Origin of the sequence: Pseudodesulfovibrio sp. lm2024 (genome assembly GCF_051175575.1) — a bacterium.
Classification (GTDB): domain Bacteria; phylum Desulfobacterota; class Desulfovibrionia; order Desulfovibrionales; family Desulfovibrionaceae; genus Pseudodesulfovibrio; species Pseudodesulfovibrio caledoniensis.
The window spans coordinates 781,260-838,077 of sequence record NZ_CP195092.1; the positions used below are offsets into that span (position 1 = coordinate 781,260).

At 65.1% G+C, this 56,818-nt stretch carries 52 protein-coding genes (2 of these 52 only partly in view); 34 read left to right on the forward strand and 18 right to left on the reverse strand.

The genetic code is table 11. From position 1 onward, the window contains the following. The 8 genes from ACR42D_RS03525 to ACR42D_RS03560 all read left to right on the forward strand — a co-directional run. Positions 1 to 849: the 3' portion of a UDP-glucose--hexose-1-phosphate uridylyltransferase gene (locus tag ACR42D_RS03525; RefSeq protein WP_484565485.1), read on the forward strand. It extends 216 nt beyond the left edge of the window; 849 of the gene's 1,065 nt are visible here — the last part of the coding sequence; the start codon falls outside the window, past its left edge; the stop codon is at positions 847 to 849. Continuing rightward, positions 849 to 2,150, forward strand: a complete 1,302-nt coding sequence (locus ACR42D_RS03530; protein ID WP_484565486.1) for a galactokinase — start codon at positions 849 to 851, stop codon at positions 2,148 to 2,150. Before ACR42D_RS03525 ends, ACR42D_RS03530 begins: the two co-directional genes overlap by 1 nt. After that, positions 2,147 to 3,175: a LacI family DNA-binding transcriptional regulator gene (locus ACR42D_RS03535; RefSeq protein WP_484565487.1), complete on the forward strand. Its 1,029-nt coding sequence runs from the start codon at positions 2,147 to 2,149 to the stop codon at positions 3,173 to 3,175. The genes ACR42D_RS03530 and ACR42D_RS03535 overlap by 4 nt, the downstream gene beginning before the upstream one ends. Beyond that, on the forward strand, positions 3,166 to 4,218 hold the full coding sequence (locus ACR42D_RS03540) for an aldose epimerase family protein (protein ID WP_484565488.1): 1,053 nt from the start codon (positions 3,166 to 3,168) through the stop codon (positions 4,216 to 4,218). Before ACR42D_RS03535 ends, ACR42D_RS03540 begins: the two co-directional genes overlap by 10 nt. A gap of 36 nt (positions 4,219 to 4,254) precedes the next feature. Further along, positions 4,255 to 5,352: an ABC transporter ATP-binding protein gene (locus ACR42D_RS03545; protein WP_484565489.1), complete on the forward strand. Its 1,098-nt coding sequence runs from the start codon at positions 4,255 to 4,257 to the stop codon at positions 5,350 to 5,352. Positions 5,353 to 5,431: 79 nt separating this feature from the next. Then, positions 5,432 to 6,688, forward strand: coding sequence for an ABC transporter substrate-binding protein (locus ACR42D_RS03550; RefSeq protein ID WP_484565490.1), 1,257 nt, complete (start codon positions 5,432 to 5,434; stop codon positions 6,686 to 6,688). Between the two features lie 75 nt (positions 6,689 to 6,763). Next, positions 6,764 to 7,882, forward strand: coding sequence for a carbohydrate ABC transporter permease (locus ACR42D_RS03555; protein WP_484565491.1), 1,119 nt, complete (start codon positions 6,764 to 6,766; stop codon positions 7,880 to 7,882). Further along, on the forward strand, positions 7,883 to 8,710 hold the full coding sequence (locus ACR42D_RS03560; protein WP_484565492.1) for a carbohydrate ABC transporter permease: 828 nt from the start codon (positions 7,883 to 7,885) through the stop codon (positions 8,708 to 8,710). Between the two features lie 433 nt (positions 8,711 to 9,143). On the opposite strand, the gene ACR42D_RS03565 is transcribed toward ACR42D_RS03560, so the two are convergent. The 5 genes from ACR42D_RS03565 to ACR42D_RS03585 form a co-directional block, all read right to left on the reverse strand. Further along, the gene (locus ACR42D_RS03565; RefSeq protein ID WP_484565493.1) at positions 9,144 to 9,272 is read right to left on the reverse strand and encodes a hypothetical protein; all 129 of its coding nucleotides are present in this window, start codon (positions 9,270 to 9,272) and stop codon (positions 9,144 to 9,146) included. Positions 9,273 to 9,416: 144 nt separating this feature from the next. After that, positions 9,417 to 10,109 (reverse strand): tetratricopeptide repeat protein, encoded by a 693-nt coding sequence (locus ACR42D_RS03570; RefSeq protein WP_484565494.1) that lies wholly within the window; start codon positions 10,107 to 10,109, stop codon positions 9,417 to 9,419. A gap of 193 nt (positions 10,110 to 10,302) precedes the next feature. Then, positions 10,303 to 10,770 carry a TadE/TadG family type IV pilus assembly protein gene (locus ACR42D_RS03575; protein ID WP_484565495.1) on the reverse strand — a complete coding sequence of 156 codons (468 nt, stop codon included), beginning with the start codon at positions 10,768 to 10,770 and terminating at the stop codon, positions 10,303 to 10,305. 14 nt (positions 10,771 to 10,784) lie between these two features. Then, entirely contained in the window at positions 10,785 to 12,092 is a 1,308-nt protein-coding gene (locus tag ACR42D_RS03580; RefSeq protein ID WP_484568434.1) for a vWA domain-containing protein, read from the reverse strand. Further along, positions 12,019 to 12,420 (reverse strand): TadE/TadG family type IV pilus assembly protein, encoded by a 402-nt coding sequence (locus ACR42D_RS03585; protein ID WP_484565496.1) that lies wholly within the window; start codon positions 12,418 to 12,420, stop codon positions 12,019 to 12,021. The genes ACR42D_RS03580 and ACR42D_RS03585 overlap by 74 nt, the downstream gene beginning before the upstream one ends. Before the next feature lie 265 nt (positions 12,421 to 12,685). On the opposite strand from ACR42D_RS03585, the gene ACR42D_RS03590 reads away from it, so the two are divergent. From ACR42D_RS03590 to ACR42D_RS03675, 18 genes are all read left to right on the forward strand, one after another. Then, positions 12,686 to 14,071 (forward strand): sigma-54-dependent transcriptional regulator, encoded by a 1,386-nt coding sequence (locus ACR42D_RS03590; RefSeq protein ID WP_484565497.1) that lies wholly within the window; start codon positions 12,686 to 12,688, stop codon positions 14,069 to 14,071. Positions 14,072 to 14,534: 463 nt separating this feature from the next. Continuing rightward, positions 14,535 to 14,717, forward strand: coding sequence for a Flp family type IVb pilin (locus ACR42D_RS03595; protein ID WP_014323577.1), 183 nt, complete (start codon positions 14,535 to 14,537; stop codon positions 14,715 to 14,717). Between the two features lie 140 nt (positions 14,718 to 14,857). Then, on the forward strand, positions 14,858 to 15,406 hold the full coding sequence (locus ACR42D_RS03600; RefSeq protein ID WP_484565498.1) for an A24 family peptidase: 549 nt from the start codon (positions 14,858 to 14,860) through the stop codon (positions 15,404 to 15,406). Between the two features lie 12 nt (positions 15,407 to 15,418). Then, complete coding sequence (cpaB, locus tag ACR42D_RS03605) at positions 15,419 to 16,240, forward strand: Flp pilus assembly protein CpaB (RefSeq protein ID WP_484565499.1); 822 nt, start codon at positions 15,419 to 15,421, stop codon at positions 16,238 to 16,240. 11 nt (positions 16,241 to 16,251) lie between these two features. Then, the gene (locus ACR42D_RS03610; RefSeq protein WP_484565500.1) at positions 16,252 to 17,682 is read left to right on the forward strand and encodes a type II and III secretion system protein family protein; all 1,431 of its coding nucleotides are present in this window, start codon (positions 16,252 to 16,254) and stop codon (positions 17,680 to 17,682) included. Between the two features lie 22 nt (positions 17,683 to 17,704). After that, positions 17,705 to 17,983 carry a hypothetical protein gene (locus tag ACR42D_RS03615; protein ID WP_484565501.1) on the forward strand — a complete coding sequence of 93 codons (279 nt, stop codon included), beginning with the start codon at positions 17,705 to 17,707 and terminating at the stop codon, positions 17,981 to 17,983. Beyond that, on the forward strand, positions 17,983 to 18,135 hold the full coding sequence (locus tag ACR42D_RS03620) for a hypothetical protein (RefSeq protein ID WP_484565502.1): 153 nt from the start codon (positions 17,983 to 17,985) through the stop codon (positions 18,133 to 18,135). The genes ACR42D_RS03615 and ACR42D_RS03620 overlap by 1 nt, the downstream gene beginning before the upstream one ends. Positions 18,136 to 18,161: 26 nt before the next feature. Then, positions 18,162 to 19,352, forward strand: coding sequence for a CpaE/TadZ family protein (locus tag ACR42D_RS03625; RefSeq protein ID WP_484565503.1), 1,191 nt, complete (start codon positions 18,162 to 18,164; stop codon positions 19,350 to 19,352). Then, a complete protein-coding gene (locus ACR42D_RS03630; protein WP_484565504.1) occupies positions 19,349 to 20,770 on the forward strand; it encodes a TadA family conjugal transfer-associated ATPase in 1,422 nt (473 codons plus the stop codon). The genes ACR42D_RS03625 and ACR42D_RS03630 overlap by 4 nt, the downstream gene beginning before the upstream one ends. A gap of 3 nt (positions 20,771 to 20,773) precedes the next feature. Next, positions 20,774 to 21,748, forward strand: coding sequence for a type II secretion system F family protein (locus ACR42D_RS03635; protein WP_484565505.1), 975 nt, complete (start codon positions 20,774 to 20,776; stop codon positions 21,746 to 21,748). Positions 21,749 to 21,758: 10 nt separating this feature from the next. Then, complete coding sequence (locus ACR42D_RS03640) at positions 21,759 to 22,715, forward strand: type II secretion system F family protein (RefSeq protein ID WP_484565506.1); 957 nt, start codon at positions 21,759 to 21,761, stop codon at positions 22,713 to 22,715. A 22-nt stretch (positions 22,716 to 22,737) separates the two neighbouring features. After that, the gene (locus tag ACR42D_RS03645; protein ID WP_484565507.1) at positions 22,738 to 24,099 is read left to right on the forward strand and encodes an SPOR domain-containing protein; all 1,362 of its coding nucleotides are present in this window, start codon (positions 22,738 to 22,740) and stop codon (positions 24,097 to 24,099) included. Between the two features lie 181 nt (positions 24,100 to 24,280). Then, the gene (locus tag ACR42D_RS03650) at positions 24,281 to 26,428 is read left to right on the forward strand and encodes a response regulator (RefSeq protein ID WP_484565508.1); all 2,148 of its coding nucleotides are present in this window, start codon (positions 24,281 to 24,283) and stop codon (positions 26,426 to 26,428) included. A gap of 122 nt (positions 26,429 to 26,550) precedes the next feature. Beyond that, positions 26,551 to 27,789, forward strand: coding sequence for a glycerophosphodiester phosphodiesterase family protein (locus ACR42D_RS03655; protein ID WP_484565509.1), 1,239 nt, complete (start codon positions 26,551 to 26,553; stop codon positions 27,787 to 27,789). Between the two features lie 195 nt (positions 27,790 to 27,984). Beyond that, on the forward strand, positions 27,985 to 28,791 hold the full coding sequence (locus ACR42D_RS03660) for a protein phosphatase 2C domain-containing protein (protein WP_484565510.1): 807 nt from the start codon (positions 27,985 to 27,987) through the stop codon (positions 28,789 to 28,791). 48 nt (positions 28,792 to 28,839) lie between these two features. Next, positions 28,840 to 29,868 (forward strand): extracellular solute-binding protein, encoded by a 1,029-nt coding sequence (locus tag ACR42D_RS03665; RefSeq protein ID WP_484565511.1) that lies wholly within the window; start codon positions 28,840 to 28,842, stop codon positions 29,866 to 29,868. Between the two features lie 13 nt (positions 29,869 to 29,881). After that, on the forward strand, positions 29,882 to 30,937 hold the full coding sequence (locus ACR42D_RS03670; protein ID WP_484565512.1) for an ABC transporter ATP-binding protein: 1,056 nt from the start codon (positions 29,882 to 29,884) through the stop codon (positions 30,935 to 30,937). Positions 30,938 to 30,944: 7 nt separating this feature from the next. Continuing rightward, positions 30,945 to 32,639, forward strand: coding sequence for an ABC transporter permease (locus tag ACR42D_RS03675; protein ID WP_484565513.1), 1,695 nt, complete (start codon positions 30,945 to 30,947; stop codon positions 32,637 to 32,639). Here the strand turns inward: ACR42D_RS03675 and ACR42D_RS03680 are convergent, their stop codons facing one another. Further along, positions 32,640 to 33,902: a cyclic di-GMP phosphodiesterase gene (locus ACR42D_RS03680; RefSeq protein ID WP_484565514.1), complete on the reverse strand. Its 1,263-nt coding sequence runs from the start codon at positions 33,900 to 33,902 to the stop codon at positions 32,640 to 32,642. It abuts the gene before it with no gap. Between the two features lie 286 nt (positions 33,903 to 34,188). Here ACR42D_RS03680 and ACR42D_RS03685 point away from each other — a divergent pair, with 286 nt between their 5' ends. Beyond that, positions 34,189 to 34,677, forward strand: coding sequence for a hypothetical protein (locus ACR42D_RS03685; protein ID WP_484565515.1), 489 nt, complete (start codon positions 34,189 to 34,191; stop codon positions 34,675 to 34,677). A gap of 274 nt (positions 34,678 to 34,951) precedes the next feature. Here ACR42D_RS03685 and ACR42D_RS03690 read toward each other — a convergent pair whose 3' ends face one another. Both ACR42D_RS03690 and ACR42D_RS03695 read right to left on the reverse strand, forming a co-directional pair. Next, entirely contained in the window at positions 34,952 to 35,344 is a 393-nt protein-coding gene (locus ACR42D_RS03690) for a DUF2721 domain-containing protein (RefSeq protein ID WP_484565516.1), read from the reverse strand. Positions 35,345 to 35,495: 151 nt separating this feature from the next. After that, positions 35,496 to 36,653 carry a PQQ-dependent sugar dehydrogenase gene (locus ACR42D_RS03695; protein WP_484565517.1) on the reverse strand — a complete coding sequence of 386 codons (1,158 nt, stop codon included), beginning with the start codon at positions 36,651 to 36,653 and terminating at the stop codon, positions 35,496 to 35,498. A 298-nt stretch (positions 36,654 to 36,951) separates the two neighbouring features. Between ACR42D_RS03695 and ACR42D_RS03700 the strand changes: the two genes are divergently transcribed. Beyond that, complete coding sequence (locus ACR42D_RS03700) at positions 36,952 to 37,878, forward strand: transporter substrate-binding domain-containing protein (protein WP_484565518.1); 927 nt, start codon at positions 36,952 to 36,954, stop codon at positions 37,876 to 37,878. A 55-nt stretch (positions 37,879 to 37,933) separates the two neighbouring features. Here ACR42D_RS03700 and ACR42D_RS03705 read toward each other — a convergent pair whose 3' ends face one another. The 3 genes from ACR42D_RS03705 to ACR42D_RS03715 form a co-directional block, all read right to left on the reverse strand. Then, on the reverse strand, positions 37,934 to 38,221 hold the full coding sequence (locus ACR42D_RS03705) for an SHOCT domain-containing protein (RefSeq protein WP_484565519.1): 288 nt from the start codon (positions 38,219 to 38,221) through the stop codon (positions 37,934 to 37,936). Between the two features lie 18 nt (positions 38,222 to 38,239). Then, positions 38,240 to 38,767: a periplasmic heavy metal sensor gene (locus tag ACR42D_RS03710; RefSeq protein ID WP_484565520.1), complete on the reverse strand. Its 528-nt coding sequence runs from the start codon at positions 38,765 to 38,767 to the stop codon at positions 38,240 to 38,242. Between the two features lie 191 nt (positions 38,768 to 38,958). Further along, positions 38,959 to 41,793 (reverse strand): SIS domain-containing protein, encoded by a 2,835-nt coding sequence (locus ACR42D_RS03715; protein ID WP_484565521.1) that lies wholly within the window; start codon positions 41,791 to 41,793, stop codon positions 38,959 to 38,961. A 584-nt stretch (positions 41,794 to 42,377) separates the two neighbouring features. Between ACR42D_RS03715 and ACR42D_RS03720 the strand changes: the two genes are divergently transcribed. Both ACR42D_RS03720 and ACR42D_RS03725 read left to right on the forward strand, forming a co-directional pair. After that, on the forward strand, positions 42,378 to 42,758 hold the full coding sequence (locus ACR42D_RS03720) for a response regulator transcription factor (protein ID WP_071546118.1): 381 nt from the start codon (positions 42,378 to 42,380) through the stop codon (positions 42,756 to 42,758). A 31-nt stretch (positions 42,759 to 42,789) separates the two neighbouring features. Next, complete coding sequence (locus ACR42D_RS03725) at positions 42,790 to 44,529, forward strand: HD-GYP domain-containing protein (protein WP_484565522.1); 1,740 nt, start codon at positions 42,790 to 42,792, stop codon at positions 44,527 to 44,529. 21 nt (positions 44,530 to 44,550) lie between these two features. Here the strand turns inward: ACR42D_RS03725 and ACR42D_RS03730 are convergent, their stop codons facing one another. From ACR42D_RS03730 to ACR42D_RS03755, 6 genes are all read right to left on the reverse strand, one after another. Next, positions 44,551 to 46,140, reverse strand: coding sequence for a DUF885 family protein (locus tag ACR42D_RS03730; RefSeq protein WP_484565523.1), 1,590 nt, complete (start codon positions 46,138 to 46,140; stop codon positions 44,551 to 44,553). 27 nt (positions 46,141 to 46,167) lie between these two features. Further along, on the reverse strand, positions 46,168 to 47,121 hold the full coding sequence (locus ACR42D_RS03735) for a chemotaxis protein (RefSeq protein WP_484565524.1): 954 nt from the start codon (positions 47,119 to 47,121) through the stop codon (positions 46,168 to 46,170). Between the two features lie 314 nt (positions 47,122 to 47,435). Further along, positions 47,436 to 49,832: an autotransporter family protein gene (locus ACR42D_RS03740; protein WP_484565525.1), complete on the reverse strand. Its 2,397-nt coding sequence runs from the start codon at positions 49,830 to 49,832 to the stop codon at positions 47,436 to 47,438. Positions 49,833 to 50,135: 303 nt separating this feature from the next. Next, entirely contained in the window at positions 50,136 to 51,524 is a 1,389-nt protein-coding gene (locus ACR42D_RS03745; protein WP_484565526.1) for a sigma-54-dependent transcriptional regulator, read from the reverse strand. A gap of 11 nt (positions 51,525 to 51,535) precedes the next feature. After that, a complete protein-coding gene (locus tag ACR42D_RS03750; RefSeq protein WP_484565527.1) occupies positions 51,536 to 52,951 on the reverse strand; it encodes a HAMP domain-containing sensor histidine kinase in 1,416 nt (471 codons plus the stop codon). A 114-nt stretch (positions 52,952 to 53,065) separates the two neighbouring features. Further along, entirely contained in the window at positions 53,066 to 53,338 is a 273-nt protein-coding gene (locus ACR42D_RS03755; protein WP_484565528.1) for an acylphosphatase, read from the reverse strand. A 173-nt stretch (positions 53,339 to 53,511) separates the two neighbouring features. Here ACR42D_RS03755 and ACR42D_RS03760 point away from each other — a divergent pair, with 173 nt between their 5' ends. Both ACR42D_RS03760 and ACR42D_RS03765 read left to right on the forward strand, forming a co-directional pair. Beyond that, complete coding sequence (locus ACR42D_RS03760) at positions 53,512 to 54,120, forward strand: hypothetical protein (protein WP_484565529.1); 609 nt, start codon at positions 53,512 to 53,514, stop codon at positions 54,118 to 54,120. A gap of 161 nt (positions 54,121 to 54,281) precedes the next feature. After that, the gene (locus ACR42D_RS03765; protein WP_484565530.1) at positions 54,282 to 54,524 is read left to right on the forward strand and encodes a hypothetical protein; all 243 of its coding nucleotides are present in this window, start codon (positions 54,282 to 54,284) and stop codon (positions 54,522 to 54,524) included. A 71-nt stretch (positions 54,525 to 54,595) separates the two neighbouring features. Here ACR42D_RS03765 and ACR42D_RS03770 read toward each other — a convergent pair whose 3' ends face one another. Next, entirely contained in the window at positions 54,596 to 55,099 is a 504-nt protein-coding gene (locus ACR42D_RS03770) for a hypothetical protein (RefSeq protein ID WP_484565531.1), read from the reverse strand. Positions 55,100 to 55,525: 426 nt separating this feature from the next. On the opposite strand from ACR42D_RS03770, the gene ACR42D_RS03775 reads away from it, so the two are divergent. Then, positions 55,526 to 55,843 (forward strand): FmdB family zinc ribbon protein, encoded by a 318-nt coding sequence (locus ACR42D_RS03775; RefSeq protein ID WP_484565532.1) that lies wholly within the window; start codon positions 55,526 to 55,528, stop codon positions 55,841 to 55,843. A 125-nt stretch (positions 55,844 to 55,968) separates the two neighbouring features. Continuing rightward, positions 55,969 to 56,818 carry the 5' portion of an adenylosuccinate lyase gene (gene purB, locus ACR42D_RS03780; protein WP_484565533.1) on the forward strand. 449 nt of this gene lie beyond the right edge of the window, so 850 of the gene's 1,299 nt are visible here — the first part of the coding sequence; the start codon lies at positions 55,969 to 55,971; the stop codon falls past the right edge of the window.

Sequence of the window (56,818 nt, forward strand, 5' to 3'; positions counted from 1 at the left end):
ACCAACGATTTCGCGGCACTGCTGCCCGAGCCGCCCGACGGCGGGCTCGCTCCCCGGAGCGACGGGTTGCTGGTGGCCGAGGCCGAGACCGGCACCTGCCGGGTCCTCTGCTATTCCCCGCGCCACGATCTGACCCTGGCCCGCCTGGGCACGGACCAGGCCGCGCGCGTGGTCGACGTGTGGTGCGACGAGTTCGCCCACCTGGGCTGGCGCGAGGATATCGGCTACGTCCAGATATTTGAGAACCGGGGCGCGGCCATGGGCTGTTCCAACCCGCACCCGCACGGTCAGATATGGGCCACCCGAAACGTGCCCATGTACCCGGCCACCGAGGACCGCCGCCAGGCCGGGCACCTGCGCGACCAGGGCAAATGCCTGCTCTGCGCCTACCTGGAGACCGAGCTGGCGCGGGGCGAGCGGATCGTCTTCGAGAACGACTCGTTCGCGGCCCTGGTGCCGTTCTGGGCCCTGTGGCCCTTCGAGGCCATGATCCTGCCCAAGGCGCACATGGCGAACATCCTGGAGATGACCCCGGCCCAGCGTCGGGACTTGGCCGACGCCATGGTCCGGCTGAACGTGCGCTACGACAATCTTTTCCAGACCTCGTTCCCCTATTCCATGGGCATCCACCAGGCCCCGACCGACGGGGGCGAGTACCCGCACTGGCATTTCCATCTGCACTACTATCCGCCACTGCTGCGCTCCCGGTCGGTCAAGAAGTTCATGGTCGGCTACGAGATGATGGCCATGCCCCAGCGCGACCTGACCGCCGAGTCGGCCGCCGCCCGGCTGCGCGAACAGTCCGAGGTCCACTACATGGACGGTCCGGGCTCCGGAGAGGGCGCGTAATGGCCACTGCGGCCGCATACGCGGAGGCCCTGCGCCGGGGAGCATTGGACCCGGTGCTGGCCGAGCTGTACCGGCCCGGGGACGTTGCGGCCCAACGCGCCCGCTATCTCGATCTCCTGGACTGCTTCGAGTCCCGCCTCGGGCCCGGCCCGGCGGCCCTTGTCCTGGCTCCCGGACGGACCGAACTGGGCGGCAACCACACCGACCACAACCTGGGCGTGGTCCTGGCCGCCGCCGTGCATTTCGACTGTCTGGCCGTTGCCCGGCCCAACGCCGACGGCGTGGTCCGCATCAAATCCAAGGGGTTCGACGGCGAGATCGTGGTGGACCTGGGCGACCTGGGCCCGAGGGCCGGGGAGGCGGACACCTCCATGGCCCTGGTGCGCGGGGTGGCCGCCGGGCTGGCAGGAAACGGCCGCAAGGTGGCCGGGTTCGACGCCTGCGTGGACGGCGAGGTGCCCATGGGCGCGGGCTTGAGTTCGTCGGCGGCCTTCGAGATTTTGGTCGGGCGGATATTCAGCGAACTTTTCAACGGCGGGGAGTGCCCCCCTCTGGAGCTGGCCGTGGCGGGCCGCGCGGCCGAGAACAACTATTTCGGCAAGCCGTGCGGGCTCATGGACCAACTCTCCTGCGCGGCCCAGGGCATCCTGTCCATCGACTTCGCGGACCCGGCCGAGCCCGTGATGCGTGAGGTGGACTTCGATTTCGAGCGCACCGGCTACCGGCTGGCCGTGGTCGACACCGGCGGCAGCCACGCGGACCTGACCCCGGATTACGCGGCCATCCCGGACGAGATGGGACGGGCCGCCCGCGCCCTGGGCCAGTCCCACGCGCGCGGGCTGACCGTGGACGCGGTCCTGGCCCACGCCGCGCGCATCCGCGAGGCGGCCGGGGACCGTGGGGTGCTCCGGCTCATCCATTTCATCGAGGAGACGGACCGCGCCGCCGAACAGGCCGGGGTCCTGGCCGCGGGGCGCATGGACGATTTCCTCCGTCTGGTCCGCCAATCCGGCGACTCCTCCTGGCGGCTGCTGCAGAACTGCATCTCGGCCACCGATCCCCTGGACCAGCCCATCCCCCTGGCCCTGATCCTGACCGAACGGTTCCTGCGCGGGCAGGGCGCGTGCCGCATCCAGGGCGGCGGGTTCGCCGGGACCATCCAGGCCTACGTGCCCGAAGCGCGCTTTACTGCCTACGCGGAGTACATGGAGGAGGTCTTCGGCCCGGGCGCGGTCATGCCGCTCAAGGTGCGCAGGCCCGGTTTCGAGCGTATCTTCCTGGACGGGGAGGAACGCGCATGAGCCAGTTCACCCTCAAGGACCTGGCCCGGACGCTCGGCGTGTCGCCGTCCACGGTGTCCCGCGCCCTGCGCGGCCACCCGGACATCAGCCCGGTCACCAAGCAGCGCGTGGCCGAGGCGGCCGAGAAGTACCACTACCACCCCAACCAGCTCGCCCAATCCCTGCAGAAGAAGCGCAGCAACGTCATCGGGGTCATCGTGCCCGCCATCCGGCACCATTTTTTCTCCAACGTCATCAGCGGAATAGAAGAACTCGCCTACGACAACGGCTACACCATCATGGTCTGCCAGTCCAACGAGACCCTGGCCCGCGAGATCCTCAACGTCCAAGCGTTGGTGGCCAACCGCGTGGCCGGGCTGCTCATCGCCATCTCGTCGGAGACCACCAGTTACGAGCACCTGGCGCGGGCCATGCGCCAGCACGTGCCCCTGGTCCAGTTCGACCGGGTGGTGGAGGAGCTGGATACCGGCAAGGTGGTGGTGGACGACTACGCGGCCTCCTTCGGCGCGGTGGAGCACCTCATCAAATGCGGCTACCGGCGCATCGGCCACATGGCCGGGCAGGACGGCATCGCCCTGAACCGCAAGCGGTTCGAGGGGTACCGCGACGCCCTTGCGGCCCACGGCCTGCCCCTGGAGGAGAAGTTCCACCTGCACGGCGGGTACCGCGAGGAGGACGGCCGGGCCGGGGCCGAGCGCTATCTGGCCATGGACGAGCTGCCCGAGGCCATCCTGGCCATCAACGACCCGGTGGCCGTGGGGCTGTACACCCGGTTCAAGGAAGCCGGGGTGCGCATCCCGGACGACGTGGCTCTGGTGGGCTTTTCCGACACCCCGGTGGCGGCGCTCATCGACCCGGCCCTGACCACGGTGTTCCAGCCCGCCTTCGACATGGGCCGGACCGCCGTGTCCCTGCTGTTGCGCCAGTTCGACGAGGGCGCGGACTTCGTGCCCGAGACCGTGGTGCTCCGGACGGAACTGCGCGTGCGGGGCAGCTCCGCCCCGAGGGGAGGACTATGCAACTGAGTTCGCGATCCTTCGGCACGACCCGGGACGACATTCCGGTGGAACTGTACACCCTGTGCAACACGGCGGGCATGGAGGCGGACATCGCCACCTACGGCGGCGCGCTGGTGCGGCTGACCGCGCCCGACCGGGACGGGAACCTGGCGGACGTGGTCCTTGGGTACGACACCCTGGACGGCTACCTGGACGATCAATGCTATTTCGGCAGGCTGGTGGGCCGGGTGGCCAACCGCATCGGCGGGGCGCGCCTGGTCCTGGACGGCCGGGAGTACCAGCTGGACCGCAACAACGGCCGCCACCACCTGCACGGCGGGGCGGGCGGGTTCCACAGCCGGGTCTGGAAGGCCGAGCCCATCGAGACCGGGGCGGGTCCCGCGCTGGTGTTGCGCTACGAGAGCCCGGACGGCGAGCAGGGCTACCCCGGCGATCTGGCGGTCTCGGCCATCTACACCCTGACCGACGACGGGCTGCGCCTGGACTTTTCGGCGGCCACGGACCGGCCCACGGCGGTCAATCTGACCGCCCACCCCTATTTCAACCTGAGCGGGCGGCCGGGAACCGACTGTCTGGGGCATGTCCTGACCATTCCGTCGCGGCGCTGCCTCGAGACCGACGCGGAGCTGATCCCCACCGGGTGCCTGAGCGAGGTGGCCGGAACGCCGCTCGACTTCATGGCCGGGGTTGCCATTGGCGCGCGCATTGGGCAGGATTTCCCGCCCCTCGTGAACGGCCACGGCTACGATCACTGCTACGTGCTCGACAGCCGGGCCGGGCTGCGGACTGCTGCTTCGGTGGTCGAGCCGGTCTCGGGCCGGGGCCTGGAGGTTCTGACCACGCAGCCGTGCGTGCAGTTCTATTCCGGCAATCACATCCCGGAAGGGTTGCCCGGCAAGGACGGCGCGGTATATGGTGAGAGGTCGGGACTGTGCCTCGAGCCCCAGGGGTTCGTGGACGCGCCCGGGCACGCTCCCTTCCCGGCGGTCACGCTGCGCCCCGGCGAGGCGTACAGGCAAACGATTTTGTACAGGTTTTTCGTGAAGTAGCGCAGCGATGCGCGCAGGCAAAAAGAGACGGTCAACATGGCTAACGTGCAATTGAAGAAAGTGGTCAAGCGGTACGGCGACGTGGAAGTGGTCCACGGTATCGATCTCGACATCCATGACAACGAATTCATCGTCCTGGTCGGGCCCTCGGGGTGCGGCAAGTCCACGGTGCTGCGCATGATCGCGGGGCTGGAAAAGATATCCGGCGGCGAGGTGTTCATCGGCGGCAGACTGGTCAACCAGGCCTCGCCCAAGGACCGCAACGTGGCCATGGTCTTCCAGAACTACGCCCTGTATCCGCACATGTCCGTGCGCGACAACATGGGCTTTTCCCTGAAGATGCGCAAAAAGCCGCGCGAGGAGATAGACGCCAAGGTGGACGAGGCGGCCCGGGTCCTGGAGCTGACCCCGTACCTCGACCGCAAGCCGTCCGAACTGTCCGGCGGCCAGCGCCAGCGCGTGGCCATGGGCCGGGCCATCGTCCGCCAGCCGGACGTGTTCCTGTTCGACGAGCCGCTGTCCAACCTGGACGCCCAGCTGCGCACCCAGATGCGCATGGAACTGCGCAAGATGCACATGAAGCTGGCGACCACGACCATCTACGTGACCCACGACCAGATCGAGGCCATGACCCTGGCCGACCGCATCGTCATCCTCAAGGACGGCTACATCCAGCAGGTGGGCACGCCCATCGACGTATTCGAGCGGCCCGCCAACGCGTTCGTGGCCCGGTTCATCGGCAACCCGCCCATGAACATCCTGGAAGGGACGTTCCGCGTGGAGGACGGCCGCCGCTATGTCCAGGCCGGACCGTCCAAGTTCCCGGTGGCCGAAGCCCAGGGCGGCCCCCTTCAGGACGGCTCGCCGGTGCTCGCGGGCATCCGGCCCGACTCCATCAAGATGGGCGACCGCATCGAGAAGCTGCCCAAGGAGTGGATGTGCCAGGGCGAGGTGGTGGTTTCCGAGATCCTCGGCGGGCACTCCCACCTGGAGATCGTGGTGGACGGCGAAAACGAGCTCCTCGCCGAGGTCGAGGGCAGGGTGGTGGCCCACCCCGGTGAGATCGTGCCCATAGGCTTCGAGTTCAACCGGATGGTCCTGTTCGACCCCGAGACACAAGAGGCTGTTTATTAAATTTGCGGTTTTATAACCGATTGATTTGATTGATACTTGATTGTCAGAAGTGGAGTTTGCAAACCTTTAGGAGGTACGTATGAAAAAGGCTTTTGCGAAGATGTTGATCGTGTTCGCGGCCGCGCTGCTCATCGGCGCTCCGCAGGCCGCCCAGGCCAGCGATCTGAAGGGTGAACTGGAGATTTTCTCCTGGTGGGCAGGCGACGAAGGTCCGGCCCTGGACGCCTTGATCGAGATTTACAAGAAACAGAATCCCGGCGTGAAGGTCATCAACGCCACCGTGACCGGCGGCTCCGGCGTCAACGCCCAGGCCGTGCTCAAGACCCGCATGCTCGGCGGCGAGCCGCCGGATTCCTTCCAGGTCCACGCGGGCCAGGAGCTCATCGGCACCTGGGTCAAGGCCGACCGCATGGAAGACCTGACCCCGCTGTTCAAGGAGCAGGGCTGGATGGACGTCTTCCCCGAAGGGCTGATCAAGCTGATCGGCACCGACAACGGCATCTGGTCCGTGCCGGTCAACATCCACCGCTCCAACGTCATGTGGTACATCCCGGCCAACCTGAAGAAATGGGGCGTACAGGCTCCCAAGACCTGGGACGACTTCCTGGCCATCGCGCCCAAGCTGAAGGGTGAGGGCGTGGTGCCCCTGGCCCTGGCCCAGAACTGGACCGCCAACCACCTGTGGGAATCCGTGGCCCTGGCCTCCATGGGCGCGGACAACTGGGATGCCCTGTGGTCCGGCAAGCTGCCCTTCGACTCCCCCGAAGTGGTCAAGGCGTGGGAACTGTTCGGCAAGGTCCTGCAGTACACCAACGCGGACGCCTCCTCCCTGTCCTGGCAGCAGGCCACCGACATGGTCGTGGACGGCCGCGCCGCCTTCAACGTCATGGGCGACTGGGCCGCGGGCTACATGTCCACCACCAAGAAGCTCGCCCCGGGCGAGGGGTATGGCTGGATCGCCTCCCCCGGCACCGACGGCACCTTCATGTTCCTGGCCGACTCCTTCGGCCTGCCCAAGGGCTCCCCGCACCGCGACAACGCCGTTGCCTGGCTGCAGGTTCTGGGCTCCAAGGAAGGTTCCGACGCCTTCAACCCGCTCAAGGGCTCCATCTCGGCGCGCAAGGACTCGGACCTGTCCAAGTACAACGCGTACTCGCAGTCTGCGGCCAAGGATTGGAACAGCAACCGCGTGGTCGGTTCCCTGGCCCACGGCGTGGCCGCCAACGACACCTTCAAGAACGGTTTCGCCTCCATCATGGAGATGTTCCTGAAGACCAAGAACCCCCAGGCCGCGTCCATGGCGTGCGCGCAGCTCGCCAAGAAGGCCGGCATCTAGCCTGAGAATATGAACCAGCCGTGCCGCGCCGGGAACCGTCCCGGCGCGGCACGGCCCGACCAACCGGATTTGCTTATGCGGGAAGCCTCGCTCGATAAATTGAAAGCGTTCCTGACGCTCCTGCCGTCCATGATCCTCATCGGCGTCTTCGTCTACGGGTTCATCGGCAACACCATCTGGACCTCCATGACCGACTGGGGCGGGACGGGCTCAATGGCCCTCGAACCGCAAAAGAATTTTGTCGGCCTGGAGAACTATATCGACTTATTCACCGGGTTCCTGGGCGGCGGTTTCCGCCAGGACCTGGTCAACGCAGTCTACTACTCGGTCATGCTCCTGGCCGGGGCCGTGGGACTGGGCATGTTCATCGCCATTCTGCTCGACCAGAAGCCCAAGGGCGAGGATCTGTTGCGAACCATCTTCCTTTACCCCATGTCCCTGTCCTTCATCGTCTCCGGGACCATCTGGCGCTGGCTGCTCGCCCCTCAGGGCGGGGTCAACGTCCTGCCCAAGTATTTCGGTTTCGAGCCGCTGACCTTCAGATGGCTGTCCAGCCAGGCGGCCATCCTGGTCTTCAACTGGCAGGACATCCTGCGCATCCTGGTCTACATAGCGGCCTTCATCCTGATCATGGTCGGCGTGTTCAAGCTGAAGAAGGACGCGGGCCGGGCCATGAAGCGCTGGCTCATCCCCGGCATCGTGCTCGGGGCCCTGGTCTGGGTCTTCGGCTCCATCCTTCCGGACGCCCTGTTCATGGAGGAGGAGCACGGCTTCAACCTGGCCACGCTGGGCATCATCATCGCCACCATCTGGCAGTACTCGGGCTACACCATGGCCCTGTACCTGGCCGGGTTCAACGGCATCTCCCAGGACCTGCGCGACGCGGCCATGCTCGACGGCGCGTCCCAGCTCGGCTACTACCGCCACGTGGCCATCCCCATGCTCAAGCCCATCACCATCTCGGCGGTGATCATCCTGTCCCACATCTCGCTGAAGATGTTCGATCTGATCTTCGCCATGACCGGCCCGGACAACGCGGCCACCGGCCACCCGGCCCTGAACATGTACCTGACCACCTTCCGGGGCAACGAGTTCGCCAAGGGCGCGGCCATCGCCATCGTCCTGTTCCTCATCGCGGCCATGTTCATCGTGCCCTATCTGGTCGGCCAATACCGTCAGCAGGGGAGGCACTAGATGAGCGTCCGGAAAATCACCCTTGGCAGCGTGTTCCTTTACGGAACCCTGGCCCTGCTGTCCCTGTTCTTCCTCATGCCCGCCTACATGGCGGCCGTGACCGCCCTGAAGCTGCCCGCGGACATCAGTCTGCCCACGGCATGGGAATGGCCGTCCGTGGTCAACTGGTCAAGCTTCTCCGACGCCCTGGCCAAGCTCAAGCCGGACTTCATCAACTCGCTCATCCTGACCCTCTGCGGCACGGCGGGGTCCACGGTGCTCGGCTCGCTCAACGGGTACGTCTTCTCCAAGTGGAAGTTCAAGGGTTCGGACGTGATCTTCACCCTGTTCCTGTTCGGCATGTTCATCCCGTACCAGGTCATCCTGATCCCCCTGTTCCAGACCCTGCGGGCCATGAACCTGTACGGCGGCCTGCCCGGTCTGATCCTGGCCCACATCGTCTACGGGCTGCCGATCACCTCGCTCATCTTCCGCAACTTCTACGCCCAGATCCCCACGGCCCTGATCGAATCGGCCAGGCTGGACGGCGCGGGTTTCTTCTCCATCTACCTGCGCATCGTCTTCCCCCTGTCCATCCCCGGGTTCGTGGTCACCTCCCTGTGGCAGTTCACCCAGATCTGGAACGAGTTTTTGTGGGGCATCTGCCTGACCCGCCACACGTCCAACCCCATCACCGTGGGCTTGGCCAACCTGGCTGGCGGCCAGGCCGTCACCTGGAACCTCCCCATGGCCGGCTCCATCTTGGCTGCTTTGCCGGTGCTGGCCATATATATCTTCCTGGGACGGTACTTCATCCGGGGCTTGTTGGCTGGTTCTGTGAAGGAGTAAGGTGGAGAGCGGCTTCCGATAGCGGGCCACCTGCACATTTTTTCCGGTGGGCTTTCACCGCAGTGTAGCCGTCTACATGAGGATGAAAGCCCACCGGAATAAAATGCACAGCCGACCCACTCTCGAAAGCCTTGTGCCAGCGCGGTAAAGAGAGCCGCTGTCGGGTGCTGCGCACCCGAGTCGCTCCATTAAGAGAAAGGCGGGGCCTTCGACTCATTAATGAGTCGGAGGCCCTTTTATGTGCGGACCGCCCCGCGTAGCGGCTATAAAAAGTTTCGGAAAGGATGGGGATGGGGGTCTGGGGGAAGGGGAAGGAAAAGCCCTTTTCAAAGGGTTTTCCTTCCCCTTCCCCCAGCCGCCGGAGGCGCAAAGGAAAAGGCCCGGACGGGTGTCCGGGCCTTTTTTTGGTGTATCTGTTTGTCGTCAGGGGGGCTTAATTGCTGTCGCGGTCTTCCTCTTCGGAAGAACGTTCGTCCTTGCTCTCCGAGATGTTTTCATCCCACAGCCCGCAGCTGGTGTCGATGCAGGAGAGGCACGGTCCGGGATAATCCATGTTGGGCATAGTCGCCTCCTGGGTAAGGGTATGACGAGGCCCGGCAGCAAAGGCCGGGCTATTTATACATGAACATACGTGATAAATAAGCACGAAGCCGGACTTGGCAAGGCCAGGGGCGAACAAAAAACGCAGGTGGTGAAAACGCGGCTGTTATGCGTGTTTCTGACAGTATCTGAGGAACTTCTGCGCCTCGACAAAGGCGGGGTTGATCTTCAGGGCCTGTTCGAGGTTGTTCACGCAGTGGTCGTTGTGTCCTTTTTCGAAGTAGACACGGGCCAGGTTGAAGTAGACGTTCTCGTCGGTGTCCACGATCTCGAGCGACTTCTCGTAGTAGCGGATGGACTCGTCGTAGTGGCCGTTCTTGCGCAGGGAGATGCCGAAGGAATTGAACTTCTGGCGGAACTCGAAGGTGAAGGCCTCCTCCAGGCCGAGCAGGGTGTCCAGGACCTTCTTGAGCTTGTCGAAGTCCTTTTTCTCGGAATAGACCTCGCCCAGCCCGTAGTTGGCCTCGATGTTCTTGTCGTCGATCATCAGGGCCTTGAGGAACTGGCGTTCGGCCTCGTCCAGGTCGCCTTTGACAAAGGCGTCCTGGCCCATCTCGATCTTTCGCCGCAGGGTCTCCAGGGCCGGGACAGTGTGCACCCGGTAGTATGTCGGTTCCGGGGTGTACTGCCGCAGGAAGTCCAGTTCGCCGAGCACGCTGCGCACGCCCGAAGGAACGTGGTGCGCGTTGAGGGGCTGGATCTCAAACTGGTCGGGAGAGAGCTGGCGGGCATACCAGTAGGTGACGTTGTCATGCCTGACAGAGGTGCCGCCCGTGCCCACTTCGGCATCGATTGACAATGAATATACACCGAGTATAGCCGGATAATCATCCACGGCTGAAGACTCCCTTGTTGTTCATTCTATACATGCGAGACGGATGAAAAGTAATGCAGGTCAAGGCATATATCAATACTTATTCTTAATCGTGTGTACGGTGAGGAACGCAAAAAGGCCCTGGGGAGGGCCTTTTTGCGGGTATGGCGGGGCGGAATCAGTTGCACGGCTTCCAGGGTTCGTTGACCTTGCGGTCGAACCCCTTGAGCGGAATGGTCTCCGGCAGCAGCTGCGCGACCAGGGGAGTGAACGGCTCGTAGTTGTAGAGCACGGCCACCTCGGCCAGCTGGCAGGGCGCGCCGGGGTCGTTGTCGATGCCGTCGCCCGAGGCCTGCACGTCGGGCCAGGAGCGGACGGATATCTCGATGTTGGACTGTTTCAGGGTGGTCAGCCCGGCCTGGGTGGCCTGGATGATGTCGTCCAGCCGGGTGCCTTCGTCCGCGCCTCGGCCGGTGGCGGCGTAGCGCGCGCCGAGCTGGGCGGCCTTCTGCACGGTCACGTAGGCGTACACGGCGTTGCCGCCTTCGATCACGGCCATGACGAGCATGAACATGATGGGCAGGATCAGGGCCGTTTCCACGGCGGCCAGCCCTGCGCGGCGGTTCTTGTTGCGGTTTCTGTGCATGGCTCAAACCTCCCTTAGAGCAGGCGCCAGCCGAGCTGCTTGCCGATCTGCTTGAAGATGTCGGGAATGTCGTACACGGACGGGGCGTCGAAGTAGTGGTCGTCGGTCCCCTGCTTGCTCGAGGCGATCTGCTTCATCAGGTTTATGTCGGTGTTGTCCGAGGTGCCGAAGCGGATGGCGAAGATCTCGATGCCCGCGTCCTTGGCCGCCTGGGCCTCGTCGAGCATATCCTGGTTGAGCACGCCGCCGTCCTCGCAGTGGGCGGTGTCCACGCCCATGCCGAAGTACGCGTTGGTCCAGTAGTTGTTGGGTCGGTAGGAGGCGCGGTAGGGCCCGCCGCACTCGCCGTCCTCGGTGTCGCCGTCGGTCAGCACGATCATGATCTTGCGGAAGTCTTCCTTGTCGCCGGCCTGGGTGAATGGCGGGGTCGGGGTGAGGATGTTGCGGCCCCACTTGATGCCCTCGGGGATGACCGTGCCCGAGGCCGCGCCCGTGGCGGTCTGGGAGTTGATGGCCGAGACGATGGCGCTCTTGTCCGTGCTCAGGGGCAGCACGGGCGGGATGCTGGAGCAGGTGTCCAGGGTGATGTAGGAACGGTAGTAGTAGGGCAGGGCGTAGTATTCGTCCATGAAGTCCTCGTGGATGCCCTGGTTCAGGGAACCGTCAGCGTTGACGCAACCTGTGGAGTAGCCGTCCACGTCCTCGCCCAGGCGGATCTTGCCGCGGAAGGGCACCAGGCCCACCTTGGTGTCCGGGGTGGTGCCGTCCGGGATGAGCAGGTCGGCCAGTTCGTTGGAGGCCTGCTTGACCAGGTCGATGGGCGTGCCTCGCATGGAGCCGGAGTTGTCGATGACGAAGACCACCTCAAGCTTGTTGAAGCCCGCCATGGCGTTGGCCTCCACATACTTGTCGGCCATGCCCAGGACCTCCATGAGGAGCATCTTGACCTCGGCCCGGGCCGTGACCTTGACGCTGCGGATTTCGGTGCCCGCCGAGATGTCCGTGACCTCGGCCGACTCCATGTTCTCCGCGACCATGTCGGTGACGGCCTTGCTGACCACGCCCTTGGACAGGTCCGGGTCGTAGGGCAGCTCCAGGCTTCCGGCCAGGGCGCCCGCGTCCACTGCGGCCTGCAGCCGGGTGTGGGTCAGGTACATGTTGCCCATGTCCACGGCGATGCCCGCCACACCCAGCAGGATGGGCAGCATCAGGGCCATGATGGCGCTGGTGGATCCCCTGCGGCGTTCCCTAGGGGAGCGGCATGGTGGTCTGCGCGACGAAGGTGAGCGGTCCGTCGTTGCCGAACAGGCCTTCGCTGTTATCCTGGCCGCTCTTTGATCCGAAAAGTTCGTAAACATAGGAAACCTCTACTGTGACGGTGTTGGCGTCGGGGTCGGTGGTCACGTTGGTGGACAGTTTGTCTTGGTCGAGATCGGCGACCACGGCGGCCACCAGGGCCTCCACGTCGGCGCTCTCGCCTTCCATGAGCACGTGGCGGGCTCCTTCGCGGCTGGCTTCCACCAGGGAGGAGTAGGTGTGCATGGCGTTGCCGCCCTCCACCATTAGCAGGATCAGAAGCGCCATGACGGGGAGCAGCAGGGCGAACTCCACTGCGGCCATCCCCCGGCGTCTTTCGTCTCTCTTTCTCATTCCCGTTCTCCTTGCATTCCAAAAATGGTCCGGCGGAAGGCCGGTTCCATCGTATGAAGCATTGTACGTGCCAAGGGTGGAGGGGGCGGCCGGAGATATGCATGCAACAGCTTGTTTCAATAGAATAAAATTTTTTTGTGACCTATTGTCCCGAATGTGCGTAATAGGTCGGGCCGAGAGGCTTTATCTATTTTTTGTGGATAAGCGTCGCGGTTTCCTGTAGGGTTGCCCTTGGGCGGGAACAACACCATCAGGGAGCAGATCCGTGGCCGAGAAAATTCTTGTGGTCGACGACGACCGCGCCTTCCAGGGAATGCTGGTCGAGGCGATGGCCGACAAGGGCTACGTGGTGGAGACCGCAGCCAGCGCCGAGGACGGCCTGAAAAAGGCCGGGGCGGCGAATTTCGACCTCATCCTGCACGACATCCAGCTGCCCGGCATGTCCGGGCTGGAGGCGTTGCAGCACCTGGCCGAGGTGGCCCCGGGCGTGGACGTCATCGTCATGACCGGTTTCGGCTCCAAGGAGACCCGGGCCACGGCCATGCGGCAGGGGGCCTACGACTATTTCGAGAAGCCGTTCCCCCTGCGCGAGCTGGAGGAGGTGGTTCGGCGCGCCATGGAGAAGCGCCACCTCATGGTGGAGCTGGCCGAGCTGAAACGGCACGGCGGGACCAGCCCGCTGAACAACATCATCGGGCACAGCGCGCCCATGATGGCGGTCAAGGAGCGCATCGCCCGGGTGGCCGAACTCAACGCGGACGTGCTCATCATGGGCGAGACCGGCACCGGCAAGGAGCTGGTGGCCGACACCATCCACGCCCTGAGCGCGCGGGCCAAGGCCCCGTTCGTCAAGATCAACTGCGCGGCCATCCCCGAGAACCTCATCGAGTCCGAGCTGTTCGGCCACGAGAAGGGGGCCTTCACCGGGGCCACGTCCATGAAGCAGGGCAAGTTCGAGCTGGCCAAGGGCGGCTCGCTGATGCTCGACGAAATAGGCGACATGCCCCTGCACCTGCAGCCCCGGCTGTTGCGCGCCGTGGAGCAGAAGCAGGCCGAGCGCGTGGGCGGGACCAAGCCCATCCAGTACGACGTACGCATCATCGCGGCCACCAACCAGGAGCTGGAGCAGCGGGTCCAGGACGGCGAGTTCCGTAGCGATCTATACTACAGACTCAACGTAGCCACCCTGATCCTGCCCCCCCTGCGTGAGCGCAAGTCCGACCTGCCGCAGCTGGCCGAGTTCTTCCTGGATCGGGCCAACCGCAGGCTCGGCACGGACATCACCGGGGTCTCGGCCGAGGCCATGGAGATATTCTTCAACTACGACTGGCCGGGCAATGTGCGCCAGTTCGCCAACGCCGTGGAGCGCGCGGCCATCTTCTGCACCTCCACCCGGATCACCCCGGCTGAGGTGGACCAGGCCTTTTCCAACACCCGCCCGGCCGAGGACAGCGGCGTGTACATGCCCACCGGCCAGGGGCTGCCCCTGAAACAGGCCCTCATGGAGTACGAGAAGACCCTGATCGAGAACGCGCTCAGGGGGTGCGGCGGGGTCCAGACCGAGGCCGCCGCCGCCCTGGGCGTGTCGGCCAAGAACCTCTGGAACAAGTTGCGCAAGCACGGTATCGATCCGGCATTGTTCAAGAAATAGCCCTTATTCCAGCCCCCGGCCGCCAGTTTCCGGCATTCGGAGAGGGGGCGTTATCCACATTTTGTGGTCCCTCCACACCCGTAAAGTCTCCCTCCAAGGTAGATTTTCCAGTCTTTTTGCCCGCAGGACCGGTGTTTCTGCGTCCTTTTGCACATGGGTACACAAAAAATAGATTACAGTAACATACTGTATTGATGGGATAAATTGATTTGAGGGAAAGGCGTTCCGGATTCGGGCGCTCCACTAATCGTGGATTATGCGGTTTCGGGAAGGCTCACGGGCCGCTTCCGGGACAGGCGGCTCGGGAATTTGTAAATTTTATTTCAAATAATGACGGCGGGTTGCTAATAAATTTTAAACGCGGTTCTCCGCGATGGCACACGGGTTGCTTTATGCTGGGCGTGGCTGGTGCTGAAAGGCACTAAAAAATTTAAGACCAGAATTTAAACCAAGGAGAACGACAATGACCAAGCTGATGAACCTCATTCGTGACGAAGAAGGCGCAACCGCCATTGAGTACGGCCTGATCGCCGCCCTGATCGCCGCCGGTATCGTGGCCGCTACCTCCGCCCTGGGCGACCAGGTTGTGAGCACCTTCGACTACATCACCGGCCAGATGTCCGCCGCGACCACGACCGGTAGCTAGAAAAGAAGTAATGCTAACCGTTTAACGGAAGCAGCCAGAGCAGCCGAACCGGGGCTTTCGGGATGGTCCCGTAAGCCCCGGTTTTGTCTCCGGGGGAAAGCGGAGACAACAAGCGGCCGGCTCGGCACCTCGGGGGAACCATGGATATTCTCATCGTCATCGCACTCGCGATCGCACTGGTGACGGCCACCGTCACCGACATCCGCAACCAGCGCATCTACAATTGGCTGACCTTCCCGCTCATTCTCGCGGGACTGGCCACGCACACCGTGTTCGGCGGCTTCGCCGGGCTGAAGTTCGCAGCCTACGGCTTCGCGCTCGGGTTCGTGGCCATGGTCATCCCGTATTTCATGGGCGTCATGGGTGCGGGCGACGTCAAGCTCATGGCCGGCATCGGCGCATGGCTCGGCGTGGAAGCGACACTGACCGCCTTCCTGTTCACCTGCATCGCAGGCGGAATCTACGCCCTGGCCGTCCTGGCCACCAACCGGGAAATCCTCAAGAGGGTCCTGCGCAACATCGCGGCCACTTTCTCCGTGTTCATGGCCACCCGCAAGTTCGAGTTCGCTCCCGTCACCGCCGAAAACGCCATGCCGAGGCTCTGCTACGGCGTGGCCATCGCCGTCGGAACCGTGGTCGCCATGGGCATGCACGCCTGGCTGACCGGCTCCGTGCACGTCGGCTACTAAAGGAGGGACGTCATGAGCAAGTCCACCAGAGCCTTAGTTCAGATCACCCTGTCCCTGATCCTCGCCATCATCGCGGGCGTGATCATCTTCAAGTGGACCAACGGCGTGAAGCAGACCGCCCCCGTGGCCGCCGTGGAAGACACCGTGCCCGTGGTCGTGGCCAAGACCGATCTGGGACGCGGGGTCAAGCTGACCGAGGAGATGCTCGAGGTGCGCAAGTTCACCAAGGCGTCCCGCCCCTCCGGCGCTTTTTCCGAGCCCATGCAGCTCAAGGGCCGCGTGCTCAACCAGGCCGTGGGCCAGGGCGACGCCCTGACCCCCATCAAGCTGGCCGACAAGTCCATCATGGGCGGCGGCGTGTCCGCGCTGATCACCCCGGGCAAGCGGGCCATGGCCGTCAAGGGCAACGAGGTCATGGGGCTGTCCGGCTTCGTCCGTCCCGGCGACCGGGTGGACGTCATCGTCTCCCTGACCGTGGGCCGCGAAGAGAAGCCCGTGACCAAGCTGGTCCTGGAGCGGGTCAAGGTCATCGCCACCGGCACCCAGCTGACCCCGCCCAACGAGGAAGGCAAGACCGCGTCGGTGGGCGTGTACACCCTGGAGTTGAGCCCGTCCGAGTCCGAGCGGCTCGCCCTGGCGTCCACCCAGGGGACCCTGCATTTCGCCCTGCGCAACGAACAGGACAACGCCGACGTGCGCACCGTCGGGACCACGGTGCCCCGGACCCTGGCCGCCCTGCGGCCCAAGGGGGACTCCGGGCAGGTCCGGCAGACCAAGCGCAGCATCAACATCGACGTTATCACCGGTACGGACCGTTCGTCGGTCAAGTTCTAGGAGCGGGTGAAATGAAGAATACAAGAACCATACATTATTCCCTGATCATACTGCTCGCCGGGCTGGTCGTACTGACCGCCTCCGTGGCCTGGGCACGTGTGGTCAAGACCGACAGGCCGGAAGTGCTCTCCATGATCGTGGGCGAATCCACCGTGATCACCACGGATCGGGACATCAGCCGCGTCTCGCTCGGCTCGGACACCGTTTGTTCCCTCGTCATCCTGTCTCCCAAGGAAATATACCTGACCGCCAACGAAATCGGCTATACCACCCTGACCCTGTGGACCGGGGACAAGGTCTCCGAAATCTACGACATCGCCGTGGACCCGGACACCACCCGCTTGAAGAGGATGATCTACGACCTGCTGCCGGGCGAGAACAACGTCCGCGTGCTGACCAACGGCAACTCCGTGACCCTGTCCGGGCAGGTGTCCAGCGCGGCCAACCTGGCCTCGGTGGTCTCCCTGGCCGAGGCGGCCGCTCCGGGCCGCGTGGTCAACCTGCTGACCGTGGACGGCATCCAGCAGGTCATGCTCGAGGTCCGCGTGGCCGAGATGTCCCGCTCCGTGACCAAGCGGCTGGGCATCAACTTCGCGGCCATCGGCTCCAACTTCTCCATCTACTCGATCATCAACAACCTGACCAAGTTCAACGCCGAGGACAACGTCTTCGAGCTGACCGACAACATCAACTTCACCGGCACCTACCGGTCCGGGGGCACGACCCTGTTCGGCATGATCGACGCGCTCAAGGCCAACGGCCTGGTGCGCATGCTGGCCGAGCCGAACCTGACCTGCGTGTCCGGCGAATCCGCCGAGTTCCTGGTGGGCGGCGAGGTGCCCATCCCCATGCCGAGCGCGCTCGGCACCGTGGGCATCGACTACAAGCCGTTCGGCATCGCGCTGAAGTTCACGGCCACGGTCATGTCGTCGGGCCACATCAACCTCCAGGTCAATCCCGAGGTCTCCGAGCTCGACTACTCCAAGTCCCTGTCCGTGTCCGGCTATGAGATCCCGACCATCTCCACCCGCAGGGCCAACACCGTCATCGAGCTGGGCGACGGCCAGTCTTTCGCCATCGCCGGACTGATCAGCGACTCCCTCAAGGAGAACAGCGCCAAGTTCCCGGGCCTGGGCGAGATCCCCGTGCTCGGCAACCTGTTCAGCTCCAAGGAATTCGCCTCCAACAAGACCGAGCTGGTCGTGCTGGTCACCGCCCATCTGGCCAAGCCGGTGGACATGGCCTCCCAGACCCTGCCCACGGACGGGTTCCGCGAGCCGGACGACAAGGAATTCTACCTCTTCGGGCTGCTGGAAGGGCAGGACGGTTCCAGCGGGAGCGGAACCACCCGCACCGCGGCCAAGGGCGCCGCCGACCCGGGCACCGTGATCCGTCCGGAATCCGGCTTCGACGGTGATTTCGGCCACTCCTGGCCCAACTAGAGCGCAAGAGCGGAGGAGCGTCATGCAGAACATTCTGATCTACATCGCCATGGTGGCCATCATGCTCCAGGCCGGTTGCGGAACCCTGTACGAGGCCAAGCAGACCACGCCGCCGTACGGCAGCTCGGTGCGCATGGCCATCGCGAGCCAGACCGCCAATCCCGAGGCCGGCGGCGACGAACCGGTGGTCGGCCTGGACGGCAAGTACGCCGACGTGGTCGTGAAGAAGCACCAGGAAGGCCCGAGGAAGAAGAGCGAAAGCAAGGCCGACTCGACGTTCGGCGTGGTCGAGGTCCAGTGATGCGCGGCCGGGAGCGCTTCGAATACTGGCGCGAGCTGGTGCTGGTGCTCCTGATGCTGGGCGTGCTCGTCGTCGACATGACAATGTTTGAAACCATGCGCTCCGACGGGGAAAGCGGGGATCGGACGATCACCGTAGTCGGGACCAGGTAGCGAAGGAACAGGGGAAAGGGGGAACCGTGAACAACAGAGTGATACCCATATCGCTGGCCGTCATCGACAAGGAGCAGCGCGATCGCCTGGAAAAGATGATCAGCGCCAATCCCATGGTCCGGCTGGTGGGCGAGGACGCCGAGGAGATGGGCGTGCTCATCTACGAGCCCGGCGACTCCGTCGAAGAGGACATGCCGCACATTATCCACGCCCTGGAATCGGGGCAGGCCGAGGACGTCTACCTGGCCGGCGACGTGGCCGACCCCGAGATCCTCATCCGGGCCATGCGCAGCGGCATCCGCGAATACCTCAAGTTTCCGGTGGAAGAGAACGACCTGCGCGCCGCGGTCATGCGCACGGCCATGCGGCTGAGCCTGGGCGTGGACGACAGCGACAAGGGCCGCATCTTCACGGTCATGGGCTGCAAGCCCGGCGTGGGAACCACCACCCTGGCCGTGAACATGGCCTGCGCCCTGAACGAGCGCGAGCCCGGCCGGACCGTGCTCCTGGACCTCCGCCAGCCCATGGGCGAGATCCCCTATTTCCTGGATCTCAAGTACGACTACACCTGGGGCGACCTGGTGGCCGACATCTCCCGGCTGGACGCCACCTACCTGCGCAGCGTCATGGCCGAGCACGAGTCCGGCCTGCACGTCCTGCCCTGCCCGGCATCGGGCGAGCGTCCGGACGAGCACACCCTGTTCCTGATTCTCGAGCAGCTCCGCCACGGCTACGACTTCGTGGTCGTGGACGCTGCCACTCCGGGCGAGGACGAGCTGCCCAAGGAAGTGGAGCTGGCCGATTCCATCCTGGTGGGCATGCAGCTGTCCCTGCCGTGCCTGGCCCGGGTCTCCCGGTTGACCGATTCCATCGGCGGCCAGGACCCGGACGCGGACCGGCGCATGCGCCTGGTGGCCACCCGCGTGACCCGCAACGGCTCCATCGGCGTGCCCGAGGCGGCCGAGGTCCTGGGCCGCGAGATCACCTGGTCCATCCCCGAGGACGGGGACACCGTGCTCTCCTCCATCAACCAGGGCACCCCCCTGGTCCAGGCCTACCCCAAGTCGCAGGCCGCCAAGGCCGTCCAGGCCCTGGTCGCGGACCTGGCGCCCAAGGCCAGCAAGGCCCGCAAGGGATTGTCCCTGCCGTTCTCCTCGCTCTTCCGCAAGAAGGGCAAGGGGTCTTCCAATGACAATTTGGCAGGAGCGACGTTATGAATCTCGCGGAAAGACTGAACCGGAACGCGGCCAAGCGCACCGGCACTGCGGCCGCCCCCGTTGCCGCCCAGCCCAAGGCGGCCCCCAAGGCCAAGCCCCAGCCCAAGGCCCCCAAGGTCGAGGCGGCGGAGCACTATTTCGACCTCAAGACCCGTATCCACGACCGGCTCATCGACATGATCGACCTGTCGCTCCTGGACTCCCTGAGCGAGGCCGAGATGCGCAGCGAGATCGCCAAGGTCACCGAAGGGTTGCTCTGGGGCGAGTTCCGCAACGCGCCCCTGAACCTGGCCGAGCGCAAGCGCATGCTGGCCGAGATCCAGGACGAAGTCATCGGCCTCGGGCCGCTGGAACCCTACGTCCAGGACCCCACGGTCAACGATATCCTGGTCAACGGCTACAGGCAGATCTACGTGGAGCGCTCGGGCAAGCTGGAGCTGACCCCGGCCCGCTTCAAGGACGACGACCACCTGCGCAAGATCATCGACCGCATCGTCTCCATGGTCGGCAGGCGCATCGACGAATCCCAGCCTTTGTGCGACGCGCGCCTGCTCGACGGCTCGCGCGTCAACGCGGTCATCCCGCCCCTGGCCATCGACGGGCCCTCGCTGTCCATCCGTAAGTTTTCCAAGGACCCGCTGGAAGTGGCCGACCTGATCGGCTTCAACTCTCTGACCCCGGAGATGGCCCTGCTCATGAAGGGCATCGTCCAGTCCCAGCTCAACGTGCTCATCTCCGGCGGTACCGGCTCGGGCAAGACCACGCTGCTCAACTGCCTGTCGCGCAACGTGCCCGAGGACGAGCGCATCGTGACCATCGAGGACGCGGCCGAGCTGCAGCTCAAGCAGGAGCACGTGGTCCGGCTGGAGACCCGCCCGGCCAACATCGAGGGACGCGGCGAGATCACCATGCGCGACCTGGTCAAGAACTGCCTGCGCATGCGCCCCGACCGCATCATCGTCGGCGAGGTCCGTTCGTCCGAGGCCCTGGACATGCTCCAGGCCATGAACACCGGCCACGACGGCTCCCTGACCACCATCCACGCCAACACCCCGCGTGACGCCCTGATGCGCCTGGAGACCATGATCTCCATGGCCGGGCTGAACCTGAACCCCCTGTCCATGAAGCGCTACATCTCTTCGGCCATCGACGTCATCATCCAGGCCACCCGCCTGGTGGACGGCTCCAGAAAGGTCATCTCCATCCAGGAAGTGACCGGCATGGAAGGGGAGATGATCACCATGCAGGAGATCTTCGCCTTCGAGCAGACCGGCATGGACGCCGACGGCAAGGTGGAGGGGTACTTCACCGCCCGGGGCATCCGGCCCAAGTTCGCGGACAAGCTGGAGCGCATGGGCTTCCCGTTCCCCATGGAGATGTTCAACGTCACCCCCAGACCCCCGAGGAACAAGGAGTAGGCCATGTCCATGACACTGATCATCGCGGCCGCGGCCGTGCTCATCGTCTTCCTGTTGGTCATGGGCATCGGCTCGCTCATGCAGTCCGGCTCGGACAAGGCCGAGCGCCGCGTCAGGGCGCGCCTGCGGGCCATGGCCCTGACCGCCGACATCGACGCCGCCTCCGTGGACCTGGTCCTGCGCGAGGCCGCCATGAGCGAGGTGCCGCTGTTCAACCGTCTGCTCGAGAGCATGCGCTGGTCCACCAATTTCAGCCGTCTGCTGTACCAGGCCGACGCCAAGGGCTCGGCGGGCGTGTACCTGCTCGTCTGCATGCTCCTGGCCGTGGTCGGGTTCTACGCCGGGACCTTCTCGGGCCGTCTGTGGGTCTCTGTGGCCGGGGCGATCCTGCTCGGCTACATCCCCATCTGGACCCTGCAGGGCAAGAAGCGCAAGCGCATGGACCGGTTCCAGAAGCAGCTGCCCGAGGCGCTGGACCTGATGGCCCGCGCGCTCAAGGCCGGGCACACCTTCGGCGGCGGCATGCGCATGGTGGCCGACGAGTTCGACGGCCCCATCGGCCCCGAGTTCGGCAAGACGCTGGACGAGATGAACTACGGCATGGACGCGGACCGCGCCCTGACCAACCTGCAGGCCCGCGTGGACTGCCCGGACCTGAAGTTCTTCGTGGTCTCGGTGAACATCCAGCGCGAGACCGGCGGCAACCTGGCCGAGATCATCGCCAAGATCGCCGCCCTGGTGCGCGAACGGTTCGCCCTGTTCGGCAAGATCCGGGTCCTGTCGGCCGAGGGCAGGGTGTCCGCCTACATCCTCATCGCCCTGCCGTTCCTGCTGACCGGCATCCTGTACGCGGTCAACGCCGACTACGTCAGCCTGCTGTGGACCCGCGAACTGGGCCAGAACATGGTCTGGGGCGCGGCCATCTCCATGGTCATCGGCTGGATCATCATTCGCAAGATCATCCAGATCAAGGTGTAGGGAGGCAGCCATGGACATCCAGATCATTCCCCTGTTCGCGGCGGGCGTCGGCTTCATCTCCGTGCTCCTGGCGGGCTACGGCCTGATCGGCTACCTGAGCGGCGCCAGCGACTCGGCCCGGCTCAAGGAGCGGGTCTCGGGCACGGCGGTCAAGCGTTCGGACGCCCTGACCGCGCCCCTGGGCAACGCTGTCAAGGGAGCCGTGGACTTCTTCGGGCGGCTGGGCACCAAGATCGGCCCCACCGAGACCGAGGAGATCGACAAGAACCGGCTGCGCCTCATCCAGGCGGGGGTGCGCAAGCCCGACTCCTACAAGATATTCCAGGGCCTCAAGGGGTTCCTGGCCGTGGGCCTGGCCGGCGGCTTCCTGCTCGTCCGTTTCCTGCTCCTTCAGGACATGACCCTGGGCATGACCTGCTTCACCTCGGTCCTGCTGGCCGCTGTGGGCGTGTACGGGCCCGAGTACTGGCTTTCCAAGAAGATCAACAAGCGCAAGATGACCGTGGGCGACGAACTGCCCGACGCCCTCGACCTCCTGGTGGTCTGCGTGGAATCCGGCATGGGACTGGACCAGGCCGTGGACCGCGTCTGCCATGAGCTGCGCAACTCCGGACCGGTCATCAGCTCCGAGTTCAAGCTGCTCACCCTGGAACTGCGCGCGGGCAAGTCCCGCATCGAGGCCCTGCGCTCCCTGGCCGACCGGGTGGGGCTGGACGACCTGAACAGCCTGACCTCCCTGCTCATCCAGGCCGACGCCTTCGGCATCAGCGTCGGCCGGACCCTGCGCGTGTACTCGGACGCCATGCGCGTCAAGCGCTCCCAGCGCGCCGAGGAAAAGGCCGCCAAGATGCCGGTGCTGCTGCTTCTTCCGCTTGTGGCGTTCATCCTCCCGTCCCTGTTCGTGGCCATCCTCGGACCGGCGGTGATCATGAGCATGGACATGTTCGTCAGAATGAACAGCCATTAGGGCAAAAGCCAAGGAGACCATCATGAGAAAGCTTTTTATCATCGCCATCGTCATATTCGCCGGGATCGTTCTGTCCGGTTGCGTGGGCAAGTCCCACGACGACAAGACCTTCGACCAGCTGGCCTACGGGGAGCAGTCTCCGGTCAACCTGACCAGCGAGCAGCACGAGCAGGTCGGCGACGGCTACGTCCGCCGCAACAAGCCCGAGATGGCCCTGGTCCACTTCAACAAGGCCATCGAGCTGGACGGCGACAACCTGGACGTCCGGGTGAAGCGCGGCGACCTGCTGGCCGACCAGGGGCTGGACGAGCAGGCCCTGGCCGAATTCAACAAGGTCCTGGAAAAGTCTCCGGACCACGCCATCGCCAACGAGGCCGCGGGCTGCGTGTACTTCCGCGCCGGGCTGTACGACGAGGCCAAGACGCACCTGAACCGCGCCGTGGCCCTCAACCCCATGCTCTGGAAGGCGCACAACTTCCTGGGCATCATCCACGACCGCGACCGGGAGTACGACAAGGCCGCCGAGGAATTCGCGGCCGCCCTGGAACTGCACCAGGGTAACGGCGCGGACGAGATTTACAACAACCTGGGCGTGGTCCACATCGCCCGCAAGCAGTACGCCGAGGCGGTGGGCACCTTCCGCCGGGCGCTCCAGGCGGGCGGCGTGTCCGCGCGCACCTACAACAATCTGGGCCTGGCCCTGGCCCGCATGGGCCGTCTGGACGAGGCCCTCGAGTCCTTCAAGTACGCCGGCGGCGAAGCCAAGGCCAACAACAATCTCGGATACGTCCTGTTGACGGAGAACCGGCCCGCCCTGGCGGTGCCCTATTTCGAGAAGGCCATCGAGCTCTCCCCCAGCTACTACGTGAAGGCCGCCGACAACCTGAAGCGCGCCCGCCTGGCGGCCCGCTTCCAGGACGGCGCACCCCAATCAAGCGGTTCCACCCCGAACCCTCTGCTTCGTCAGTCCTTCCCCGACTCGAAGCAGAACCCCGGCGAGCCTGCGGCATCTCCCGCGTCCGCAGGCTCGCCTCCCCCCTCCGTCAAGGTCGTCGAGACAACCTTGGTGGAGCCGGAGCAGGGTGTCGGGGATCAGACCATAACTCCCCAAGAAAAGACCTACGGCCTGCACGTCAGCTCCTGGCGCGACCGCGAGATCGCCGCCGAGCAGTGCGAGAAGCTCCGGAAGCAGGGGTTCGCGACCTGGATCAACCAGGTTGATCTCGGCGACAAGGGCGTCTGGTATCGCGTCCTGGTGGGCGAGTTCGGCTCGGTCAAGGAGGCTCAGGCCGAGCGGCCGGACGTGTTGGCCATCCTGAGCCTGGACAGCGCCCCGGTCTTCGAGCGCGCGGCTCCCAGCCCCGTGATCTCGGCCCAACTCTAGAAAACGGCAAGAATGTCTTGATAGGCACCGGCCCGCACGTCACCCCGGATTGTCAGCGCGTCGCTGTCGGTCCGGGGTGCCCGCGCGCGGGGCGAACCTTCCCTTTTTCGGGGGATTTCCGTATGTTTCCACACAGGGCATGACGCCCGACCAGAGCCCGAACCGACCGGGGAGACCCAACTTGGCAGCCGACCGCACCAAACGCTTTCGCGTCCTCGCCGTGGACCATGACGAGTCCATGCTCACGCTCTACCGCGACATCCTCTGCTTCGAGAGCGAGGAGCCGTCCGCCCTGGAGGCGCTGTTCGGCGACGACGCCCGGCTGCCGTCCCGCGAGGAGATCGACGAGGACGCGGCCCAACCGGTCTTCGAAGTGGTCCAGGTTCCGGACGCTCCGGGCGGGGTCGCGGCCATGGACGGCGCCGTGGAGGAAGGCGAGCCGTTCGCCATCGCCCTGGTGGACATCCACCTGTCCGATCTGGGCGAGGAGCTTTCGGGCATTGACCTGGCCGAGGCTCTGCGCGAGCGCGACCCGCACGTGGAGATCGTCCTCCTGTCGGCCCGCCACACGGTCCCCCTCAAGGAATTCAACAAGCGGGTCCAGCCGCCCGAGAAGCTGCTCTACATCCAGAAGCCGTTCCGCTCGCCGGAACTCAAGCAGATAGCCCTGTCCCTGTGCTCCAAGTGGGACGCGGAGAACCGGCTGCGCGACCTGAACGAGACCCTGGCCTCCAAGGTCGAGGCCCGGACCAGCGAACTGCACGCGGTCAACCGTCGGCTTCGGCTGGACATCGCCAAGCGCGCGGCGGTCCTGCGCGAGCTCCAGGCCTCGGAGCAGCGCTACCGGCTGCTCTTCGAGAAGAACATCTCCGGCAACTTCGCGACGGACAGCCAGGGCCGCATCCTGGACTGCAACACGGCCTTTGCCGAGATGTTCGACTTCCGCCTGCCCGACGACGCCCTGGGCGCGAACATCTTCGACCTCTGGGACCGGGCCGGGGGCGGCGAGTCCCTGCGCGATCTGCTGGCCGCCAACGGGCGGGTGTCCAACCAGGAGGTGGTCTTCGCGCGCGGGCCGCTCAAGCGCCACCTGATGGTCAGCTGCGACACCGTGGCCGACGGCGAGGGCGGCGGGGAGGAGCTGCGCGGCTACCTGTTCGACATCTCCGAGCCCAAGCGGCTGGAGGACCAGCTGCGCCAGTCCCAGAAGATGGAGGCGCTGGGCACCCTGGCCGGGGGCATCGCCCACGACTTCAACAACATCCTGGGCGTCATCCTGGGCTATGCCGAGATCATCGAGTCCGGGGCCGAGCCGGACTCCGGCCTGGCGCGGCGCGTCGGCGAGATATCGCGGGCGGGCCGCAGGGCGCGCGATCTGGTCACCCAGATCCTGAATTTCTCCCGCCAGGGCCCCCAGGAGCGGCACGCCATGACCCTGACCCCGCTCATCAAGGAGGCGCTCAAGCTGCTGCGCTCTTCCGTGCCGAGCAACGTGGGCATCTTCACCAAGCTGCAGACCAGCCGGGACCAGGTCATGGCCGACCCGACCCAGATGCACCAGATCCTGCTCAACCTCTGCGGCAACGCGTCCCACGCCATGAAGGACTCGGGCGGGACCATGACCATCACCCTGGCCGACGTGCACCCCGACGACCCGGTGCTGCCGCCCGAAGGACTGGGCAAGCCCGAGCGGTTCGTGCGCCTGACTGTGTCCGACACCGGGCCGGGCATCGACCCGGACGTGGCCGAGCGGGTCTTCGACCCCTTCTTCACCACCAAGAAGCAGGGCGAGGGCACGGGCATGGGGCTGGCCATGGTCCACGGCATCGTCAAGCGGCACGACGGCTATCTGGAGCTGGAGAACAACCCGGGCCGGGGCGCGACCTTCCACGTCTTTCTGCCGCGCAGTTCCGAGATGGCCCGGCCCGAGGCGGACCTCCCGGCGGACCTCGTGTTCCGCGAGGGGCGCATCCTGTTCGTGGACGACGAGAAGCCGCTCACGGACATCGGCCGCGAAATGCTCGAATCCATCGGCTTCGAGGTGGTCACCCGGACCTCGTCCATCGAGGCCCTGGAGGCCTTCAAGTTCAAGGCGGGCGACTTCGACCTGATCATCACGGACCAGTCCATGCCCAACATGACCGGCATGGAGTTCGCCCACGAGGTCCTCAAGATCCGGCCCGACATCCCGATCATCCTGTGCACCGGCTTCTCGGACGCCGTGTCCTACGAGCGGCTGCGCGACATCGGCATCGGCGACTTCATCATGAAGCCGATCCTCAAGCACGACCTGATGGCCTCCATCGGTCGGCTGCTGTCCGGCAAGTAGCCGTCACCAAAAGTCCTCCGGGTTGCCGCGCTCCCGCAATGCGCGCGATTTCCCGGGCGTGATACGTTCCGGCGGATGTCCTGTACACGGTCGGAACCTGTTACCGCTTTTCGGAGGATACGATGCGCTTCAAAACACTGATCGCCGCGGTTGCGGCCTGCCTGCTGGCGGGCGCGGCCGGGGCCATGGCCGGGGAGAACGTCCAGGTGGGGCCGCGTCCCTATTACCTGGTCGAGAACATGGACGACGGTCCGCTCAAGGAGTCCTTGAGGATGTGCGCGGACAAGCCGCTCAAGCGGTCCGATTTTTCCATCGGCCATCGGGGCGCGCCCATGCAGTTCCCGGAGCACACCAAGGAGAGCTACGAGGCCGCCGCGCGCATGGGCGCGGGCGTGCTCGAGTGCGACGTGGCCTTCACCAGGGACCGCCAGCTTGTCTGCCGCCATTCCCAGTGCGATCTGGCCACAACCACCGATATCCTGGCCATCCCCGAACTGGCCGCCAAGTGCTCCAAGCCGTTCACGCCCGCCAAGTTCGACCCGGCCACGGGCGAGGTCCTGGAACCGGCCACGGCCATGTGCTGCACAAGCGACCTGACCGTGGAGGAATTCAAGCGCCTCAAGGGCAAGATGGACGCCTCCAATCCGGCGGCGGCCACTCCCGAGGAATTCATGAAGGGGACCCCGGCCTGGCGCACGGACCTGTACACGGCCACGGGCACGGTCATGACGCACAAGGAGTCCATCGAGCTGTTCAAAAAACTCGGCGTGAAGATGACCCCGGAACTCAAGACCCCGAGCGTGCCCATGCCGTTCGACGGCGACTACACCCAGGAGCGATACGCCCGGCAGATGCTCGATGAGTACAGGGAGGCGGGCGTGCCCCCGTCCATGGTCTTTGCCCAGTCCTTCCGGCTGGCCGACGTGCTTTACTGGCTGAAAAACGATCCCGAATTCGGCAAGCAGGCCGTGTTCCTCGACGAGGACGGGCTCAAGGGGTTCAGCCAGGACAAGCCCGAGACCTGGTCCCCGACCCCGGCCGAACTGGCTGCCGACGGCGTGAAGATCGTGGCCCCGCCCCTGTGGGTCCTGGTCACGGTGGAGGACGGCAGGATCGTGCCTTCAGCCTATGCCAAGGCCGCCAAGGCCGCCGGCCTGAAGATCATCACCTGGTCACTGGAGCGTTCCGGGCTGCTGACCGACGGCGGCGGCTGGTACTACCAGTCCGTCAAGGATGTGGTCCGCAAACCCGGCGACATGCTCACCCTGGTGGACGTCCTGGCCCAGCAGGTGGGCGTCATCGGCATCTTCAGCGACTGGCCAGGCACCGTGACCTATTATGCCAACTGCAAGGGGCTCTAGCCCCGCGTCCCGCGAATGCCATCGGGCCGGACCTTGTTCCGGCCCTTTTTTTGTCCCGAAAACCACCCGGAAAGACGGGAGATTAGGCGGCTTCATAGGGCTCGTCGATAAAAACGGATACTCAATAGACGGTATCAATTTGACAGAATGGTCGCGCCGGTACCAGTGTGGCAGGGACCCGTAAAAGGACAACCTATGAGAATCGATACCGTTTTTGAGCAGGGGACCGGCCCGCTGAACGAGGACTTCCTGGTGGTGGACAAGTACCTGTTCGGCGTGTTCGACGGGGCCACCAGCCTGTCCTCGGCCCGGTTCGCCCACGGTCTGACCGGTGGATACCTGGCCTCGACCATAGCCGGGAGCGCCTTTCGGGGGAGCGGCCGACCGCTGGAAGAGCTGGCGGACAAGGCCAACCGGGCGATCCTGGAGGCCATGCGCAAACACGGCGTGGACATGGACGACCGGGCGAACCTGTGGTCCACCAGCGCGGCCGTGGTCCGGGTGGGGGAGGAGCGCTTCGAGTGGGTCCAGATCGGCGACTGCCTGGTCATGACCCTGCACGAGGACGGCTCCCACCGGGTGCACTGCGCCGAGTTCAACCACGATCTCGAGACCCTGACCATGTGGCGGGAGGCCTCCCGCGAGAGCGAAGGGGCGGTGCTCGACGTCATGCACGAGCAGATCGTCAAGGTCCGCCGGGGCATGAACGTGACCTACGGCGTGTTCAACGGGGAACCCGCGGCCATGGACTTCCTGAACGCGGGGTCCCTGCCCCTTGACGGGATCACGGACATCCTGCTGTTCACCGACGGTCTGTTCATCCCCAAGTGCGACCCGGGCGAGCGCGAGGATTTCGGCCTGTTCGCCGAGCTGTTTCGCGCGGGCGGGCTCAAGGGGGTCCGGGACCATGTCCGGAGTGTGGAGGCGGGTGACGCGGCATGCACCCTCTATCCCCGGTTCAAGGTCCACGACGACGTGGCGGCCATTGCCATAGCCCTGTAGGCCGGGCCGCGCCCGCCGACCATACTGCAACCCATCTGGAGGAATGTGATGAAACGGATTTTCTGTCTGCTGTCGAGCCTGGCGGTGGTGGCGTTTTGCGCCGCGGCCGCGTTTGCCGGAAACCTCGAGGACAAGGTGGTCGTCTACTCCACCCACGGCGAGTCCCTGCTGGAGGCCGTGGCCGACGGTTTCGAGGCCAAGACCGGCGTGGCCGTCGAGTTCATCAATCTCAAGGGCGAACTGGCCGACCGCGTGCGGGCCGAAAAGGCCAATCCGCAGTCCGACGTCATGTACGGCGCGCCTTCCTCCGTGTACCAGGAGCTCAAGGGCGAGGACCTCTTCCAGCCCTTTGCGCCCTCCTGGGCCGCCAAGGTCGACCCCCTGTTCAAGGACAAGGACGGCTACTGGATCGGCACCATCCAGACCCCGGTGCTGATGTTCTACAACACCGAGATGCTCTCGGCGGACGAGGCCCCCAGGGACTGGAAGGACCTGGCCGACCCCAGGTACAAGGACATGCTGGTCTTCCGCAACGCCCTGTCCTCCTCGGCCCGGGCCACCTACACGGCCCTGCTCCAGCAGTATGAGAAGCGGGGCGAGCTGGACGAGGGCTGGGCCTTCCTCAAGGGCGTGGACGCCAACACCAAGCGCTACTACGGCAGCGGCTCCCTCCAGTTCCAGGCCGTGGGCCGCAAGGAGGCCGCCATCAGCTTCGCGGTGCTGAACTCCATCGTCGACAATCAGATCAAGAACAAGATGCCGCTGCGGACCATCGACGCCACCAGCGGCTCCCCGGTCATCACCGACGCCATCGCGGTCATCAAGGGCGCCAGGCACCCCGAGGCCGCCAAGGCGTTCGTGGAGTACGCGGGCGGCGCCAAGGCCCAGGCCATGCTGGCCCGGAAGTTCAACCGCATGCCGACCCTGCCCGCCGCCCTGGACCAGGCCCCGGCGTGGATGGCCGAGATCAAGTTCAAGATCATGGACGTGGACTGGGGCGCGCTGGCCGCCAAGCAGTCCGCGTGGATGCAGCAGTGGGACTCCGAGGTCAAGGACTCGGCCAAGGACAAGAAGTAGCGGAGGCCGAGTCATGGACGAAGTGGTCCTCAAGGGGGTGACCCGGACCTTCGGTTCGACCACGGCCTGCGCCGATGTGGACCTGAGCGTGGCGCGGGGCGAGCTGTTCACCTTCCTGGGGCCGTCCGGCTGCGGCAAGACGACCATACTGCGCCTGATTGCGGGGTTCCTGACCCCGCAGTCGGGGGCGATCCTGCTCGGCGGCCGGGACATCACTAGGCTGCCTCCCGAGAAGCGGGAGGTGGGCATGGTCTTCCAGAACTACGCCCTGTTCCCGTACCTGACCGTGGCCCGCAACGTGGAGTACGGGCTGCGGGTGCGCCGCCGGACCAAGGCGGAGATTCGCTCGACCGTGGCCCGCTACCTGGACATGGTCGGCCTGTCCGGGTTCGAGGACCGGCGCATCGACGAGCTGTCCGGCGGCGAGCAGCAGCGGGTGGCCCTGGCCCGGTCCCTGGCCGTGGAGCCGCGCGTGCTCCTGCTGGACGAGCCGCTGTCCAACCTGGACGCCCGGCTGCGCGACCGCACCCGCGAGGAATTGCGGAATCTCCAGCGGGAACTGGGCATCACCACCATTTTCGTGACCCACGACCAGAACGAGGCCCTGACCCTGTCCGACCGCATCGCCGTGTTCGACAGCGGCAGGGTGGTCCAGACCGGGACACCGGCCGAGATATACGGCCGCCCGCGCAACGGGTTCGTGGCCGGGTTCGTGGGCGACACCAATCTCATGGAGGCGGACTGGCGCGACGGGCTGGCCGTGGCCCCCGGCGGGCTTGCGATCCGCGCCGAGAGCGCCGGGCCGGGCCGGTACGTGGCGATCCGGCCCCAGGACGTGCGCCTGTCGTCGCCGGACGCCCCGGCGTCCCCGGACGACGACAACGTGTTCGAGGGGATCGTCGCGGACGCGCAGCTCAACGGGGTGTGGATCGACTACCGGGTCCGGGCGGGCGGCATGGTCCTGCGCGCCGCCGCCCTGAACGCCGTGGCCGGGGGCTTTGCCCCGCGTCCGGGCGACGCGGTGCGCGTGTCGTTTCCGGCCCGCGCGGCCATGGTCCTCGCGGAGTAGGGCGGGCATGCCCGTGGACAAGAGACGTCTCCCGCTCTGGCTGCTCACCGCCGTCCTGGTCTGGTTCCTGGCAGGCTTCATCCTGCACCCGGCCCTGTCCACGCTCATGGTCAGCCTAGCCCCGGACGACGCGGGAACCGGGGCGGGGCTGGCGCGCTACCTGGATTTCTTCACCTCGGCCACGGACCTGTCCGTGCTGTGGAACTCCGTGGTCCTCGGGCTGCTGACCGTGCTCGCCTGCGGGGCGACCGGCACGGCGCTGGCCCTTTTCGTGCACTATTTCGAATTCCCGTTGCGCGGGCTGGTGGACAAGATCCTGCTCCTGCCGGTGATGATGCCCGGGATCATCATTGTTTTCGCCTTTGTCCAGCTCTACGGCGAGAGCGGGCTGGTGACCAAGACCGTGGAGACGTGGCTGGGGCTGGGCTCCGCGCCGTGGGACTTCGCCGGGCTGCCGGGCATCCTGTTCGTGCACACCTACACCCAGTACGTCTACTTCTACATCGCGGTCTCCCTGGCCATCCGGCACATCGACGGCTCGGTGGTGGAGAGCGCGCGTTCTCTGGGCGCGTCCCGGCTCAAGGTCTTCACCACGGTCATCCTGCCGTTCCTGACTCCGGCCCTGGTCACCTCGGCGGCCGTGACCTTCATGACCGGCATCGGCTCGTTCACCGCGCCGAGCATCATCGGCGGGCCGTACAAGGTCCTGACCACCCAGATCCTCCTGGCCAAGGCCAACAACTACATGGCCGTGGCCGCCGTGCAGGTGGTCGTGCTGACCGTCATCTCGCTGATCTTCTTCGGAGTGCTCCGCTACTACGAGCGGGGCCGCCTTTTCGCCGCCCAGGTCAAGGGAACGCCCATGCGCCCGGTGCCCGTGCGCAATCCCCTGGTCCGGTACGCCATGCGCTCGGCGGCCTGGTTCCTGGTGGCCATGGTCGTGCTGCCGTTTCTGGCCATCGTCCTGCTCTCCTTCGTGGACTCGGCCTCCTGGATGGTCAGCATCTACCCGGAGCGTTTCTTCCTGGACAACTTCGAGGCGGTCTTCACCCGGGCCCGGAAGTTCCGCCCGTTCCTGAACAGCGTGAACATGTCCCTGCTGGCCGCCCTGGGCTGCCTGATCGTGGCCGTGCCCGCGTCCTTCATCATCGAGAAGACCCGCATGAAGCTGCGCTGGCTCATCGAGTTCCTGGTCATCCTGCCCTGGGCCATGCCGGCCAGCGCCATCGCCGTGAACCTGATCAACGCCAACAGCACGCCCAACGTCTTCGCCTTCAACGCCATCCTGCTCGGCTCCTACTTCCTCCTGCCGCTGGGCTACTTCATCAAGTCCCTGCCCATCGTGGTCAAGATCGCGCACGTCTCCTTCCAGAACCTGAGCACGACCCTGCTCGAGGCCTCGGCCAGCCTGGGGGCGGGCCGGTTCCAGACCTTCCGGGGCGTGGCCCTGCCCATGCTCTCGCCCGGCCTGCTGGCCGGGTTCCTGCTGGTCTTCATCCACAGCGTGGGGGAATACACCGTCTCCGCCTTTCTCTACACCGCGTCCAACAAGCCCATGTCCATCGCCATGGTCAACGCCATCTTCGAATACGAGATAGGGCTGTCCATGGCCTATGGAACGCTGCTGCTGGTCCTGACCGGCGCGCTGGGCGCGGTGGTCGGCCTGGTGCGTCGGGACGCGCTGGTCCGGGGCGAGGGCTAGCTAGGAACCGGGTTCGACGTAGTAGGTGATGCGGGTGCGGGGGGAGAGGTATTCGAGGGTTTCGCGGGAGAGTTGGGCCAAACGGATGGATTTTTCCACGCGCAGGTCCGGCTCGTCGGCCAGGTCCACGATGAGCGCCTCCTTCTTGGGCACGTCCGGATCGTAGAGCATGACGCTCGGGTTGAGCTGGTTCTTGGGATTCACGGCCATGACCATGCCCAACTCGCCGTTGGACAGCTCCACCACGGTGCCCGGCGGGTACACGCCCAGACAGCGGATGAACAGGGCAAGCATCTCCACGTCGAAGAGGTGTTTCTGCTGGCCGAACATGTACGACAGGGCCAGGTACGGGGTCAGGGATTCCATGGGGTCCGGCCGGTTGCAGTGGTTGTCGTAGGCGTCGGCGATGGCCACCATGCGGGCCAGCCTGTCGATGCCGTCGGCCGCGAGCCCCTCGGGGTAGCCCGAGCCGTCCATGCGCTCGTGGTGCTGGGCCACCACCCGGGCAGCGCCGGGCGGAAAAGGTTCGATGTCCGCCAGCATGGCCGCGCCGTAGGCCGGATGCCGCTCCAGCAGCTCCTGCTCGGGACGGGTCAGCTCGCCGCGTTTCTTCAGCAGTTTCTTGGGCAGCCGCTCCTTGCCTATGTCGTGGAACAGCGCGCCCAGTCCGAGCACGGTCATCTCCTGCGCGCTCAATTGCGCTTCCTTGCCCACGATCATGGACAGCACGGCCACGTTCATGGGGTGCGAGTAAGCGGACTCGCCCCGGTCCACCACGTTCATCAGGTGCAGGGTGGACTCGCGGTCGCCCAGGAAATAGTCGGTCAGACGCGCCACGAAATCCGCCGCGGCCAGCGCCGCCTCGGCCTGCCCGGCGACCACGCCTTTGAGGATGTCGTTGAAGGTCTTGATGCAGGTGTTGAAACGCTTCTCGCACAGGGCGATGCGCTCCTTCTTCTGCCGCAGCCGCCGGGTGCGCTCCTTCTTGACCTCCCACAGCCGGTCGATGACCTCGCGCGGCACCGGCTTCTCGGCTGCGGGGGGCTGCTGCGCGGACTTGGCCGGGGCTGCGGGCAGGACGTCCGACTTTTCGGGGATGCAGATGACGTGGGTGATGCCCAGGCTCTGTATCAGGGCGATCTGGTCCGCGTCCTTGATCTTGAAATTGCTGAACAGGAAAGGGTGCTCGAACCAGCTGGTCTTTTCCAGCCGGATGAACACGCCCGGTCGGAGCTGGTCCACCGAGATGCGGTATTCGGGCATGTTTTGCTCCGTCATGATTACGCAGCATACAGCAACGGGCAGTATCCGACAACCGTTAAGGATCGAAGCAATCAATTTAAACGCTTGATTAATAACGCATTCATAAATGCAATGTCCGTTATCGCCGGAAAGGTGCACGGACGCGCGCATGGCGGGCCTTCCCGCCCGGGAGGCGTCCCCTGAAAAGCGTTGCCAAGGTTCGTAAAATGGTTTAATCGTCAAATTACCGTATGTGTTTTCCACATTCTTTCATATCGGAAAGATTGACTTTAAGGCGGTTTGAATTATGCCGAAGAGGGCGGGCTCCGGGAAGCGCTTTCCGGTCGGTTCCTTTGCCGTATTCTTTTTCTTCGTTGCCGTGGCCGGGCTGGTTTATTTCCAGACCGATCTGTTCCGGCAGAGCTCGCCCGAGCGCGGGCTGTCGGGCCTGGTGTCCGTGCGGGGTTCGGTCTCCCTCGAGCGGCTGGCCCTGACCGAGCAGGAGATCGCGGCCATCAACCAGGCCGTGGCCAAGTATCGCGACACCTTTACCAAGGTAGGCCTGGTGGTCGACACCGTGGGCAGCGTGGACAAGATCACCCCGTCCACGGTCCTGGTCTTTGCCGTGGAGCTGCAGACCAACGGCGACCTGGTGGTCAAGTCCTGGAGCCGCAAGGTGCCGCGCGGCAACATGGTCTCCCAGCTGGTCGGCTACATGGGCAAGGCCGCCCGCGAGTACAAGGAATTCAAACGGTTCCCCGACGTCAAACAAAACTTCAAGACCCTCTATATCTAGCCGCCTCCGTTATTCATGTACGCAAAAGGGCCCGGACGTTGTCCGGGCCCTTTTGCGTGTGCCTCCGGCGGCCAGGGGGGAAACTTTTGAGAAAAAGTTTCCCCCCTGGACCCCCTTTCCAAACTTTTTGTGTGCCTTCGGCAAGGCCGTGCGAGCGCGTCGGGCCGTGTCGTTGGTTATAAAAAAAAGAGTCTTCGCGTTGTTGCCACCCGCGAAGCGGCTCCAAAAAGTTTAGGAGGGAAGAGGGGATGGGGGGCCGGGGGCGCTTGCCTACCTACCGCTGCTCCATGTCCTTGAGGAGGATGTCGAGGGCGTTGAGGGAGATGCGGATTTCGAGGAAGGAATAGAGCATGGACAGGATGAGGAAGAGCAGGCTGCCGCCGAACAGGATCTGTCCGGCCAGTTCGAATTCCTGGAAGATGCAGATCATGGAGAAGATGCAGGCGAGCATGGACATGACCCCGAACCCCTGCATGTGCCGGATCATGTGGACTCTTTTGCGCAGGTTGTCGATCTGGGCGAGGATGGATTGGTCCGGGGAGATCCGGTACTGGTCGTGCAGGGTGCGGATGCGCGCGGCCAGGGACAGGAACCGGTTGGTGAAGGCGAGCATGAACAGGGAGATGGCCGGGAACAGCAGGGCCGGAGTGGTGACGGTCATCTGCATGGAGAAGTCCTTCGCGACGTTCAAAGCGGGGATTTGAGCGCCTGGTTTTGTTGAATTTCCGGGATCGGGTCCGGGGCGCGCCAAGAAAGGCCCCGGACCCGTTACATGGTAGCCGATCGGGGGGTGGAAGTAAATCGGCGGACTGCCCGGTTCAGCGGGGTTCGAGGCGGATGAGCCTGCCGTCGTCCTCGTCGGTGAGCACGTAGATCAGCCCGTCCGGGCCCTGCCGGATGTCGCGGACACGGTGGCCCATGGGCAGGTCTTGATCGCCGAGGACCGCGCCGCTCTCGTCGAGCTCGATGAGCCGGATGGTCTCGCTGCGCAGGCCGCCCGCCAGGAGGTCGCCCTTGAAGGCCGGGAAGGCGTCGCCGGTGTAGACCATCAGCCCCGAGGGCGCGAACCGCCACTTCCAGACCACGGCCGGGTCGATCATGCCGGGCAGGGAGTGGTGGTCGGCCACGTCCATGGGCAGGGTGTACTCCTTGCTCCAGGACGCCTTGGGCCAGCCGTAGTTGCGTCCGGGCTCGATGCGGTTGATCTCGTCGCCGGTGCGGGCGCCGTGTTCGCTGACCCACAGGGTGGCGCGCAGGGGGTCATAGGCCATGCCCTGGATGTTGCGGTGGCCCATGGTGTACAGGCCGGGCGCGGCGGATCGGTCGGCAAAGGCCGGAGGATCGGCCGGGGTGCCGTCGTCCCGGAGGCGGATGAGCTTGCCCTGGTGCGAGGCCGGGTTCTGGGCCTGGTCGCGGGCGAGCATGCCGTCCACGCGCTGGGGCGGGTTGCCGCCGTCTCCCACGGACAGGACCAGGGTCTTGTCCGGCAGCCAGGCCAGGCGCGAGCCGAAGTGCTGGCCTCCGGACTTGGCCGGGGAGGCGGTGAAGAGCACCTCCGCGTCATGGAACCGGCCGCCGTCGAACCGGGCGCGGGCCAGGGCCGTGCGGTTGGCCGATTCCGTACCCGTGGCCAGGGTGAAGTAGACCAGCCTGTTGTCCTTGAAATCGGGGTGCAAGGCGATGTCCAAGAGCCCGCCCTGGCCGTATGCCAGGACATCGGGCGTGCCGGGCACGGTGGTCAGCCAGCCGTCCCTGAACAGGCGCACCCGACCGGGCCGTTCGGTGATCAGCAGGCCGCCGTCCGGCAGCCAGGCCATGGCCCAAGGGTGGTCGAGGCCGGTGAGCAGGGTGGTGGCCCGGACGTTTTCGACCGGGTCGGTCCTCTCGGGCGAGAAGTAGGGTTCGGCTCCGGCCCGCGCGGCCGCAAGCAGGAGCAGGACGATCGGGACGAAGAGCATATGTATATGTCTGCGCATGACGGCCTCCGTGGATGGTATGGTTCGCGCCGGTTCCGGAGAAGGGCGCGGGTCGTTGCATCATAGCATAAACCGGCGGACATGGACAGGAGGGGTAAGGTTTTGCGGACGGAGAGCCGAAAAGCCGTTGGCGGGCGCGGCCTGATTTTGGAAAAGAGTATCGTCTGATCGATTATTGTATTGCCACGGCCGTGAATGTGTGTTCTCAGTGTCGCAAAGGCTTTTCGAATAATCGCAGGCACCGTCTTGTTTCGGCCGCGGCCGGAGGGGGGGCTGCGTTACCCAGGGATCTTAAGGCATGCGTAGAATTCTCGATGGCGCCTTCTTTTTTGTCTTCCTGGCCTTGCTCATCGGCGCGGCGGGCGCGGCTTCCGCCGGGGCCAAACAGGTGGTCTACTGGCCCTATTTCAATCTCCCACCCCATTTCATCGTCAACGGCGACCGGCCGGAGGGCATGGGCATCGACGTGGCTCTCGAACTGCAAAAGGAGATGCCCGAGTACGAGCACGTCTTCATCCAGGCGAGCCCCCAGCGCATCTTCGAGGAGTTGCGCACCGGACGGGAGCGGTTCGTGGCGATTGGTCTGCTCAAGACCTCGGAGCGTGAGTCCTACGTCCTGTATTCCGATATCCCGTGCCGGGTGGCCTTCTCCATGCAGGTTGTCATGCGCCGCGATGAACTCGAGCGTCTGGCCCCGGACGGCAAAGCTTCCGTTGCCGCCCTGATCGCCGACAAGGAGTTGTCTCTCGGATACATCCCCGGCCTTAATTACGGTTCGCTCGCCCGGTGCATGGACCTGCGGACTTCCCGCGAGGGTGGGGTTCGCGCCGTCACGGCCCGCAATGTGGGGCAGCTATTGGAGATGCTGGCCGAGAAGCGGATCGACTGGTTCGTGCACGGCGGCCTGGGTATCTGGTACATAGCGGACGAGCAGGACATGCTGGACCGCATCGCCGTGGTCGATGCCTCGGAATGCCCGCCGACCCCGGTTTTCGGGTATCTGGCATGCCCGCGAACCGCGCAGGGGAAAGAGACCATGGAGCATATCAATCAGGCCATGGACCGCCTGGTGGAGTCCGGGCGGCTGTACAGCATCCTCAAGCGCTGGATCCCGGCCCGGTTCGACACGGCCTTCGACTGCGTCTATACCCGCAGCATGGCCCCGGGCAGGCATCCGGCAGGTTGTGGCGAGGCCTGCTGCGCGCCGGGGACTGCGCAGCAATAAACGCGGAACCGGCCGGACAGTCGCTGCCCGGCCGGGTTTCCTGCGGACCGGTCGGTCATTCCGAGAGGTCCCGCTTCATCTCTTCATATTGTTCCTTGGTTATCTCCCCGGCGGCGTAGCGCCGCTTGAGGATGTCCAGGGGCGTCTCCGCATGGCCCGCCGGGCCGTCGCCCGAGCTTTTCCTGAAGATCATGAAGGCGGCGGCGATCACGACCGCAAGAAGCAGGATCATGAACCACCCGCCAAAGGGCGAGTACATCATGTTCATGCCCCACGAGCCGCGCCCGCCGCCCCCGTTGTACATGGGTTGCTGTGCGGACAGGAGGAGGTAGGTTCCGTTCATGGCGTCTCCTTCGGGCGGTTATTGCGGAGCGCCGCCGTAGCCGTAACCGCCGTGATAACCGTGACCGCCCATCATGCCGGGCCCCATCATGCCGCCCATGTGCCCGCCGTGCATCATGCCCAGGCCGTAATAGGAGAAGCCCTTTTCACGCATGTCGATGAGCATGTTGATCCGGGTTTCGAAAACCTGGGCGGACAGGGCGCCTATCTCCTTGGACAGGGACCTTGCCTGAGCCGCATCGATCTTGTCCTGGGCCAGGACGGCGTTCAGTTGCGCCTGCTTGTTCCACATCTGCTCGGACAGCTTGGCGAACTGCGCTTGGTACTTGCCGACGATCTCCTGGTACGCCTTCCACTGTTCCTGCGTCATCTGGTAGCCGCCGCCGTAGCCGTAACCGTAGCCGGGGCCCCCGCCCATCATGCCGGGCCCCATCATGCCTCCGCCCATCATGCCGGAGCCGGGCCCCATGCCCATCTGGGCAAGGGCCGGGACAGCGAAGAGCAGCAAGAGCGCCAAAGACGCGATAGCGATGTTCCTGTTGATCATGGTAAAGCCTCCTAATGGGTTTTTAGGCAATAACCATAGCACATCGCATAGGAATATGCAGTACCATTTCCGGGAAATCGCCATTGCCGCCCGGATGGCCGGGCTGAAAACGGATAAACCCCCGGCATCCATGGGGATGTCGGGGGCCTTGTTTTTTGTGGTCGTGCCGTTGCGTTCTTGGTCGCCGGTGCCTAGCCCTGGGGCCTGGAGATGCCGACGGTGACGGTTTTGGCCTGGTGGCGGATGGTGTCGATGGGGCGGGTCATTTCCTCGATGGCCTTGTTCAGGATGGTCAGGATGTCGGCCAGGCGGGCCTCGGTGGCCTGGATGGCCCGGGCCTGGTTGACCAGCCAGAGCATGTAGTTGGCCAGGCTCGCGGCCACGCGGGCGGGCAGGGCCGAGTCCGTGGCGCCCGAGGCGATCCGCTCGTTGCATTCGTTCAGGGCGATGAGCAGCTTCTCGCGGTCGAAGGTGGCGGTGTCCTCGAGCATCGCGCCGATGAGCACGCGCGCCTTGCGGAACGGCTCGGCGTGGCCGTCGATGGCCTTGGCCGCGGACACGCCCCACCAGTGGCCGGCCACGGTCTCGAGCACGAAGTCCAGGCCGCCGCCCGCGCGGGGCACCTTGACCGTGGCCTCGGCCACCCGGTCGAAGCGGTCCTCGTCCTCGGCGCAGAACACGATGGGCGAGCCGTTGTGCGCCTTGAAGATCGTCGTCTCCTTGACCGTGTCCGTGACCACCATCTCCGGCAGGTCCGAGGCCATGACCAGGGTCAGGGGCTCGGTGGACAGGTCGATGTGCTTCTTGTCCTCCGTGACGTCGCATGGGATGGATTTATAACATAATTCCGACAGCTTGATGCGCACTTCCTGGGCCGCGACGCAGTTGGCGCCGTTGCCGACCAGGGCCCAATAGCGGTGCACGGGCGCGTATTTGCGGGCCACCTCGGCGATGGCTTCCTTGTTCTCCAGGACCTTGTCGATCTTCCCGGGCAGCCCTTCCAACGCCTCGATTTCCTTGAGGATGGAAGGCTTATCCATGGTCCCGAGGATGTCCGCCAGCCAGAGCGAGAGCAGCTTGCCCGCCGCGATCTGGGAGTAGAACGCCTTGGTCGAGGCCACGGCCATCTCCACGTCGCGGCCGTTGCTCGTGTAGATGTGCGAGTCCGATTTCTGGACCAGGGGCGAGTTGCGCCGGTTGACGATGCAGTTGACCCACGCGCCCCGGTCGCGGCACAGGTCCACCACCCGGTTCGTGTCCGTGGTCGTGCCCGACTGGGAGACCGGGATCAGGAACACGTCGTCCATGCGCTCGTCGCCCATGAACCCGATGAGCTCGCTTCCGGTGTAGGACTCGATGGCCATGCCGGTGTCGGCCAGGGTGCGGCGCAGCAGCCGGGCCACGGCCATGGCGGCCACGGCGGCCGTGCCCTGGCCCACGCAGATGATCCGGCGGATGGGCCGGGTCTTGTCCAGCAGCCGCTCCACCAGGGCCGGGCCGCGCCCGAACCCCTCGGGCAGGAACTCCACCGCGCCGTTTTTCTTGAGATATTTGCCGTGCAGGGTGTTGCGCACCGAGTCCGGGGCCTCGTGGATTTCCTTCTCGATGTAATGGGCGTACTCGCCCCGGAAGATGTCGCGCGAGAAGATTTCGATCCGCTCCTCGGCCAGCTCCACGGGCTCGCCGTTGTCCAGGTAGCGGGCCACCGGGATGGCGTCCGAGGGATCGGTGTCGCGCAGGACAACCGACACGCCGCCCTGGCGGTGCACGGCCACCGGGAAGGACGAGCGGGCGCGGGCGGCCATGCCGTAGGCCTCGCTGGCCACCAGCCAGCCGTCCCGGGTGCGGCCGATGTAGAACGACTGGCCCGAGCCCTTCTGGGCCAGGAATTGCGAGTCGAAGTCGTTCAGGTTCTGCATGACCACGGCCAGGGACCCCTCGCAGCGCCGGAGCACGTTGCGGAACCGCTCCTCGGCGTCGTCGCTCTCCTCCACGCCCAGGTGGAAGAGCACGGGCAGGATCTTGGCGTCGGTGGAGATGGCCGGCGGGATGTGCGCGCCCTTGGCCAGCACGGATTCCTCCACCAGGGTGCGGTAGTTGTCCACGTCGCCGTTGAGCACGAACATGGTCTTTTCCAGGCCCGTGGACATGTCGCCCTCGACCAGCCCATCGACAGGGTGGCAGTTGGGCACCGAGATGATCCCGTTGGACGCCCAGCGGGTGTGGGCGATGATGTTCAGGGTCTGCAGCCCCTTGGACATGGCCCACAACAGGTCGTCATGTTTGATGAATTCTCTGAGTGCCGCGCCGTTGTCCCCGAGCTGGCCGACCAGCTGGGCTACCTTGTACAGGAAGCGGCAGGCGGTCCGGCCGTCGCCGAGTTTGCGCACCAGCACCTGGCGGGTGTCGGCGTTGTTGATGGAGCTGCGGTCGGCCAGCTCGCGCTTCTGCGCGGCGGACAAAGCGGCCTCCGGGTCCACGCCCTCGGGCAGGACGAAGGCCAGGGCCACGCCCGCCGAGTCGCGGCCGCGCACCTCGAGCTTGTCGATGGACTGGAGCACCTGCTCGGCCCCCCAGGCCAGGAAATGCCGGTCGCGCGCGTCCGCGTCCTTGGCCAAATCCCCGGGCATGAGCGCCAGCGTCCGGTCCACGTTGACCAGCACCTCGCGCTCGATCTGCCACAGATAGTCGTCCAAGGCCTCGCGCAGCGACTCCAACTCGTCCGTGCGCGGCCCCTGCTCCAGCTTCACCGCCGCCGCATTGCGCAACGCCCGGATGGTGTCCCGAATGGACGACAACGCCCGCAGCGCCTCGCCGTCCCCCACCAGCCGCATGTGCAGCCCGAAGGACATCAAATCATAAAACCGCCCGGCCAACTCATCCAGCGGCCCGCTGGCCGCGAGGAGGTCCGGGGTCTCGCGCACGGCGGAGAAGGCGGTGTCGAGGGTGAGGAGCCAGCCGGTGTCCGGCGTTTCCAACCATTTTTTATTGCTTAAGAAACTGGCGATACCACACATGGCGGTCATATTCTCCTGGTGGATGGTTTCGATGTTGGGCGGCAGGGCGGCGCGGGAGGCCCTGTGCGCCGGCGTCCTGCTTGCGTACGTTGAATTACTGTACATGGAGAACCTTGGCAAGGGCGCGGTCGGGAGGGGGCAAGGCCGGAGCCGGAAATCTCGATGGATCGGGCGGTTCCGGATTGAGAAAGTGATTAGGGGAATCTTTTCAACATGTAGCGTGCATGATATAGGAGGGTCAAATCCTTTGCCTAAGCGTGGAGGAACATGGCCAAACAACGGGGTGCGGCTTGATGCCCGGCTGGATGCCTTTGCGGTCCGTCGCCACGGCCGGGGCGTTCCGGCCTCTGGTGGAGAGCGGGTTTCGGGGCACGGCGTCCATCTCCTCGGAGGTGGTCGGCGAGGCGGAGTCGAAGGGGCTGTCGGCCCTCGGCGGGGTGTCAGCGGTCATCCCGCCACCCTTGGCCTGCAAAGGATGAGGAACCATTGTGTTATTCCAATTGCGATACCCCGCCCTCTTATGGCATGATCGTGTCAATGGGGGAGGAGACAGTGTCCCATTTCAACACGGTATGCTTCTAAGGAGATGAGTGATGGCCAAGAAGATCCTCATAGTTGATGACGAGGTCCACATCAAAATGCTGCTCGAGCAGACGCTTGAGGAGCTTGAGGACGAGTTCGAAGTGGACCTGTATACGGCCTCGGACGGCGAGGAGGGACTGGAATTCATCCGGAGCAAACGCCCGGATCTGGTTTTTCTCGACATCATGATGCCCAAGATGAATGGCTACGAGGTCTGCCGCATCATCAAGGACGACGCGTCCCTCAAGGACGTGAAGATCATCCTGCTGACCGCCAAGGGACAGGAAGTGGACCGCAAGCAGGGACTGGAACTGGGGGCCATGATGTACATGACCAAGCCCTTTGATCCGGACGAAATCCTGCGCGTCTCCAAGGAGCTGCTCGAGCTGTAACCGGCCTTGATTCCGGACCGACCCCTTCGGCATGACACCTTTGAAAAAATACATCCGGCCCGGCGTATTGCGCAACCTTCTCCGCAAGGCTGCCGAAATGGTCGACGGCCGATGTTCCCTTGCCATCGGCTTCGAGGGCGAAGTCTCCATCGTGGAGGGTCCGGCCCCGGCCGGGGCGTTCGTCGAAGGCGCGCCCGGCGTGAGCAGCGTCCCCATCCGCTTCGACGATATCCACTCCGGTCGGCTGTTCCTGCTCGCCGATCAGCCCGGCGGTGGGGAAGCGTGTACCAGGCTTTTGAATTTCCTCTCCTATTCCATCCAGGAACTGGTGGACATGGAGTACGCCCGGCGGTCCATCGCCGAGGAGGCCCTGGCCAAATACCGCGAACTGGCCCTGTTCCACCGCTCGGTGCCGAACATCAACACCTCCCTGCACATGCGCGACGTGGTCAACGCGCTCATCGACGAGTGCCGTCTGGAGAACTACCCCGGCGAGCTGGGCATGATCTTCCTGCTGGAACCGGCACGCAAGGTCTTCCGCCTGGCCGTGCAGTTCGGCTTTCCCTTCGGCACCTATCTCCAGCCCATGGTGGACAGCGCCCTGTTCCAGGAAGTGGTCCGCTCGGGCCACGGCGAGATCGTCAACGATCTGGAAAAGGAGGTCCGCTGGGACAATGAGCTGCCCGGCCTGGGGTCCATGATCCTCATCCCCATCAACTCGCCCAACCGGTGCGAGGGCGTGCTCATCCTGGCCTCCAGGAACACCGGCATCTTCGAGGCCGCCCACCGGCGCAGCCTGACCACATTGGCCTCGGTGGCGGGCATCTCGGTGTCCAACGCCTTCAACTTCGAGGGCATCCAGAAGCTCATGGACTCCATCATGCAGGCCCTGGCCGAGGCCATCGACTCGCGGGACCCCTACACGGCGGGTCATTCCCAGCGCGTGGCCCATCTGGCCGTGGCCTTCGGGCACACCCTGAACGAGGCCGGGGGCCACCGGGGAAGGGTCTTCAGCGACGACGAGCTGCGCGAGATCTACTATGCGGGCATCCTCCACGACGTGGGCAAGATCGGCATCAAGGAGGACGTCCTGACCAAGCGCACCCGGCTGCCGGAGCGGCGCATGGACGTGGTCCGGGCGCGCTTCCAGCTCCTGGGCCAGTTCGACGGATTCGACTGGGGAGGGGCCTTCGAGCGGTTGTGCGACGTGAACAAGGCCATGGTCCCGGACGAGGCCGCCCTGGACTTTGTCCGCGATCTGGGGGCCAAAGTCATGCGCCGCAACGGAACCAGCCTGCGCTACCTCTACGACGACGAGTTGGAGAACCTGTTGCTGGCCTACGGCAACCTGACCAGGGAGGAGCGCAGGGAGATTCAGCGGCACCCGGCCGAGAGCGAGCGCATCCTCCAGCACATCCCCATGCAGGACGGCTACGGCGACCTGCTGACCATCATCCGCCAGCACCACGAGCGCATGGACGGCTCGGGCTATCCCGACGGGCTCAAGGGCGAGGACATCCTGCTCCAGAGCCGGTTGATGGCCATCGTGGACATCTACGACGCCGTCACCCAGGAGCGCCACTACAAGCCCGCCTACACCCGCAGCGAGGCCATGAAGATCCTCGGCAGGGAAGTGGAGGAGGGCAAGCTGGACAGTGAGCTGACCGACTTCTTCCTGAACAATATCGAGAATATCGAAATGCTTTCCGAACAGGTCAAGGTAACCAAGGCCACGCACCTGTCGGCCCTGGGCAACCTGTCCAGCCTCTGATTCTCACCCTCTGAAACGGATTCAGCGCACCGGGCGTCGGGCGATGGCGGACAGCGGCAGCTGCCCCTCGGCGAACAGCGCCTTGCAGAAGAGCGGCAGGTCGAGCCGCCACTTGCGGCGCAGTTCGGTCAGTTCGTGCAGGCCGAGCACGGGCATGGTCCGGTGGCCGGGTGCCGTGCGGATGAGCCTGACTTCGCACAAGGCCTCCTCGCGGGTGAATCCGGCGCAGTCCAGGATGTCCAGGCAGTGGTCCTGGTCCAGTCCGCCCACGGCCAGCTCGGTGTCGATGCGCGCCAGGGCCGCCCGCCTGAGTCCGCGCACATGCAGCACCAGCCGGTCCAGGTCGGTCTCCAGGTATTCCAGCTCGTCCAGCAGGTGTTCGGCAAAGGCCAGCCAGCCCGCCGTGAATACGGGGTTGGTCACCTGGCAGAGGCACGGGTCGCCCAGGGCCCGGCGCTGGGAGTCGAGCAGGTGGCGGCCGGGGTAGGTCTGGGCCGCGGCCAGGAAGGGAAATTCACGGCGCATGCGCGCCAGGTGGGCCGGGGTGTCGCGGAACCGGTTGCCGGAAAAGATGTGCGGGCTGACGTAGCAGCGCGACGGCTCGTTCTCCCAGGCCCCGAGCACGGGGTCGTGGTGGATGGGCCGCAGGGTGGAGGCCAGGTGCCGGGGCTGCGGGTCGATGCGCAGGCCGGAGTCGGCGAACACGCCGGCCAGGGGGCCTTCCTGGACAAAGGCGCGCAGCCGGTGGATTTCGCGGATGATCAGGTCCAGGGGAGCCAACCCGTCGGCGGACGGGCCCTCGTAGCCCTCGTACAATTCGCGCCAGGTGCCGCCGCCGATCTCGGCTTCAAGACGGTTCAGGGAGGCCAGCCGGGCGTCGAACTCTGCCTCGGCCAGGTCGCGCAGTTCTTCCACGGAGCGGTCCGTGCCCAGCACGTGCTCGGCGGTGTAGCGGAAGGAGGGGCCGTCCGGGTCCGGGATTTCGGGCCTGGAGGTGACGAAGCGGTCGTATTCGCGCAGGGCCGCCAGGGCGTCGGCCAGGAAGCGGGGCGCCTTGCCCGCCTTGCCCAGTTCCTGTCCGCCCAGCTCGGTCAGGTACCGGGCGCAGTCGCGGATCATGGTCTGGGAGGTGGACCGGCTGGCCGTGCTGGCGGCCTCGATGTTCTCGGTGGCGTGGGTCAGCATGGCGGGCACGGCCTTGAGTCGGCTGATGAACCGCTTCTGCCTCGCCCGGTCGTTCTTGGCGGGCAGGTCCACGGCCTGCTCCAGGCCGGTGAAGGCCACCTGCAGGTAGAGTTCCGGGGCGTGCTCCCAGGCGCGGTTGCCTTCCAGTTCGGCGATGACCCCGCCCGCGCTCATGGCCAGGGCCTGGGCCCGCGCCTTGTCGGCCGGGTCCGAGGCCTTGTCCGCCTCGGCCAGGAAATTCTTGCGGAAGGTGGCCAGCGCGGCCACGTGCCGTTCGATGGACCGTCCGGACAGGTCGTCGAGACGGTCCAGCCATTTGGAGGCGTCGGTCACGGGGGGCATGAGCGGGAAGGCGCCCGAGGCGCACATCACCGGATAGTGCTTGGCCAGATAGGCGAAGAACTTCTTGGCAACGGAGGATTTCATGGGGTTCTTTGCCTTTGGCTTTCGGACCTAGACGGCCTGCTCTTCGAGCAGTTTCAGGGCCCTGGGCGCGAGTTCGCCCAGTTCGGCCTTGGAGACCTGGGCGTCGGCGCCCACGGCGATGCCTTTGTGGTGCAGGGTTTCGGTGATGATGGAGGAGCAGAGGATGACCGGCAGGTGGCGCAGGTCTGTATCGTCCTTGATCCGCCGGGTCAGGGTGTGGCCGTCCATGGAGGGCATCTCCACGTCCGAGACCACCAGGTTGACGTAGTCCGCCAGGGGCCGTCCCTCGGACTTGGCCAGTCTCTTGATTCCCAGCAGGTATTGCAGGGCCTGCTCGCCGTTCTCCTCGGTGTGGACCTTGAATCCGGCCGAGGTCAGGATGTTGGCGATCATGTTGCGGGCCATGGTCGAGTCGTCGGCCAGGAGCACCCGGTACTTCCTCTGGGCGATGACCTCGCGGACCGTTTCCGTGGCCTCCAGGTCCGGCTCGCCGCCGGGGTTCAGGTCCATGCAGATCTTCTCCATGTCCAGGATGAAGGTGATCCTGCCGGATATCTTGACCACGCCGGTGATGGAGTTGACCGTCAGGGAGGAGACGTAGTTGGTCGGGGCCTCCACCTCCTGCCAGCCGATGCGGTGGATGCGGGTCACGCCCGAGACCAGGAAGGCGCTCTTGGTCCGGTTGAATTCGGTGACGATGACCTTGGGCGGTTCGGTCTCCGAGCGGCTCTTGCGCAGCCACCCGGCCAGGTCGATGAGCGGAATGATCTCGTTGCGCAGGTTGAAGGCCCCGAGCACGGACGGGTGGGCCGCTTCGGGCATCTCGGTCAGCTCGGGCATCTGGATGATCTCCAGCACCTTGGCCACGTTGATGCCGTAGTAACCCCGGTAGCCGCCGCCCGCGCGCGATTCGTCGAGATAGAATTCGACGATCTCGAGCTCGTTGGTGCCCGACTCCAGCAGGATCTTGGTTTCGCTCATGAACAGGTTTCTCCAGGGGCCGCTGCGGGCCCGGCGGTTGCGTGACCATGAACATATACAAGCGGTTTGCCGGGCGCAACCCCGGACACAGGCCAATATTCGGCGGATATTCCGCTATTCGCCGCCTATACCGTACTTTTTGATCTTGTGGCGAAGGGTCCGGCATCGCTGCCCATGCGCGCGGCCGGGGATTCCCGACTCTGATCGTTCAACGAGATGAAGCGTTGGAGACGGACGGCCCGCGAACGGCAAGCGGATGCAGCAATCGGGTTCAGGCGGCCTAGCGGACGCCGAAGGAGCGTGTCCGGGGCGTCCTAGAAGGTCCACCGCAGGGTGCCGGAGAAGGAGTGCTTGTTCAGATATTCGTCGTAGGCCCCGGCGTAGCCCAGGGTGAAGGCCATATCACCCTTGGTCAGGGTCATGCCCGTTTCGGCGGTCAGTCTGTTTTCGCCGGTCTCCGTGGTCACGTCGGCCGAGGCGCTCGCCAGCCGCTGACGCACGGTGAAGTCCGCGCCGGACAGCGTGTGGACCAGTCCGGCGCCGACGTAGGGCGTGAGGTCCACGCCTTGCACGTCGAAGGCGTCGTGGGTGGCGCGCATGCCCAGCACGGCCTCGGTGATGACCTCGTTCAGGGCGTCGTAGGCGACCGCGTTGACGGCCCCGCTTTCCTCGAAACCGCCGCGGTAGAGCCAGGACAGGTTCAATCCGGCCCGGGGAGCGATGGTCCAATGCTCGACCGGACGCCAGTCGTACACGGCCAGGAACTGGTTGGAGACCAGCCAGGAATCGTAGTCCGCCTCGGCGGTCTGGCCCAGGCCCGCCGCACGGCGGGAGTCGTGGTCGGTATAGGTGGCGGTCAGGATGTCGGTAAATTTCCAGTCGCCCATGCGGTAGCCGCCGTACACGCCGAGGGTATACAGGTACTGGTCCTCGTCGTCGCCGGTGCCGTAGGGATTGTCCGTGAAGGACAGGTCCACCGTGCCGTACCCGGCCATGGCCCCGAGCACCAGGTTGTCGCCGAAAACGCGGTCCACCCCGCCCTCGAACCCGGTCAACATGGCGTCATAACCGGCCGTGCGACCGTCCCTGACGCGGGAGAGGGCGGTGACAACCGGCTGTAGGTAGACGGACCAGGGTTTTTCATCGCTGCGGCTGTCGAACAGCCCGGACGTGGGCCCGTTGGAGGCGACCAGGAATTGCCCGTCGCCCTCGGCCTCGGCCAGCAGAGTCAGCCCGCGCGTACCGGCCACGTCCGCGAAGGCCCGGGCCGAGGCCAGGGTCGCGGTGGCCCCCAGGGCGGCGTTGTCGTCCGCCGGGGTGAACGTGGTGGTGGCCGTGACCGTGCCCGCTCCGGGATTGGTGTTCACGTTCAGGGTGAAGTCCGGGTTGATGCCGGTGGCGGTGTAGTCCGCTCCGGTGGTCAGGGTCCCGGCGGTCAGGACCGTGGTCGTGGTCCCCAGGTTCGCCGCCGAGGCGTCTATATACAGCGTGCCGTCAAGGGCGGCCGTGCCGGTGGCGGTCAGCCCGCTGGAGGTAGGCAGCGACAGGATGGCCCCTGAAGAAAGGTTGATATCCGTGACGGGGTTGGCGATCCCCCCGACCAGGTCGAGCTCGCCGCCGGTGACGTTCAGGGTGCCTATGGTGGCGGTGATGGGGTTGGAGACGGTCCAGGTGCCGGAGTCGGTTTTGCTCAGCGTGTCCCAGGTGCCGGTGACGTCAAAGTCGACGGTGCCTTGCCCGTCAAGGAAAAGGTCGGGGCTGCCGGCGGTGCCGTATACTTGGCCTCCGAGAATCCGCGTGCCGGTCTGGAGGTGGAGGTCGCCACCCTCGGCGTAGACGGCATAGGCCGTGCCGCCGCCTTGCGCCGCGGCCTTTATGGTGCCGGTGTTGTAGAGGAATGTACCTGATTTCATGAATGCGGCCTGGGCATCCCCCGACCCGTAGGCCATGGCCGACAACAGGGAGGCGTTGTGGAACTCGGCGTTCTGCGAAATGTAAGCGCCCTGCGCCAGCCCTGTACCGTATGTCATGGCTTCTATGGTGCCGGTGTTGTGTACGGTGTTGAGGTATGTCGCGGATCCAGAGGACAGGACTCCCAATGCAAAACCTCCGCCATAGGTTATGCTTGTAATTCTCCCGGAATTGTATGTGTCGAGATTGTGATAGGAATTGATTCCCTCTGTATAGCCGCTATAAGCGATGCAGGTCACTGTCCCGGAGTTGATCAGGGTCGATCTTTCGCCGGAAAGGTCCACCACGTGTATCCCCACGGCGTAATCGGCATCATAAGCGGTCAATGTGATGCGGCCCGAATTGACCGTGTAATTCTGGTCGCCCAAGTTGAATAGCCCTCTTAAGGTCATCGAGCCGGTGGTCACGCCCGAGATGCTTCCCCGGTTAATCATGGACACCATGTCCGCCGTTCCCTCATAGCGCATGGCGAAGAGCATATGACTGCCGCTTGGGATGGAGCCGGACAGGTCGATGGTACCCAGGTTGGTGATTCCCGCCGCGCCATCCACATGGACGCCTCCTTCCTGATACAGATTCCCGCCGCCGTAAGGGGTTGGACTCAGAGTCCAGGTGCCCTTCAGGGTCCCCGTGTTGGTGATGGTGCCGTTGCCGTCGATTATCCAAGTATTGCCATCCGTGAAGTCGTAGTTTTCCGCATTGGCAATGGCGGGCGGGGAGAGGAAAAGGACAATGAACATGGCCAGGACACATAGTCGGCGTGTTGATTCGGGTACCGGGAACGTCTTGGTTTTGGCAGGGGGCATGGTATCGTGTCTCGGTGCAAAGGGCGCGGAGTTCTGGGTGTCACAGGAGCCGCAGAGAGCAAATCATCAATGGATTGCCCATGCAGGCAAGTTTGCGGATTCGTCGCGTCAAACAACTGTTTTATACCGGAGCGAACATACCCGGAATGGATGTGACTGTCTATAATGGATGGGAATTTTATGAAAAGGCGGCGGCGTAGCGGCGGGGGGGACCGTCACGGCCGACCGGGGCCGGGGTTATGACTCCCCGGAACCGATGCCGTACTTTTTGATCTTGTAATGGATGGCCCGGCGGCTGATGCCCAGGCGGTCGGCGGCGTCCTTCTTGACCCCGCCCGCCGCCTCCAAGGCGCGGACGATGGTCTCCCGCTCGTTGTCCTCCAGGGACAGGCTGGTGCCGGAAGCGACCGGGGAATGGGCGGGCGGCGGCTCCAGCTGCAGGTCATCGGGTTCGATGACGTCCCCGCTACAGAAGACCAGGGCCGCTTCGAGCGCGTTTTCCAGTTCCCGGACGTTGCCCGGCCAGGGGTGGGATTCGAGCAGGCGCATGGCCTGTGCCGAGAGTTCGGCGCGGGGCCGCTGCTGGCGGGCGCAGAGCCTTGCCAGGAGCCCTTCGGCCAGGGCCGGGATGTCCTCGCGCCGCTCGCGCAGGGGCGGGATGGTCAGGGTGACCACCTTGAGGCGGTAGTAGAGGTCCTCGCGGAACGCGCCGTCCGCGACCATCTTCGGCAGGTCCGCGTTGGTGGCGGCCACCACCCGGCAGGACACGGACCGCTCATGGTTGTCGCCCACCCGGCGGATGGTCCCCTCCTGCAGGAAGCGCAGCAGCCGGGCCTGCATGTCCGGCGAGATGTTGCCGATCTCGTCCAGGAACAGGGTGCCGCCGTCCGCCTCCTCGATGAGCCCCTTCTTGTCCTTGACCGCGTGGGTGAAGGACCCCTTGACGTGGCCGAACAGTTCACTCTCGAGCAGGGTCGGCTGGGTGGAGCCGCAGTCCACGACCACGAACGGGCCGTCGGCGCGCGGGCTGCCCTCGTGCAGGATGCGCGCGGCCATCTCCTTGCCCGTGCCCGACTCGCCGAAGAGCAGGACCGTGGCCGTGGATTTGGCCACCCGGTCCAGCCGTTCCAGGAAACGGGCCATGGCCGGGGCCAGACCGCCGAGCAGGCCGCGCTCGGCCGGTCTGTTTCGGGGAGCCGGTTTCGCGGCGGACTTCGGAGCGGGGGAGCTTGCGGGACCGGCGGTTTCGCCGCGCGATTCGAGGCGGGCGCGGACCCGGCGGACCAGCTCCTTGCCGTCGAACGGCTTGGTCAGATAGTCGGCGGCCCCGTCCTGGATGGAGCCCACGGCGTCCGGGATGGTCCCGTGGGCCGTGAGCATGATGATCGGGACGTGCGGCCAGTTCTCCATGACCTCCTTGAGCAGCCCCCGGCCGCCCATGCCGGGCATCTTCACATCCGAGATGATCAGGTCCACGGGTTCGTCGGCCAGCATCTCCAGGGCGGTCTCGGCGCGGTCGGCCAAAAGCGGGCTCAAGCCCGCCGAGAGCAGGCGCGCCTCGAGCACCTCCAGGATGCTCTCGTCGTCGTCGACCACCAGGATGGTCGGGATGTCCGGTTTGCTCATGATTGTCCTCTTCAAGCGGTTGCGGGCAGGGTGAAACAGAAGGTGGAGCCTTGGCCCGGTTCGCTCTCGACCCAGATGCGCCCCGCATGGGCCAGGACGATGCGCCGGGAGATGGCCAGGCCCAGCCCGGCCCCGTCGATGGAGTCCCGCACGCCGGGCTCGCGGTAGTACTTGAGGAAGATGCGCTCGCGCTCGCCCTCCGGGATGCCCGGCCCGTTGTCGCGGACGCAAAAGAGCGCCTCGTCGCCGCTGCGCAGGGCGCTGACCCGGACCGTGCCGCCCTGGCCCGAGAACTTGACCGCGTTGCCCAGCAGGTTGGTCAGCACCTGGCTGATGTGCGCGGGGTCGGCGGTCACGGTCAAACCGGGCTCGACCTCGGCCTCGAGGGTCACGCCGGCTCCCCTGGCCGTGGGCGCGAGCCGCTCCAGAGCCGCTTCCACCAGCCCGGCCGCGTCCGCGCGCTGCGTGTTCAGTTCCAGTTCCCGGCTCTCCATGCGCGACACGGACAGCAGCCGGGAGAGCAGGTCGGACAACCGTTCGGATTCCTTTTCGGCGATGTCCAGGAACCGCTTCTGCCTTTCGTTGACCGCGCCGAAGGTCCCGGACCCGATGAGGTCCACGGCCTCGCGCACCGAGGTCAGCGGGGTGCGGATCTCGTGGGAGAGCATGGCGATGAAGTCGGCGCGCATGCGTTCCTCGCGCCGCAGCCGGGCGGCCATGGCGTTGAAGGCCAGGGCCAGCTCGCCCAGTTCGTCGTGCGACAGGATGCGCACGTCGCGGGGCGTGGCCCCGGTGCCCAGTTCGCGGATGCCCCGGCGCACCTCGCCCAGCGAGCGGTTCAGCGTCCAGGCCAGCAGCAGGCTGCCGCCCACGCCCACGACCAGGCAGAAGGCCAGGCCGTACATGCCCACGTTCGCCGCGTGGCGGCCTGCGTCGCGCAGGCTCGTCAGGCGCGCCTCGGTGTCGGCCTGGTTGTCCAGCAGGGACTGCTCCAGGATGTCGGTCCAGTCGCTGACCGTGTCGTCCGGGGTCAGGTTCTCGCCCGGGGTGTTGGCCGGGTCCAGGGTGATCTCGTATTCCGAGGTCAGCTCCTTCCACTCGGCCGCGTAGCGGGGGTGTTTCTCGATGGTCTTGTTCAGGATCTCGCCGAACCGGGTCAGATCCTCGACGATGAATCCCACGGCGGCCTGGTCGCCGCCCAGGATGCGGTAGCGGCGGATGTTGTTCTGCACGTTGTAGAGGCGCTCGAGCATGCGCTGGATGGCCGAGTCCAGGTCGTGGTTTTCGGTGACCATGAGCCCGGCGATCTCCGCGTCCTTGCGGACCTGCTGGAAGAGGTAGGCCGAGGTGGCGAAAAAGACCGCGATCAGGGCGCAGGCCCAGATGGTCAGCTTGGCGGCGATGGTCAGGTGGCGGGCCTCGGGCATGGCGCGAATCCTACTGCATTCTCGGAGGCGGGGCAAACCGCGGCAAGGCCGAAAAAAACCCGCCCGTCACGCCCAGGGCGCGGCGGGCAGGCCGGTGGGTCCGGGACGGTGGGATCAGCCCCGGATTTCAAAGGCGTCATAGACCTTGTCGTATTCGATGGAATTGCAGGATATGCCGCCCCGGTCCACGATGGGAGCCTCGGCCTTAAGGCGTTCGCGGAAGACGGCGAACTTGTCCACATCTCCCTGAAGCAGAATCTCGGCCTTGTGGTCGGCGATGTTGCGCACCCAGCCGGTCAGGCCGAGCTGCTGCGCGGCGCTCTGAACCCAGGACTGGAAGTTGCCGCCCGTGACCTTTCCTTCGACGACGCATGTGTAGCTCAGCATGGTTAACCTCCGATTTCGTGTTTCCGCTTTATCGATAATATACGGTAAAACCGGCAAGGTGAAAAGGGTGCGGGCAAAGAAAATGGGTCCCTTTGCGGTTGCCTGGCAGGGCCGTCTGGTGTACGGTGTCGTCCTGCTCTGAGCGCTTTGCATCCGTGAAGCGAGGATTCCCCATGCGCGTGTTGTTTTTCATTGTCGCTTTTTTGGCGATGATCGTCTTTTCGGCCCCGGCCTGGGCGTCGCTGCCCTATTACAATGCCGATCTGGGCTACACCATCTGGCTGCCCAAGAGCTGGACCGAGGCCCCGCCGGACGCCCTGCACACCCTGGAGCGGCCCTGCTGCGCCTTGCCCGTGCGGGGCATGGCCCCGAACTGGCGGGCGGGCTACGTCCACCCGGCAGGCGGCCGGACGTGCAGCCTCCTGGTGGAGGCCAAGCCCGGCCGGACCATGCGGGCCGCCGACATCTCCAACTTCAACAGCTTTCTGGTCCGCTCCCTGGCCCGGGCCATCCGCGAGGAGGTCCGGCTGCCCGGCGAGCCGGTGACGGTCTTCAAGGACGCCACCTATTTCCGGGACAAGAAGACCCTGCGCATCGAGACCGAGGTGGCGGGCAACGGCGAGAGGGTGCTCAGCCTGGCCTACATCGTCTACACCCGCAAGGGCATGCTGACCTTCACGGCCTTCGTGGACCCGGCCGACCGCGAGACGCGCCAGGCCGTGGACAAGGCCGTGCTCTCGGTCTACCTGGACGAGAGGCTGCGGCTCGCCGCCGAGCGTTGACGCGCCCAGACGGGCCGGATACCATCGGGCAAAACGGGAACGGATGGTTCCCGGTGCGCACTTTTTCGTGCGCACGATCCGCGCGGACCGGGGCGGTCGGCCGGAATTATTGTCGATTCCTGGCGGCACGCGCTTTGCTCCGTACGGGGTAGGAGGCCCGAGTGAAGAAGATTATCCTGACGGCAGTCGTCACTCTCTTGATGCTCTCACCGGCCTGGGCCGCGGATGTCCGCTTCCCGCCGGACCCTTTGCTCGTGGCCTCCAAACAGGATGACCGAAACAGGAACGGCAGGCGTGAGGACCGGGGCACGAACAAGCCGGGCACGGTCGTCATCAAGGGCAAGGGCGGCAAGGTCACCGGCGTGGAGCGGGAGCCGGACAGGCGGCCGCCCAGGAAGAAGTAGCCTGCGCCGGGCCACGCAAAAAGCCCCCGGAACCGATCGGTTCCGGGGGCTTTTTGCGCGCCGTGGGCGGGCTACTGGGCGGTGTCGCAGGTGGGGACCTGCGGGTCCATGCCGCTCTCGATAAGCTTGGTGCGGTACTCCTTGACCTCGTCCAGGGTGTTCCAGCCCTCGAACATCTCCAGCCATTCGCCGAACTCCATGAACGCCTCGTCCAGGTGGGGCTCGTGCATCTTCAGCCAGACGTTGAACAGGTACATCTCGACCTTGAACTTAGCGTCGTCAAAGACCTGGGGCAGGACCGAGGCCTCGTACTTCTGGCCGTCCAGGCGGGCGGCCACGAAGGTGCAGACGTTGTCCTGGGAGCGCTTGTAGTCGACCTCCGCGTTGTTGACCATGTCCGCGAACTGGAACAGGCCGGGGAAGTCGTCCTCGATCTTCTTCAGCTTGTCCTCCGGAATCTCGATCCACAGCTTGTCGTCCTTCTGGACCACGAAGTAAAAACGGAGCCACTGGTCGAACTGGAAGATTTCGATGGCATCCTTGATCGCATTCTTCACGCTGACGCTTCTGATCATTGCACCAATCCTTTGGAATTTGAGCTTGGAGTCGGGAATATGGACATCATACCGTTTGGAGTCAAGGGGAAATCGGGCGCGACAGGGGTAGACAAAGGGGATGCAGTTGTTATATGAAGTGCGGCTCGCAAGAAAGAAATGCCCTTACCGGGCCGAAATATCTAAGGAGACAATCATGGCACGCCACAAGAAGCACGAACGCAAGAAGGAACTGGACCGCAAGCGTCAACGCCGTCAGAAGGCCATCAAGGCCCGCATCAAGGAAGCCAAGGCCGCCAAGGCCTAGAGCCAGTCGTTCGCGTGCGCCGCGTTTGCGGCGGCGCATCGCGTCACCGGGCCGCCATCCGTGCGGCTCCGGGTTTCAGCCGCGCCCCGCATGAGGCGCCGAGAACATTCGCCTTTGCCCTCGAAGGAAAACGTTACGTCATGCCCATCTACGAGTATCAATGCCAATCCTGCCACGCCATTTTCGAGGAGTGGCAGTCCGATTTTCAGGATCACGAGTTTCCCTGCCCCGAGTGCGGTGGGGAATCCAAGAAACTTATTTCCCACTCCTCCTTCCATCTGAAGGGAGGCGGCTGGTACGCCGACGGCTACGGCGGAAAGAGTGCCGGGAACAAGCCCGGCGAGGCGCAGACGCCCGCCGGCGATGCCGGTTCCTCGACACCGGCCAAGCCGGAATCGGCCCCAGCCTCGACCTGTCCCGCCAAGGCGGACACGTCCAGCGCGGGGTCCGCGTCCTAGACACGCGCCAAAGGCAGCACCCGCTGCCTTTTTTTATGGGTTCGCGCCCTTGAGTTTTTACGGCACCGTTGCCATAGTATGCCGTTCGCGCGGCCGAACACCCCTAAAACGGAGAGAACAAGACGATGCTTGAACGGTATTCCCGTCCCGAGATGCGGGCGTTGTGGACCCTGGAGAACAAGTTCCGGGTCTGGCTGGAAGTGGAACTGGCGGTGGTCCGGGCCTGGACCGAAATGGGCGAGGTCCCGCGTGAGGCCTGCGACGAGATCCTCGAAAAGGCGGACTTCGACGTGGACCGCATCCTCGAGATCGAGGAGACCACCAAGCACGACGTCATCGCCTTTCTGTCCGCGGTGGAGGAGAAGGTCGGGCCTAGCTCCCGCTACATCCACCTGGGCTGCACCTCCTCGGACATCGTGGACACGGCCAACGGCCTGCTCCTGACCCGCGCCGGGGGGATCATCGCCGAAGGCATCGACCGCCTGCTCGAGGTCCTCAAGGGGCTGGCCTTCAAGCACAAGGGGCTGTTGTGCATGGGACGGACCCACGGCATCCACGCCGAGCCGACCACCTACGGCCTGAAGTTCACCGGGTTCTACGCCGAGTTCGTCCGGCACAAGGAACGCTTCGCCGCCGCCCTGGAGAACATCCGCGTGGGCAAGCTGTCCGGCGCGGTGGGCACCTTCGCCCACTCCGGCCCGGAGCTGGAAGAGCGCACCTGCGCCTTCCTGGGCCTGACGCCGGACCCGCACTCCACCCAGATCGTCCAGCGCGACCGCTACGCGCAGTATTTCACCGCCCTGGCCATGCTGGCCGGGGGCATCGAGCGCCTCGGCCTGGAGCTGCGGCATTTGCAGCGCACCGAGGTCTCCGAGGTGGAGGAGGGCTTCACCAAGGGCCAGAAGGGCTCCTCGGCCATGCCCCACAAGAAGAACCCCATCTCCGCCGAGAACCTCTGCGGCCTGTCCCGGGTCA

Bases quoted from the DNA above. Each gene is read 5' to 3' on its own strand.
- ACR42D_RS03665 (WP_484565511.1), top strand. From the start codon at position 28,840: ATGAAACGGATTTTCTGTCTGCTGTCGAGCCTGGCGGTGGTGGCGTTT.
- ACR42D_RS03750 (WP_484565527.1), bottom strand. From the start codon at position 52,951: ATGCCCGAGGCCCGCCACCTGACCATCGCCGCCAAGCTGACCATCTGG.
- ACR42D_RS03730 (WP_484565523.1), bottom strand. From the start codon at position 46,140: ATGAAATCCTCCGTTGCCAAGAAGTTCTTCGCCTATCTGGCCAAGCAC.
- ACR42D_RS03545 (WP_484565489.1), top strand. From the start codon at position 4,255: ATGGCTAACGTGCAATTGAAGAAAGTGGTCAAGCGGTACGGCGACGTG.
- ACR42D_RS03685 (WP_484565515.1), top strand. From the start codon at position 34,189: ATGCCGAAGAGGGCGGGCTCCGGGAAGCGCTTTCCGGTCGGTTCCTTT.
- ACR42D_RS03555 (WP_484565491.1), top strand. From the start codon at position 6,764: ATGCGGGAAGCCTCGCTCGATAAATTGAAAGCGTTCCTGACGCTCCTG.
- ACR42D_RS03550 (WP_484565490.1), top strand. From the start codon at position 5,432: ATGAAAAAGGCTTTTGCGAAGATGTTGATCGTGTTCGCGGCCGCGCTG.
- ACR42D_RS03655 (WP_484565509.1), top strand. From the start codon at position 26,551: ATGCGCTTCAAAACACTGATCGCCGCGGTTGCGGCCTGCCTGCTGGCG.
- ACR42D_RS03735 (WP_484565524.1), bottom strand. From the start codon at position 47,121: ATGAGCGAAACCAAGATCCTGCTGGAGTCGGGCACCAACGAGCTCGAG.
- ACR42D_RS03620 (WP_484565502.1), top strand. From the start codon at position 17,983: ATGCGCGGCCGGGAGCGCTTCGAATACTGGCGCGAGCTGGTGCTGGTG.
- ACR42D_RS03645 (WP_484565507.1), top strand. From the start codon at position 22,738: ATGAGAAAGCTTTTTATCATCGCCATCGTCATATTCGCCGGGATCGTT.
- ACR42D_RS03720 (WP_071546118.1), top strand. From the start codon at position 42,378: ATGGCCAAGAAGATCCTCATAGTTGATGACGAGGTCCACATCAAAATG.
- ACR42D_RS03610 (WP_484565500.1), top strand. From the start codon at position 16,252: ATGAAGAATACAAGAACCATACATTATTCCCTGATCATACTGCTCGCC.
- ACR42D_RS03540 (WP_484565488.1), top strand. From the start codon at position 3,166: ATGCAACTGAGTTCGCGATCCTTCGGCACGACCCGGGACGACATTCCG.
- ACR42D_RS03715 (WP_484565521.1), bottom strand. From the start codon at position 41,793: ATGACCGCCATGTGTGGTATCGCCAGTTTCTTAAGCAATAAAAAATGG.
- ACR42D_RS03690 (WP_484565516.1), bottom strand. From the start codon at position 35,344: ATGCAGATGACCGTCACCACTCCGGCCCTGCTGTTCCCGGCCATCTCC.
- ACR42D_RS03695 (WP_484565517.1), bottom strand. From the start codon at position 36,653: ATGCGCAGACATATACATATGCTCTTCGTCCCGATCGTCCTGCTCCTG.
- ACR42D_RS03680 (WP_484565514.1), bottom strand. From the start codon at position 33,902: ATGCCCGAATACCGCATCTCGGTGGACCAGCTCCGACCGGGCGTGTTC.
- ACR42D_RS03745 (WP_484565526.1), bottom strand. From the start codon at position 51,524: ATGAGCAAACCGGACATCCCGACCATCCTGGTGGTCGACGACGACGAG.
- ACR42D_RS03710 (WP_484565520.1), bottom strand. From the start codon at position 38,767: ATGATCAACAGGAACATCGCTATCGCGTCTTTGGCGCTCTTGCTGCTC.
- ACR42D_RS03575 (WP_484565495.1), bottom strand. From the start codon at position 10,770: ATGCACAGAAACCGCAACAAGAACCGCCGCGCAGGGCTGGCCGCCGTG.
- ACR42D_RS03635 (WP_484565505.1), top strand. From the start codon at position 20,774: ATGTCCATGACACTGATCATCGCGGCCGCGGCCGTGCTCATCGTCTTC.
- ACR42D_RS03530 (WP_484565486.1), top strand. From the start codon at position 849: ATGGCCACTGCGGCCGCATACGCGGAGGCCCTGCGCCGGGGAGCATTG.
- ACR42D_RS03640 (WP_484565506.1), top strand. From the start codon at position 21,759: ATGGACATCCAGATCATTCCCCTGTTCGCGGCGGGCGTCGGCTTCATC.
- ACR42D_RS03600 (WP_484565498.1), top strand. From the start codon at position 14,858: ATGGATATTCTCATCGTCATCGCACTCGCGATCGCACTGGTGACGGCC.
- ACR42D_RS03535 (WP_484565487.1), top strand. From the start codon at position 2,147: ATGAGCCAGTTCACCCTCAAGGACCTGGCCCGGACGCTCGGCGTGTCG.
- ACR42D_RS03615 (WP_484565501.1), top strand. From the start codon at position 17,705: ATGCAGAACATTCTGATCTACATCGCCATGGTGGCCATCATGCTCCAG.
- ACR42D_RS03630 (WP_484565504.1), top strand. From the start codon at position 19,349: ATGAATCTCGCGGAAAGACTGAACCGGAACGCGGCCAAGCGCACCGGC.
- ACR42D_RS03725 (WP_484565522.1), top strand. From the start codon at position 42,790: ATGACACCTTTGAAAAAATACATCCGGCCCGGCGTATTGCGCAACCTT.
- ACR42D_RS03585 (WP_484565496.1), bottom strand. From the start codon at position 12,420: ATGAGAAAGAGAGACGAAAGACGCCGGGGGATGGCCGCAGTGGAGTTC.
- cpaB (WP_484565499.1), top strand. From the start codon at position 15,419: ATGAGCAAGTCCACCAGAGCCTTAGTTCAGATCACCCTGTCCCTGATC.
- ACR42D_RS03565 (WP_484565493.1), bottom strand. From the start codon at position 9,272: ATGCCCAACATGGATTATCCCGGACCGTGCCTCTCCTGCATCGACACC.
- ACR42D_RS03675 (WP_484565513.1), top strand. From the start codon at position 30,945: ATGCCCGTGGACAAGAGACGTCTCCCGCTCTGGCTGCTCACCGCCGTC.
- ACR42D_RS03560 (WP_484565492.1), top strand. From the start codon at position 7,883: ATGAGCGTCCGGAAAATCACCCTTGGCAGCGTGTTCCTTTACGGAACC.
- ACR42D_RS03660 (WP_484565510.1), top strand. From the start codon at position 27,985: ATGAGAATCGATACCGTTTTTGAGCAGGGGACCGGCCCGCTGAACGAG.
- ACR42D_RS03760 (WP_484565529.1), top strand. From the start codon at position 53,512: ATGCGCGTGTTGTTTTTCATTGTCGCTTTTTTGGCGATGATCGTCTTT.
- ACR42D_RS03740 (WP_484565525.1), bottom strand. From the start codon at position 49,832: ATGTTCATTGTCCTTTTCCTCTCCCCGCCCGCCATTGCCAATGCGGAA.
- ACR42D_RS03770 (WP_484565531.1), bottom strand. From the start codon at position 55,099: ATGATCAGAAGCGTCAGCGTGAAGAATGCGATCAAGGATGCCATCGAA.
- ACR42D_RS03670 (WP_484565512.1), top strand. From the start codon at position 29,882: ATGGACGAAGTGGTCCTCAAGGGGGTGACCCGGACCTTCGGTTCGACC.
- ACR42D_RS03595 (WP_014323577.1), top strand. From the start codon at position 14,535: ATGACCAAGCTGATGAACCTCATTCGTGACGAAGAAGGCGCAACCGCC.
- ACR42D_RS03755 (WP_484565528.1), bottom strand. From the start codon at position 53,338: ATGCTGAGCTACACATGCGTCGTCGAAGGAAAGGTCACGGGCGGCAAC.
- ACR42D_RS03775 (WP_484565532.1), top strand. From the start codon at position 55,526: ATGCCCATCTACGAGTATCAATGCCAATCCTGCCACGCCATTTTCGAG.
- ACR42D_RS03700 (WP_484565518.1), top strand. From the start codon at position 36,952: ATGCGTAGAATTCTCGATGGCGCCTTCTTTTTTGTCTTCCTGGCCTTG.
- ACR42D_RS03705 (WP_484565519.1), bottom strand. From the start codon at position 38,221: ATGAACGGAACCTACCTCCTCCTGTCCGCACAGCAACCCATGTACAAC.